We start from the raw sequence: 49265 nt of genomic DNA, 5'->3' as shown, positions 1-49265 counted from the left end.
TAAATGCCTGGCTGACACACTGCATTCGCGAGCAAGCCCGCTCCCACATGGAGAATCGGGTTAAACCACCCGCTCCTGCGTCGACTGGCTGCCATCCGCCGTCAAGTATTCAACCAACTCAGGCAGCGGCAACGGCTTGCTGATCAGAAAGCCCTGCACCTGATCGCAACCAAAACCGCGCAGCAGGTCCAGTTGCTCTTGGGTTTCCACACCTTCTGCCACCACCTCCAGGTTGAGGTTGTGCGCGAGGTTGATCATCGCATGCACCAGTTTGCGGTTTTCTTCGCGCTGCTCCATGCCACCGACGAAGCTCTTGTCGATCTTGAGCAAGGCGATCGGCAGGCTGTTGAGGTGCACGAAAGAAGAAAATCCGGTGCCGAAGTCGTCCAGCGAAAAGCGCACGCCCAGGCGGCCCAGGGCATCCATGGTCTGCTTGACCAGTTCGCTGCGACGCATGACGGCGGTTTCGGTGAGTTCGAACTCCAGCCACTGAGCCTCGACGCCCCGCTCGGCAATCAGCCGGCTGAGGGTCGGTAACAACTGGCTGTCCTGGAACTGTCGGAACGACAGGTTGACGGCCATGTGCAGCGGTGCCAGCCCTCGTTCACGCAGGGCTTGCATGTCCCGCAGGGCCCGAGAAATCACCCAGTAGCCCAGCGGCACGATCAGGCCACTCTGTTCGGCCAGCGGCACGAACTCACTCGGCGGCAGCAAGCCACGCTCGCCATGACGCCAGCGCACCAGCGCTTCGAGGCCGACGATGGTGCCGCCATCGAGGTTCAGCCGAGGCTGATAATGCAGTTCCAGCTCGTCGCGGCGCAGGGCCCGGCGCAACTCGCTTTCCAGGTCGGCGAGGCTGCGGGCATTGCGATTGATGCGCTCGTTGAAAATATGAAACGTACAGCCTTGCGTACTCTTGGCCTGCTGCATGGCGATATGGGCGTGCCACATCAGCGGATCGGCGCCGGCCTGGGCCCGTGCATGGGCAACCCCCAGGCTGCAACCGATCAGCAGGCTTTCCCCATCCACCCAATAGGGTTCGGCCATGGCTTCGGTGATGCGTTCGGCGATCCACTCGGCCCGCTGGGGCGCACGCCGGGTGTCGATCAACAACGCGAACTCATCGCTGCCCAGCCGCGCCAGTTGATCGCCGGCCTCAAGTGCGCCCTTGAGTCGCGACACCACTTGCAGGATCAAGCGGTCACCGGCCTGGTGGCCGAGGGCGTCGTTGGCGTAACGAAAGTTATCCAGGTCCAGATGGCCGAGCGCCAGGCCACGACCGTCGTTTTCAGCCAGGCGCGCCGCCAGCAACGTCTGGAACCCTTGGCGATTGGCGATCCCCGTCAGGGGGTCCTGTTCGGCAAGGCGCTGCAATGTGTTTTCCAGCACACCGCGTTCACGGACATGGCGCAGGCAACGACGCAGGGTCGCGCTGTCGAGCACATCGCGCACCAGCCAGTCGCTGACGCCGTCGGGGGTATGGGCAGGTTCCTGTTCGAGCAACAGGATAGTCGGCAAGCGGCAGCGGCCCGGCGCCGGCTGCAAGGCTGCGACCGTCAACAGAACCGCGTTGCGGTTGTCTTCGAACAGGCTGCTGACCGACTCCCAGTTCGGGGCGCTGATCAACACGACCGAAGGGCCCAGGGGCGCCAGGCACTCGCGCAAAATCGCTGACCACGCAGCCTCTTCGGCCAATAACAGCAAACGCAAGGGTTCGACAGGCGTTGACAAGCTGACTCCCTAGACTCTGCAAGGTGGTTGGCGCAGGGCATTATGGCTTGCCAACGGGCAATGACCAATGCCAATGGTTCTCAAACACATGCTTGCGATATATTTTTTCACGCTCGAAACCGTACGGTAGACGCAAATTCGCCCCACATCCTGCGTGAAAGTAGCAAAAGCGGCAAATGACAATGCAGTTGTGCGTCACAAGTCGGACAGAGCAGCACAATTCTCGAAGCCTGTTAAAATGCCGGCCCATTTCGCAAACGACTCCCTGACCCTGTCATGTCCCGACTCAATCCCCGGCAGCAAGAAGCCGTGAACTATGTCGGCGGCCCTCTTTTGGTGCTCGCCGGCGCAGGCTCCGGCAAGACCAGCGTGATCACCCGCAAGATCGCGCACCTGATCCAGAACTGCGGCATCCGTGCCCAGTACATCGTCGCCATGACGTTCACCAACAAGGCCGCTCGGGAAATGAAAGAGCGGGTCGGCAGCCTGCTGCGCGGGGGTGAGGGGCGCGGCCTGACGGTCTGCACGTTCCACAACTTGGGCCTGAACATCATCCGCAAGGAACACGCGCGACTGGGCTACAAGCCAGGCTTCTCGATTTTCGACGAGACCGACGTCAAGGCCTTGATGACCGACATCATGCAGAAGGAGTACTCGGGCGACGACGGCGTGGACGAGATCAAGAACATGATCGGCTCGTGGAAAAACGACCTGATCCTGCCCGCCGAAGCCCTGGAAAACGCCCGCAACCCCAAGGAACAGACCGCCGCCATCGTCTACACCCACTACCAGCGCACCCTCAAGGCGTTCAACGCGGTGGACTTCGACGACCTGATCCTGCTGCCGGTCAAGCTGTTCCAGGACCACGCCGACATCCTCGAAAAATGGCAGAACAAGGTCCGTTACCTGCTGGTGGACGAATACCAGGACACCAACGCCAGCCAATACCTGCTGGTGAAGCTGCTGATCGGCAAACGCAACCAGTTCACCGTGGTGGGCGACGACGACCAGTCGATCTACGCCTGGCGCGGCGCGCGGCCGGAAAACCTGATGCTGCTCAAGGAAGACTATCCGTCGCTCAAAGTGGTGATGCTGGAGCAGAACTACCGCTCCACCAGCCGCATCCTGCGCTGCGCCAACGTGCTGATTTCCAACAACCCCCACGAGTTCGAAAAGCAGCTGTGGAGCGAGATGGGCCACGGCGACGAGATTCGCGTGATCCGTTGCCGCAACGAAGACGCCGAAGCCGAGCGCGTGGCCATGGAGATCCTCAGCCTGCACTTGCGCACCGACCGGCCGTACAGCGACTTTGCGATCCTGTACCGGGGCAACTACCAGGCCAAGCTGATCGAGCTGAAACTGCAGCATCACCAGATCCCCTATCGCCTGTCGGGGGGCAACAGCTTTTTCGGACGTCAGGAAGTGAAAGACCTGATGGCCTACTTCCGTCTGATCGTGAACCCCGATGACGACAATGCCTTCCTGCGGGTGATCAACGTCCCACGCCGGGAAATCGGCTCGACCACCCTGGAAAAACTCGGCAACTACGCCACCGAGCGCAAAATCTCGATGTACGCCGCCACGGACGAAATCGGCCTGGGCGAACATCTGGACAGCCGTTTCACCGACCGCCTGGCGCGCTTCAAGCGCTTCATGGACAAGGTCCGCGAACAGTGCGCCGGCGAGGATCCGATCTCGGCGCTGCGCAGCATGGTCATGGACATCGATTACGAGAACTGGCTGCGCACCAACAGCTCCAGCGACAAGGCCGCCGACTACCGCATGGGCAACGTGTGGTTCCTGATCGAGGCGTTGAAAAACACCTTGGAAAAAGACGAAGACGGCGAGATGACTGTCGAGGACGCCATCGGCAAACTCGTGCTGCGGGACATGCTTGAGCGCCAGCAGGAAGAGGAAGACGGCGCCGAAGGCGTGCAGATGATGACGCTTCACGCCTCCAAGGGCCTGGAGTTTCCTTATGTATTCATCATGGGCATGGAAGAAGAAATCCTGCCGCACCGCTCCAGCATCGAGGCCGACACCATTGAGGAAGAACGGCGCCTGGCCTATGTCGGCATTACCCGCGCCCGCCAGACATTGGCCTTCACCTTTGCCGCCAAGCGCAAGCAGTACGGCGAAGTGATCGACTGCGCGCCGAGTCGTTTCCTCGATGAGCTGCCGCCGGATGACCTTGCCTGGGAAGGCAACGACGACACCCCGACGGAAGTCAAAGTCGTTCGCGGCAACAGCGCCCTGGCGGATATACGCGCGATGCTAAAGCGCTAGAATCGACTACTTTTTTTAACGACTTCAGGCGCTGAACGCGTCATCAAAGGAGGCTTCATGGAAGCCCTGCACCAGAAAATCCGCGAACAAGGCATCGTGCTTTCCGATCAGGTCCTGAAAGTCGACGCTTTCCTGAATCACCAGATCGACCCGCAATTGATGAAGCTGATCGGCGACGAGTTTGCCGCGCTGTTCAAGGATTCGGGCATCACCAAAATCGTCACCATCGAGGCTTCGGGTATTGCCCCGGCCATCATGACTGGCCTGAACCTGGGCGTACCGGTGATTTTCGCCCGCAAGCAGCAGTCCCTGACGTTGACCGAGAACCTGCTGTCGGCGACCGTGTATTCGTTCACCAAGAAAACCGAAAGCACCGTAGCCATCAGCCCGCGCCACCTGACCAGCAGCGACCGGGTGTTGATCATCGATGACTTCCTGGCCAACGGCAAGGCGTCCCAGGCGCTGATTTCCATCATCAAGCAGGCCGGCGCCACCGTGGCCGGCTTGGGAATCGTGATCGAGAAATCGTTCCAGGGCGGCCGCGCGGAACTGGATGCCCAGGGCTATCGCGTTGAATCGCTGGCGCGGGTGAAGTCGCTGACGGGTGGGGTCGTGACCTTTATCGATTGACCATCAGTTAAACCCTGTGGGAGCGGGCTTGCTCGCGAATGCGGTGGATCAGCCAAAAATGTATCGACCGACACACCGCATTCGCGAGCAAGCCCGCTCCCACACGGAGTTACCTCGGTAGCTACTGCGCAGTAGCCTTTAGACCCGCAAGCAACAACCGCTGGAACAATTCCTCTTTCAACCCTTCGGGGCTTGTCAGCTGCATCCGTTCCAGATGCCCGGCAAACTCCCACGGCTCCGGGGCGTCGAGGGCGGCTTTGCCCAGCTCCAGGAGCTCGGTGAGCTTGAACTTGCTCTTGAGCCAGTTCAGCGCTCGCAGCAGGTCTCGCTCCACCCCATCGAAATCGCAGCCTAGCGGGTATTCGGGAAACAGGTTCGGATGCCGCGCCTGGATCGCCTGCAAACGTTCCGAGGTGTTGTCGGCGAACCGTGGGTCGAGGCGGAAGTCCTTCGGCAATTTGCCGGCATTTTGCGCCTGCTCGATCAGCCCGGGCTGGAAGCGCGAATCGCTGATGTTCAGCAACGCCTCGATCACTGCGGCGTCGGTCTTGCCGCGCAAATCAGCGATGCCGTATTCGGTCACGACGATGTCCCGCAGATGTCGGGGAATCGTGCAATGGCCATATTCCCAGACAATGTTCGAGCTGATCTCGCCACCCGCCTCACGCCAGCTGCGCAGGAGCAGGATCGAGCGCCCGCCCTCCAGCGCATGGCCTTGGGCGACGAAGTTGTATTGCCCGCCTACGCCGCTGAGCACGCGGCCATCTTCCAACTGGTCGGCGACACCTGCGCCCAGCAGGGTCATGGTGAATACCGTGTTGATGAAGCGTGCATCGAGTCGTTGCAGGCGCTTGAGTTGCTCTTGGCCGTACAGCTCGTTGATGTAGCTGATGCGGGTCATGTTGAATTCGCGGAGCCTGCCCTGTGGCAGCTCGCGCAAGCGCTCGTAGAAACTTCGCGGGCCGAGGAAAAAACCGCCGTGTATGCAGATGCCGTCGGGTTGCGCCGTTTCGTCGAGCGTGCCCGCGTTGGCCTGCTCCTGGGTTGGCTCGTCGGGGTAGACCTTGCGCCGGATGATCCCGGCCTCCGCCAGCACCAGCAAACCGTTGACGAACATTTCACTGCAGCCGTACAGCCCCTTGGCGAACGGCTCGACCCCGCCCTCGCGCTCGATCAGTTGCGCCCATTGGCTAAGGTTCAGGTCAGCCAGCAACGCCTGGTAACCGGCATTGTCGGCCTGACGCGCCAGCAACGCCGCCGTCAAGGCATCGCCCATGGAGCCAATGCCAATCTGCAGCGTTCCGCCGTCGCGCACCAGGGTACTGGCATGCAAGCCGATCAGATGATCCTGGAACCCCACCGGCATGTTCGGCGTAGAAAACAGCGTGTGGCTGTCCTTTTCATCGATCAGCAGATCGAACCCGTCGATGCCGACTTCTGCGTCCCCCGGCATGTAGGGCAGGTCGCTGTGCACTTGGCCGACCATCAAAATGGTGTCCCCGGCCGCTCGGCGCTTGGCGATCATCGGCAACAGGTCGAGGGTGATGTCCGGGTTGCAGCTCAGGCTCAGGCGATCCGGGTGTTCGGGGTCGCTCGCCACCAACTGCGCCACCAGGTTCAAGCCGGCCGCGTTGATGTCCCGGGCGGCGTGGCTGTAGTTGCTGCTGACGTAGTTCTGCTGAGCCGATGCGCTGTGCAGCAGGCTGCCGGGCTGCATGAAGAACTGCTCGACCCGGATATTGGCCGGCAGGCTGTCGCGTTGCAGGTCGGCGAGGTAATCGAGCTCGGGGTAATCGCCGAAGATCCGCTCGACGAAGGGTTCGAGGAAGCGTTTCTGCAACCCGTCGCCCAAGGTTGGCCGGCCCAGGCTCAGGGCCGTATAGATGGTCAGTTGTCGCTCGGGCAACTGGGCGATGCGTCGGTACAGCGCGTTGGCAAACAGGTTGGGTTTGCCCAGCCCCAGGGGCATGCCCAGGTGGATATGTGCGGGCAGGCGCTGGAGCACGTCATCCACCGCCTGTTCGATTGAACACAACTGCACCATCCGACCCTCCGGGACATTCCTTGAATGTGGGTTGGACCGAGCTTGCCGGGTCTTGGTTGCGATGAACAGCCCTGAAAAACCCCAGGCGCAAAAAAGCCGCTCGTAAGCGGCTGTTTTGTGAAAGAAGCAGGCGAATTACAGGCCAGACATCTCTTTGATGGCGCCCTTGAGGTCGTCATCCGAGCAATCGGCGCAGGTACCTTTAGGCGGCATGGAGTTGATGCCGGTAATGGCCTTGGCCAGGATGCCGTCGAGGCCGCCCTGGTGATCGGCGCGTTCTTTCCAGGCAGCCTTGTCACCGATCTTCGGCGCGCCCAGCAGGCCGGTGCCGTGGCAAGCGTTGCAGTGTTTGGCAATCACATCGGCAGGCTTCTTGGCACCGCCAGCGCCGCCAGCCGCAGTGGCCACTTCCATACCCTTGCATTCCTTGCCCTGAACGCAAACCTGGCCGACGGGTTCAAGGCGCTTGGCGATTTCGTCGTTGGGCGCCGCTTGAGCGCTCGCAGCCCATAGGGCCAATACGGTTGCTGGTGCAGCCAGCATTTTCATAATTAGGTTCACGCGTACACCCTCAATGGTGGCTAGTCACGCCTGCGGCCACGGTTTGCAGGCGGGCGCAAGTATAGCGGTAAGCCCGTCACACTGAAACAACCCCAAAGTCGCAAGGGTCTTGTTCGCAATGCCGGCTCACTCCTTGAACGCCGTGCCCTGGGGCCCGGCGCCTCTTTTCCTAAAAATTGGCCGGCGTGGCTGCGCTGATCAGTCGCGCCGGCGCATCGAACGGATTACGGAAACGGTGGGGCTTGGTGCTCTCGAAATAGTAGCTGTCGCCCGCCTCGAGCACGAAGGTTTCGACGCCAACCACCAGTTCCAGTCGCCCTTCCACCAGGATCCCGGTTTCTTCACCTTCATGAGTGAGCATTTCCTCGCCGGTGTCAGCGCCCGGCGGGTAGATCTCGTTCAGGAAGGCAATCGCCCGGCTCGGGTGTGCCCGGCCCACCAGTTTCATGGTCACGGCGCCGTCGGAAATGTCGATCAGCTCGTTGGCTTTGTAGACGATCTGGGTCGGTTTCTCCTGGAGGATCTCTTCGGAAAAAAACTCGACCATGGACATGGGAATCCCGCCAAGGACCTTGCGCAGCGAGCTGATCGAGGGGCTCACGCTGTTTTTCTCGATCATCGAAATAGTGCTGTTGGTGACGCCCGCGCGCTTGGCGAGTTCACGCTGGGAAAGGCCTTTGAGTTTACGAATGGATTGCAGTCGTTCACCGACGTCCAATGCAGGAGCCTCCAGGGAATCAGGTTGTGAGGAAAGTGAGCGTTATCATGGCGACAGCGTTCAGTATTTACAACACTTTGGCCCGAATCCTGTGCGGTGAAGCGACTTTCGGTAGGTTGCGCCCCGCATCAATGCCCGGAATAGAGCCGTGGCACTCGGCGCAGGTTGCAGAAGATCTGGTAAGGAATCGTATCGGCAGCCTTCGCGACGTCACTGGCGAGGATGTTCTTGCCCCATAACTCCACGGTCGAACCGAGCCCGGCCTGGGGGATGGAGGTCAAGTCGACGCACAGCATGTCCATCGACACCCGTCCGACCAGTTGGCTGCGCTGCCCATCCACCAGCACCGGCGTGCCGTTCGGCGCCTGGCGCGGGTAACCGTCGGCGTACCCCATGGCGACCACGCCGACCCGGGTCGGCTGCGCTGTAACGAAGCGGGCACCATAGCCCACCGGTTCTCCGGCGGGCAACTCACGCACGCTGATGATCTTCGATTCCAGGGTCATGACCGGTTGCAGGCGCGCGGCGACAGCGTTGGGCTCGTCAAAGGGCGTGGCGCCGTAGAGCATGATGCCCGGACGCACCCAGTCGCTGGGAATCTGCGGCCAGCCCAGTACGGCCGGTGAGTTGCGCAGGCTGATCTGCGCCGCCAGCCCCTGGCGAGCCGCATCGAATACCGCCAATTGCTCGGTGCTGCTGGGATCATGCAGTTCATCGGCACGGGCGAAGTGGCTCATCAGCACAATTTTCGCCACGTTGCCGGTGGCCAGCAAGCGGCGATAGGCCGCCTGGTAATCGGCCGGATGCAACCCGACCCGATGCATCCCGGAATCGAGCTTGAGCCAGACCGTGATCGGCTTGCTCAGTGTCGCCTTCTCAATCGCTTCGAGTTGCCACAGCGAATGCACGACGCACCAGAAGTCATGCTCGACGATCAACGGCAACTCATTGGCTTCGAAGAAGCCTTCGAGCAGCAGGACCGGCCCACGAATCCCGCCGGCACGCAGCTCCAGCGCCTCTTCGATGCAGGCCACGGCAAACCCGTCCGCCGTGTCTTGCAACGCCTCGGCGCACCGTACCGCGCCATGCCCGTAGGCATCAGCCTTGATTACCGCCAAGGCCTTGGCCCCGCTGAGTTCGCGGGCCAAATGGTAGTTGTGACGCAGGGCTTGAAGATCGATCAGGGCACGGGCAGGACGCATGGCGGCAGGCTTCTAGACGGTCATGAAAAAAAACCGGCGCTGGCTGACGGCACGAACCACCAACAGCACCGGGAGAGGGATCGTTTTGCCAGGATCAGGGCAGCGCGGCCACGACGGACAGCTCCACCAAGATCTCTGGCTCGCACAATTTGGCCTCGACTGTGGCACGGGCCGGGGCGACGCCTTTGGGCAGCCATTTGTCCCAGACCGAATTCATGCCTGCAAAGTGGGTCTCGACATCCTTCAGGTAAATCGTCACCGACAGCAGGCGGCTCTTGTCCGTCCCGGCGAGGTCGAGCAAACGCTCGATATTGCCCAGGGCTTCGCGGGTCTGCTGCTCAATACCGGCGCTCATGTCGTCGCCGACCTGTCCCGCCAGGTAAACGGTGCCGTTGTGCACGACAACCTGGCTCATGCGGTCATTGGTGAGCTGGCGCTGGATTGACATGTTTTGCAGACTCCTGGTGTTTGTTGCCATAACGGGAAATATCGAGGCCTTCGGCACTGATCTGTGGTTTTTTCTTCGCCATCAGGTCGGCCAAAAGGCGACCGGAACCACACGCCATGGTCCATCCGAGAGTGCCATGGCCGGTGTTCAGGAACAGGTTCTTGAAAGGTGTCGCGCCCACGATCGGGGTGCCGTCCGGCGTGGTCGGACGCAGCCCGGTCCAGAAGCTTGCCTGGGCCAGGTCGCCGCCCTGAGGATAAAGGTCGTTGACGATCATCTCCAGGGTTTCCCGCCGGCGCGGGTTGAGGGACAGGTCAAAACCGGCAATCTCCGCCATCCCACCCACGCGAATTCGGTTGTCGAACCGGGTGATCGCGACCTTGTAGGTTTCGTCGAGAATGGTCGAAGTCGGCGCCATTGCCGGGTCGGTGATCGGCACAGTCAGGGAATAGCCTTTGAGCGGATACACCGGAGCACGAATCCCGAGAGGCTTGAGCAATTGCGGCGAATAGCTGCCCAGGGCGAGGACGTAGCGGTCGGCGGTTTCCAGCTTGCCATCGATCCAGACACCGTTGATGCGATCACCGGCGAAGTCCAGGCGCTGGATGTCCTGGCCGAAACGGAATTGCACACCGAGTTTCACAGCCATTTCCGCCAGGCGCGTGGTGAACATCTGACAGTCACCGGTCTGGTCGTTGGGCAGGCGCAAGGCACCGGCCAGGATATCGGTGACGTTAGCCAGGGCCGGTTCGACCCGGGCAATGCCTGCGCGGTCGAGCACTTCGAACGGCACACCGGACTCCTTCAGAACGGCAATGTCTTTCGCCGCGCCATCGAGCTGGGCCTGGGTGCGGAACAGCTGCGTGGTTCCAAGGCTACGGCCCTCATAGGCAATACCGGTTTCGGCGCGCAATTCGTCGAGGCAGTCACGGCTGTACTCGGACAGACGGACCATGCGTTCCTTGTTGATGGCATAGCGGCTGGCGGTGCAGTTGCGCAGCATCTGCGCCATCCACAGGTACTGGTCGATATCGGCAGTCGCCTTGATCGCCAGCGGCGCATGGCGCTGCAGCAGCCACTTGATGGCCTTGAGCGGCACACCCGGCGCTGCCCATGGCGAGGCATAACCCGGCGACACCTGGCCGGCGTTGGCGAAACTGGTTTCCATGGCGGGCGCCGGCTGACGGTCGACCACCACCACTTCAAACCCGGCGCGGGCCAGATAATAAGCACTGACGGTACCGATGACGCCGCTACCCAAGACCAGAACGCGCATGTTGATGCCCTCATCGCGGATAACCGCTGACGTTTGTTGTACAAAGCTTAGATAGGCGCAGTGTAAAAAAGATTAGCCAGTGCTTTTCACTATATAAATGCCTATATTTGGCGAGAATTCTCGGCAAAAACCCTTTTCATGGAGGCGCATCACCTGTGCGTACCAACACCCAGACCAAACGCGAGCTGGACAAGATCGACCGCAACATCTTGCGCATCCTTCAGGCGGACGGGCGGATCTCCTTCACCGAACTGGGGGAAAAGGTCGGACTCTCCACCACGCCCTGCACCGAGCGAGTACGGCGCCTGGAGCGCGAGGGCATCATCATGGGCTACAACGCCCGGCTCAACCCGCAGCACTTGAAGGGTAGCTTGCTGGTATTCGTCGAGATCAGCCTGGACTACAAATCCGGCGACACTTTCGAAGAGTTCCGACGCGCCGTGTTGAAACTGCCCCACGTGCTGGAGTGCCACCTGGTTTCAGGAGATTTCGACTATTTGGTGAAGGCTCGGATTTCCGAGATGGCTTCGTACCGCAAGCTGCTGGGCGACATCCTGCTCAAGCTGCCTCACGTGCGCGAATCCAAGAGTTATATCGTGATGGAGGAAGTGAAGGAGAGCTTGAGCCTGCCGATTCCGGATTAACGCTGATTCTGGAAGTGGTCGCCTGGATGCCCGCGAAGGCCGCGACTGGGTATCCCTGGCGGCTAGACCAGCACCTGCCGAGTGCTGGCCATGTATTCATGGATCTGCTTTTCGACCCGGGGATGAATCAACTCCACCGGCCGCCGCCCGTTGGGGCACGGTAAGGTCGCCGTGGTGCCGAACAGCCGACAGATCAGCGGTCGCTCGTCATAGACCGTGCAACCGTTTGGCCCCAGATGCACGCAATCGAGCGCTTCCATGGCCGCGTCCTGTTCGGCGCGGGTCTTGCGGGGCAGGCGAGCCATTTCTTCAGGTGAAGTGGTCACCGGCCCACAACAGTCATGGCAGCCCGGTACGCACTCGAACGAGGGAATCTGCTGGCGCAGCGCGCGAATTTTTTGACCGTTGCAGCTCATCGTGGCACTTACCGAGGTGGGACTGCCCGGGATTCTGCCTTAAAAGCCGTGCACCAGACAGCGCCAGGCGACCAGTGTTGCCCGTAGGCGAACCCACGGCTTATGCTCCGTAAAATTTCTCAAACACAAAAATCAGGATTACGCACATGAACGCCCGTGCTCAGCAACCTGTCCCGAGCCACGCCCACGCCGACTCTTATTACGCCGCCAGCAGCCTGCCGCAGCCGGACCATCCGGTGCTGCAAGGCGAGCTGGTGGCGGATGTCTGCGTGATCGGCGGCGGGTTTTCCGGGCTGAACACGGCGATCGAACTGGCCGAACGTGGCATGAGCGTCGTTTTGCTGGAAGCACACAGGGTCGGCTGGGGCGCCAGTGGACGCAACGGTGGTCAATTGATCCGTGGCGTCGGCCATGGCCTCGACCAGTTCACGCCGATCATCGGCACCGACGGTGTGCGCCAGATGAAACTCATGGGCCTTGAGGCGGTGGAACTCGTCCGGCAGCGCGTCGAGCGTTTCCAGATCCCGTGCGACCTGACCTGGGGCTATTGCGACCTCGCCAACAAGCCCAGCGACCTGGAAGGCTTCGCCGAAGAGGTTGAAGAACTGCGCAGCCTGGGTTATCGCCACCAGACCCGGCTGTTGCAAGCCCATGAAATGCACAGCGTGGTGGGTTCGGATCGCTATGTCGGGGGATTGATCGACATGGGTTCCGGCCATTTGCATCCGCTTAACCTGGCCCTGGGCGAGGCTGGCGCCGCGCAGCAAATGGGCGTCAGGTTGTTCGAGCAATCGGCAGTCACGCGTATCGATTACGGCCCCGAAGTAAAGGTGCATACCCAACAGGGCTCGGTCCGCGCCAAGACGCTGGTACTGGGCTGCAACGCCTACCTCAACGGCCTCAATCCGCAATTGGGCGGCAAAGTGCTGCCGGCTGGCAGCTACATCATCGCCACCGAACCCTTGAGCCAGGCCCAGGCACAGGCGCTGTTGCCGCAGAACATGGCGGTCTGCGATCAACGAGTCGCGCTGGATTACTACCGGCTTTCGGCGGATCGGCGCCTACTGTTCGGTGGTGCCTGTCACTATTCGGGCCGCGACCCGCAGGACATTGGCGCCTACATGCGCCCGAAAATGCTCAAGGTTTTCCCGCAATTGGCGGACGTGAAGATCGATTACCAATGGGGCGGCATGATTGGCATTGGTGCCAACCGTTTGCCACAGATCGGCAGGCTCAAGGATCAACCCAATGTGTATTACGCCCAGGCCTATTCCGGTCATGGACTCAATGCCACGCACCTGGCCGGCAAGCTGCTGGCCGAGGCTATCAGCGGCCAGCAAGGCGGCGGCTTCGACCTCTTCGCCCAAGTGCCACACATGACCTTCCCTGGCGGCAAGCACCTGCGCTCCCCGTTGCTGGCGCTGGGGATGTTGTGGCATCGGTTGAAAGAACTGGTTTGAATTCAGCCCCCGTGGCGAGGGAGCTTGCTCCCGCTCGACCGCGCAGCGACCGTAAAAATCTTGGGGCTGCTACGCAACCCAGCGGGAGCAAGCTCCCTCGCCACGGTTCTTTACCGTTTCAAAGCCGCCAGAACGGCTTTAGCCCCTCCACCCGCGCCTGCTCCCGGCTCAGCCCGATATCGCGCAACTGTTCGGGTGTAAGTTCCAATAAGGCCTTGCGTGTATGCAGGCGGTGCCAGAACAGGGCCCAGCGACTCAGGTCGGACGGTGCGTTGCGCAACGTCGCGCTGCGCAGCCCATTATCCTGCCCTGCCGCCAGTTCCTGACTGTGTAACGTCAGCCGCACATCGCTCAAGCCGTTCATTTTGATCGCTCCTGTTTACTTGGGTAGCCAGAGCTTTCATGATGCGCGGACGGCCAAAAGCAATACAGATTCAACCCATGTCTTTTATATCAATACAGATTGCCGCTTTTTGACACTGAATCGTCATTTTCCAAGCCAACTGTATTGGTTGTTCTTATCCACCTCCTCGGGAGCGCACCATGACCCTCTACGTGAACCTCGCCGAATTGCTCGGCACCCGTATCGAACAGGGTTTCTATCGCCCTGGTGATCGGTTGCCGTCGGTGCGCGCCTTGAGCACGGAACATGGTGTCAGCCTCAGCACGGTACAGCAGGCCTACCGTGTGCTGGAGGACAGCGGGCTGGCGATGCCGAGGCCCAAGTCCGGTTATTTCGTCCCCGTGAGTCGCGAGCTGCCGGATTTGCCGGTAGTAGGTCGCCCGGCCCAACGCCCGGTGGATATCTCCCAGTGGGACCAAGTGCTGGAGCTGATACGCGCCGTACCGCGCCCGGACGTGGTGCAGCTGGGACGCGGCATGCCTGACATCAACTCGCCGACCATGAAACCGCTGCTGCGCAGCCTGGCGCAGATCAGCCGTCGGCAAGACATGCCAGGCCTGTATTACGACAATATCTACGGCAACCTCGCGCTTCGCGAACAGATCGCCCGGCTGTCGCTGGCCTCCGGCTGCCAATTGGGGCCCAACGACCTGATCGTCACCACGGGCTGCCACGAGGCGTTGTCCGTCAGCATCCGCGCCACCTGCGAACAAGGCGACATCGTCGCGGTGGACTCACCCAGTTTTCACGGGGCCATGCAAACCCTGAAGGGCCTGGGCATGAAAGCCTTGGAGATTCCCACCGACCCGCTGACCGGCATCAGCCTGGAGGCCCTGGAACTGGCATTGGAACAATGGCCGATCAAAGCCATACAGTTGACCCCCAGCTGCAACAACCCGCTGGGCTACATCATGCCCGAGGCCAACAAGCGCGCTCTGCTGACCCTGGCGCAACGCTTCGACGTGGCGATTATCGAGGACGATGTGTATGGGGAACTGGCCTACACGTACCCGCGACCTCGCACCATCAAGTCCTTCGACGACGACGGCCGCGTCCTGCTCTGCAGTTCTTTTTCCAAGACCCTGGCGCCAGGCCTGCGCATTGGCTGGGTCGCACCGGGCCGGTACCTGGAGCGGGTACTGCACATGAAATACATCAGCACCGGCTCCACCGCGCCACAACCGCAGATCGCCATCGCCGAGTTTCTCCAGGGTGGGCATTTCGAACCTCACTTGCGCCGGATGCGCACGCAATACCAGCGTAATCGCGACATATTGATCGACTGGGTCAGCCGCTATTTTCCGCCCGGCACCCGTGCCAGTCGCCCGCGGGGCAGCTTCATGTTGTGGGTGGAATTGCCTGAAGGCTTCGACACCCTGAAGCTCAATCGAGTCCTGCACGACCAAGGCGTACAGGTTGCCGTCGGCAGCATTTTTTCGGCGTCGGGCAAGTACCGCAACTGCTTGCGGATGAACTACGCTGCCAAGCCAACGACGCAGATCGAAGAGGCCGTGCGCAAGGTAGGAGTTGCCGCTGCTGCGCTGTTGAACGAAACCCAGCGCGGCAGCGTCTGACCTGTACGAAAGGATGCAGCACCTGACGCCGATCAACGCAAACAAGCGGAACGATCCTACGTGAGATCCAGACCGATCCTGCCTGCGCTATTGCTAGTCGCCTCGCTGTTGAGCGGCTGCGCCAGTTTAGACATTGCACGCGAGCCTTCCGAGGCGTTGCCCGCCGCCGAATCTTCGTTCGGCCGCTCGGTCCAGACCCAGGTCGCCGCCCATGAAGGACGATCCGGCTTCCGGCTACTCTCGGACAGCACCGATGCCTTCACCGCCCGCGCGGAGTTGATCCGCCACGCCCAAGGCAGCCTGGACTTGCAGTACTACATTGTCCATGACGGCATCAGCACACGAATGCTCGTGGACGAGCTGCTCAAGGCCGCCGACCGGGGCGTGCGCGTGCGCATCCTGCTGGACGACACCACCAGCGATGGCCTGGACCAGATCATCGCGACCCTCGCCGCCCACCCGAACATCCAGATACGCCTGTTCAACCCTTTGCACCTGGGGCGCGCGACCGGCGTGACTCGCAACCTCGGGCGGCTGCTCAACCTGTCGCAACAACACCGGCGGATGCATAACAAGTTATGGCTGGCGGACAACAGCATGGCCATCGTCGGCGGCCGCAATCTGGGTGACGAATATTTCGACGCCGAACCGAACCTGAACTTCACCGACATCGACCTGCTTGGCGTCGGACCGGTGGCTCAGCAACTGGGGCAAAGCTTTGATCAATACTGGAACAGCGCCCTGAGCAAACCCATCGAGCAGTTCCTGTCTCACCGCCCTGCCGCCAAGGACTTGGCCAACAGTCGCCTGCGTCTGCAAGAGTCCCTGGAACAGACCCAGCAGGAAAATCATGCGCTCTATCAGCAACTGACCCGCTACAAGACCCAACCGCGGCTGGACACCTGGCGCACTCAGTTGATCTGGGCCTGGAACCAGGCGCTGTGGGACGCGCCCAGCAAAGTACTGGCAACGGGCGAGCCGGATCCGCATTTATTGCTGACCACGCAATTGGCCCCTGAGCTGGAGGGAGTCAGCAAAGAACTGATCATGATTTCGGCGTATTTCGTTCCCGGCCAGCCAGGCCTGGTGTACCTGACCAGCCGCGCCGATGCCGGGGTATCGGTGAGCCTTTTGACCAACGCCCTGGAGGCCACCGATGTGCCGGCGGTGCATGGTGGTTATGCCCCCTATCGCAAGGCCCTGCTGCAACATGGCGTACGCCTGTTCGAACTGCGGCGCCAACCGGGCGACAAAGGCAGCAGCCCTCACCTGTTCTACAGCAAGTCCTACGGCGAATCGGACTCCAGCCTGCACAGCAAGGCGATGACTTTCGACCGGCAGAAATCTTTCATTGGCTCGTTCAATTTCGACCCGCGCTCAGTGCTGTGGAACACCGAAGTCGGCGTGCTCGTGGACAGCCCGGAACTCGCCGGCCAGGTACGCGAACTCGCGCTGCAAGGCATGGCGCCCGCCCTGAGTTACCAGGCACGGCTGGAAAATGGAAAGCTGGTATGGACGACTGAAGACAACGGCCAATTACATGACATGGACCGCGAACCGGGCAGCTGGTGGCGCCGGTTCAATGCCTGGTTCAGCACGACCGTCGGGTTGGAGCGGATGCTTTAGAGGTAGCCCGCTTTTGGTGGCGAGGGAGCTTGCTCCCGCTCGGTTGCGCAGCAACCGCAAAAGCCGGGACTGCTTCGCAGTCCAGCGGGAGCAAGCTCCCTCGCCACGGGGGTTCTCAAGCGGTTTGGGCGGACCCAAAGGCCCCTTGGCGCAACAACAGAATCACCAGGCCGAACGCCCCCGCCGCCATGAACAAAGGTAGCGCATGCCCGCTGACCCATTGGCTACCCGCCCCTGCTGCCAGCGGACCGATCAGGCAACCGAGCCCCCACAGTTGCGCGATATGGGCGTTGGCCCGTACCAGTGCATCGTCGCGATAACGCTCGCCGATCAGGATCAACGACAAGGTAAACAAACCACCCGCGCTGGCGCCGAACAGCACCCATAGCGGCCAGATCAGCCAGGTGTCGATCAGCAGCGGGACCGCCAGGCTCGATAAGGTCAGCGCCACCGCACAGCCCATGAACAACGCCCGGCGCGACAGGTAATCGGCCAGGGCGCCGATGGGCAACTGCAGCAAGGCATCACCGACCACCACGGTACTGACCATCGCCAATGCGATGTCGGCATTGAAGCCTTGCCTCAAGCAATACACCGGCAACAACGTGAGGATCATCGCTTCGAACGCGGCGAACAACGAGACGGCCCAGGCAATCGCCGGCAAGCCTCGGCAAAACGCCCATAAATCGCCGAGCGTGACACTGCCGGCCTCGCTGCTCGGCGCGCCGCTACGGCCCAGCAACAGCAACGGTGCAATCAGCAGCAGGCCGACGCCCACCCAGAATCCATAGTCATGATCAGTCCCCAACGCGCCCAGCAGCAACGGGCCGGACAACTGGCTCAGGGCATAGCTGCTGCCATACAGCGCCACCAATCGCCCACGCCATTTCTCAATGACCAGTTGATTGATCCAGCTTTCCCCCAGGATGAACACCAAGGTCAGGACCACGCCGATCACCAGGCGCAACAGCAGCCAGACCGGATAACTGGGCAGCAGCGCCAGTAGCCCGATGGACACGGCGCCGCCCCACAGGCACAGACGCATCAGCGCGGCGGTGCCGAAGCGCGCCGCCAGCCGGCTCGATACCTTGGCCCCGAGCAACACCCCGACGGCGGGCATGGCAGCCATCACCCCAATAGCAAACGAGCCATAGCCCCAGCCCTCCAGGCGCAGCGATACCAGCGGCATGCTCACGCCCAGGGCCAGGCCGACGCTCAGCACCGACGCCAACACGGCGAAATAGGTCGCCCAACGCATTTCCACGCTCCTGTGGATGGTTATCGGTTTTCCAGGCACCGCGCAAAACAATGTGGGAGCGAGCTTGCTTGCAAAGGCGGTTTCCCATTCAACAGCTAAGTTGACTGACACTCCGCTTTCGCGAGCAAGCCCGCTCCCACAATGACCTGTGTGACATGAAAGCCCCGGACAGGGTCCGGGCCGACAATGTCAGAGCTTGATCCAGGTCGCCTTCAGCTCGGTGTATTTGTCGAACGCATGGAGCGACTTGTCGCGACCGTTGCCCGACTGCTTGAAGCCGCCGAACGGTGCGGTCATGTCGCCGCCATCGTACTGGTTGACCCACACGCTGCCGGCACGCAGCGCCTTGGCGGTGAGGTGGGCCTTGGAGATGTCCCGGGTCCATACCGCTGCGGCGAGGCCGTACGGCGTATCGTTGGCGATCTGGATAGCCTCTTCGGCCGTGTCGAAGGCGATGACCGACAGCACCGGGCCGAAAATTTCTTCCTGGGCGATTTTCATCGCATTGCTCACACCGTCGAAAATCGTTGGCTCAACGTAGGTGCCACCGGTTTCCTCGAGAATCCGCTTGCCACCGGCCACAAGCTTGGCGCCGTCGCTGTGACCCGCCTCGATGTAGGACAGCACGGTGTTCATCTGCTGGGTATCCACCAGGGCGCCGACATTGGTGGCCGGGTCCAATGGGTTGCCTGGCTTCCAGCCCTTGAGGGCCTCGATCACCAGGGGCAGGAACGTGTCCTTGATGGAACGCTCCACCAGCAAACGCGAGCCGGCGGTGCAGACTTCGCCCTGGTTGAACGCGATGGCGCTGGCAGCGGACTCGGCCGCAGCTTGCAGGTCCGGGGCATCGGCGAACACGATGTTCGGGCTTTTGCCGCCGGCTTCCAGCCAGACGCGTTTCATGTTGGACTCGCCGGAATAGATCATCAGCTGTTTGGCAATTTTGGTGGAACCGGTAAACACCAGCGTATCGACATCCATGTGCAGCGCCAGGGCCTTGCCGACGGTATGGCCATAGCCAGGCAACACGTTCAGTACGCCCTTCGGAATGCCGGCTTCGATGGCCAATGCCGCAATGCGAATGGCAGTCAGCGGGGATTTCTCCGACGGCTTGAGCACCACCGAATTACCGGTGGACAGCGCCGGACCGAGCTTCCAGCAGGCCATCATCAGTGGGAAGTTCCACGGTACGATAGCGCCGACGACGCCCACCGGCTCGCGGGTTACCAGGCCCAACTGATCGTGCGGGGTAGCGGCCACTTCATCGTAGATCTTGTCGATGGCTTCGCCGCTCCAGCTCAGCGCTTGTGCCGCGCCGGGAACGTCGATGTTCAGGGAGTCACTGATCGGCTTGCCCATGTCCAGGGTTTCGAGCAGGGCCAATTCCTCGGCGTTCTGCTTGAGCAGCCCGGCGAAACGAATCATGGTTGCTTTGCGCTTGCTTGGCGCCAGGCGTGACCAGACGCCAGAGTTGAAAGTGGCACGAGCGTTTTCGACGGCTCGCTGGGCATCGGCGGCATCGCAGCTGGCGACCTTGCCCAGCAAGCGGCCATCGACCGGGCTGAGACAATCGAAGGTTTCGCCGGACACCGCATCGGTGTACTCGCCGTTGATGAAGGCACGGCCTTCGATCTGCAGGTCGCGGGCGCGTTGTTCCCAGTCGGCACGAGTCAGGGTGGTCATGCGTGTGTCCTCCTCTTATTGAGTGAGAACGCCGCGCACTGCGCAGCGTCCAAAGAATTCTGCCCGGCCAGCCTGATTTCGGCGTCGTTTCGGCGCTATTTTTGGCACAGGGCATCCGCCACCCTAAACCAGCGGCCGGTCATGTTTCAATATATTTGACACAACGCTGGAAAACGGCCTTGCGATGTTCGTTTTAATAAACATAGACTCGGGACTTTCCAAGCTATCACTGGGGATCACCCGCATGAGCATTCAGGACATCGTCGATTTCAGCCAGGCCAATACCATCGCCGAACGCTATCGCCCGGACGCGGCCAAAGTGCTCAAGGGCGACCCCGAACAAGCGGTGTTCAACCACTACAACAGCCCGTGCGGGCAGATGAATGCAGGGGTCTGGGAAGGCGCCATCGGCCAGTGGCGGGTCAATTACACCGAGCATGAATATTGCGAGATCGTCCAGGGCGTCTCCGTGCTGCGGGACGACGATGGCAATGCCAAGACCCTGCGGGCCGGTGACCGCTTTGTGATTCCGGCCGGGTTCACCGGCACCTGGGAAGTGCTGGAGCCGTGCCGCAAGATCTATGTGGTGTTCGAGCAGAAGGCTTGAGCCCGACCGAAAAAGCAGCTGACACTCTTTCGCTGGTCGACGAGTACCACGGCAGATGAAACTGCCCGCGGGCGTCACGGATTTTTTGTCGCAACGGCTACGCACAGGACGTGCGGCCAACCCGACAGGTGAGCGTCCCGACCTATCAATATTGCAAGGAGGCAACATGCCCGTCTTACCCGATCAATGCGACTTGGCCATCGCTCAATACACCATCGGCCAAAAATGCACCCCCGAGCTGCTTGAAGAGGTTCGCGCCCTGGCCAACGGCGCGCCCGTTCGCGCCACAGGCCCGAAATACCCTACAAGCTGGGATCTGCGTCCGCGACGCATCAACCTGCACACCAATGCCGACAGGATCATCGTCAGCATCAACTGCGGTTGAACGATAGCGTCACTGCCCCCCAAACCTGAGCACAACAAAAAAGGCCCGTATCTCGCGATACGGGCCTTTTTTGTAAGAGGGAAAAATCAATTACTTGATTTTGCCTTCCTTGTAGATCACGTGCTTGCGAACAACCGGATCATATTTCTTGATCTCGATTTTGTCCGGGGTAGTACGCTTGTTCTTGTCGGTAGTGTAGAAGTGACCAGTACCGGCGCTCGAGATCAAACGAATCAATTCACGCATGATTAGCTCCCTTAAACCTTGCCATCGCGACGAAGTTCGGCCAGCACGACACTGATGCCACGCTTGTCGATGATACGCATGCCCTTGGCAGATACGCGCAGACGCACAAAACGTTTCTCTTCTTCAACCCAGAAGCGGTGATGCTGCAGGTTCGGCAGGAAACGACGACGGGTTTTGTTGTTTGCGTGGGAAATGTTATTCCCAGTCACCGGACCCTTACCGGTAACTTGACAGACTCTCGACATGCCTCAGCCCTCTAAAACCACATGCCCAACCCGGCATGGGTTGGCCGCTTAATCTCTCAGTCATTTGGCGCCAGGCGCCGCGTTTCTTTAAGGGTCTTACCGGCTACACCTACAGTGAAGGAACCGGGCCCCTAGAAAAGAGCGCTGCTTTATACCAGAAAGACCACCGTGCAACAACAGCCGATGTGATTTGTCTTCACGCCGAAGCATCGCCCGACCGCGCCGGACGGCTAGGGCAAAGGCTGGCGCAGCCTCCGACCGCTCGTCGCTGCATCGAGGTTTTTCACCGTTCGCCACGGGTTTCTACCACGGGCGTGCCGTTGCAGAGTGCCGGAAAATGTAAAAAGGGGATAGTCATTTACCAGCGAGCCCACTAGGGTAGGCCTTTTCCAGACTGCACTCGCAGATGGGCCTTCGACCTGCACAGGAAAACCGATCATGCGCCTCGCTGCCCTACCTTTGTTGCTCGCCCCGCTGCTGCTCAGCCCCTTGGCCCAGGCTGCCGCCTTGAGTGTCTGTACCGAGGCCAGCCCGGAAGGGTTCGATGTCGTCCAGTACAATTCATTGACGACCACCAACGCCTCTGCCGACGTGCTGATGAACCGCCTGGTGGATTTCGACACCGCCAGCGGCAAAGTGGTCCCCAGCCTGGCCGACCGCTGGGAAGTCTCCACCGACGGCCTGACGTATCTGTTCAAGCTGCGCCCCAACGTCAAGTTCCACCAGACCGAATACTTCACCCCGCGCAGGGACCTGACTGCCGAAGACGTGAAGTTCAGCTTCGAGCGCATGCTCGACCCGGCAAACCCCTGGCACAAAGTGGCGCAGAGCGGCTTCCCGCATGCCCAATCCATGCAATTGCCGGCGCTGATCAAGAAAATCGACGCGCTGGACCCGCTGACCGTGCGTTTCACCCTCGATCATGCCGACTCCACGTTCCTGGCGACTTTGAGCATGGGCTTTGCCTCCATCTATTCGGCTGAATACGCCGAGCAACTGATGAAGGCTGGCACTCCAGAAAAACTCAACAGCCAGCCGATCGGTACCGGCCCGTTCATTTTCAGCCGGTTCCAGAAGGACGCCTCGATCCGCTACAAGGCCAACGAGGCTTATTTCGGCGGCAAGCCTCAGGTAGACCCGCTGGTCTTTGCCATCACGCCGGACGCCAATGTGCGCCTGCAGAAATTGCGCCGCAACGAATGCCAGATCGCTCTGTCGCCCAAGCCGCTGGACGTGCAGGCCGCCAAACAGGAACCTACGTTGAACGTGGCCCAGACCGACGCTTTCATGACCGCGTTCGTGGCGATCAACAGCCAGCATCCGCCGCTGGACAAGCCTGAGGTACGACAAGCCATCAACCTCGCCTTTGACAAGGCCAGCTATCTGAAGAGCGTTTTCGAAGGCACCGCTCAAGCCGCCAACGGCCCGTACCCGCCGAACACCTGGAGCTACGCCAAGGGCTTGCCCGGCTACAACCATGACCCGGCCAAGGCCCGTGAGCTGCTGGCCAAGGCCGGCCTCAAGGACGGCTTCAAGACCACCATCTGGACCCGCCCTTCCGGCAGCCTGCTCAACCCCAACCCCAGCCTCGGCGCGCAGTTGCTGCAATCGGACCTGGCAGAAATCGGCATCCAGGCCGAAATCCGGGTGATCGAATGGGGCGAACTCATCCGTCGTGCCAAGGCCGGCGAGCATGACCTGTTGTTCATGGGCTGGGCGGGCGACAACGGCGACCCGGACAACTTCCTCACGCCGCAGTTTTCCTGCGCGGCGGTCAAGTCCGGCACCAACTTCGCCCGCTATTGCAACCCTGACCTGGACAAGCTGATCAGCGCCGGCAAGACCACCGGCGAGCAAGGCGTGCGCGCCAAGCTCTACGAACAGGCCCAGGCCCAGATCCAGCAACAGGCCTTATGGCTGCCCCTGGCGCACCCGACCGCCTTCGCGCTGACCCGCAAGGATGTGCAGGGTTATGCGGTGAGCCCATTTGGGCGGCAGGATTATTCGAAGGTCAGCCTCAAGCCGTAAGCTGCAAGCTGCAAGCTGCAAGCTGCAAGCTGCAAGCTCAAGAGCAGATCACACCCGGCTCTGAGCTTGCGGCTTGAAGCTGAAAGCTTGTCGCTGCCTCACATCCACCCATACTCCGCCATCGACAGCGGATCTCCATCGCCGACAATGAAATGATCGAGCACCCGCACATCGATCAACTCCAACGCCTCTTGAAGCCTCCCGGTGAGCATCCGGTCGGCCTGGCTGGGCTCGGTGTTGCCTGAAGGATGGTTGTGACACAGGATCAACGCAGCGGCGTTGTGGGCCAGGGCGCGCTTGACCACCTGCCGAGGGTAGACGCTGGCGCTGTCGATAGAACCGCGAAACAGCGTCTCGTAGGCCAGCACTTGGTGCTTGGCATTGAGAAACAGGCAACCGAACACCTCGTGGGGTTCGTGGCGCAGCATGGACTTGAGGTACTCACGGACCGCAAAGGGACTTTCCAGTGTGGTCTTTTCCCGTGCCCGCTCCGCCAAATGGCGACGGCTCATTTCCTGAGCCGCTTGCAGCTGGGCGAACTTCGCCGGGCCCAGACCCATATGATTGCTGAATGTGATCTGGTCAGCTTCAAGCAGCGCGCGCAGGCTGCCAAATTGAATCAATAGTTGTCGTGCCAGATCCACCGCGCTTTTGCCGGACACACCGGTGCGTAAAAAAATCGCTAACAGTTCGGCGTCTGAAAGACTCCCCGCCCCCAGCGCCAATAACCTCTCCCGTGGCCGCTCGGCCACGGGCCAATCGCGAATACTCATAGCATCTCCCTGAATGTGGGCGCCGCTGTTCCGTAGCGGTCGCTGTGATATCGTAGCCCATCTTTTTTGCAGGCGATTTGCGCCCTGGCAGGCTGCTGCCAAGGGGTTCGTCTTGCACTGACCACTGAAATCGAAAGGCAGGCCTATGCAGCGGCTGTATCGGAAACGCATCGTTCTGGGCGTCGGCGGCGGCATTGCCGCCTACAAGAGCGCCGATCTGGTTCGAAGGCTCATCGACCAGGGCGCGGAAGTACGGGTGGTCATGACTCGCGGCGGCAGTGAATTCATCACGCCGTTGACCATGCAGGCCCTGTCCGGGCACCCGGTTCACCTGGACTTGCTCGACCCGGCGGCCGAAGCCGCCATGGGCCACATCGAGCTGGCCAAGTGGGCAGACTTGGTGTTGATCGCCCCGGCCACCGCCGACCTGATCGCCCGCCTGGCACAAGGCATCGCCGATGACCTGCTGACTACCCTCGTGCTCGCCACCGACGCGGTGGTTGCCGTCGCGCCGGCCATGAACCAGGCCATGTGGCGCGACCCGGCCACCCAGGCCAACCTGCAACTGCTCCAGAGCCGTGACCTGAAAGTCTTCGGCCCCGCGTCCGGCAGCCAGGCCTGCGGCGATGTCGGCATGGGGCGCATGCTTGAAGCCACCGACCTTGCCCAATGCGCCGCCGACTGCTTCCAGCGCCAGGCCTTGACCGGCAAACATGTGCTGATTACTGCCGGGCCAACCCAGGAAAACATTGACCCGGTGCGCTACATCACCAACCACAGCTCGGGAAAAATGGGCTTTGCACTGGCCGAGGCCGCCGTGGAAGCCGGTGCCCGGGTGACGCTGATCACCGGCCCCGTGCACCTGCCGACCCCGGACCGGGTCACGCGCATCGACGTGGTCAGCGCCCGGGACATGCTCGCGGCCTGCGAGGCGGCGATTCCGTGCGACCTGTTCATCGCCTCGGCTGCGGTGGCGGACTACCGCCCCGAAGTCGTTGCCCCGCAAAAATTGAAGAAAGACCCTACAAGCGGCGACGGCTTGTTACTACAAATGGTGCGCAACCCGGACATCCTCGCCAGCATTGCCACCCGTCCCGACCGTCCGTTCAGCGTCGGCTTCGCCGCTGAGACCGAACACTTGCTCGATTACGCCGCGCGCAAGCTCAAGGACAAGAATCTGGACTTGATCGTCGCCAATGACGTCGCCAACCCGAGCATCGGCTTCAACAGCGAAGAAAACGCCTGCAGCGTGATCGACCGCCAGTTGCACGCCACGCTTTTCGCCCAGACCAGCAAAGGCAAGATTGCCCGCCAGCTGATCACTTTTATCGCCGAACGTCTGAACCAGGTTTAATTTTCATGCACGCCTTACAAGCCAAGATTCTCGACCCACGCATCGGCAACGAATTCCCGTTGCCACAGTACGCCACACCGGGCTCCGCCGGCCTCGACCTGCGGGCGATGCTCAAGCAGGACACAATCCTGGAGCCGGGCCAGACCCTGCTGATCCCCACCGGCCTGTCGATCTACATTGGCGACCCAGGCCTGGCCGCATTGATTTTGCCGCGCTCCGGCCTGGGCCATAAGCACGGCATCGTGCTGGGCAACCTGGTAGGCCTGATCGACTCCGATTACCAGGGCGAATTGATGGTGTCGTGCTGGAACCGCGGTCAAACAGCGTTCAACATCGCCGTAGGCGAGCGCATCGCGCAACTGGTGCTGGTTCCCGTGGTCCAGGCGCACTTCGAACTGGTCGAGGAATTCGACGAAAGCCAGCGCGGTGCTGGCGGTTTCGGGCATTCCGGTAGCCACTGATCCTGGCGCTCCAGGCCGGGTGCGTTGCCCGGCCTGTTTATTAAGCTTGTGTTTCAGGGCAAAAAATGCGCAATGGCTTTCTGCTAGGTTTCCCATCCGGAATCAATGTATTAGGCGAGGGCGATCGGGGTAACGCTGTCTCATGGCACTTTCCCACCACGAACTCTCTGTCAAAAACGCCGTCATACCCTTCAGCTTGAGCCTGCCGACGCTACCCGTCGGCCTGTCCAGTCATTTTCCTGATAGAGCGCCCCGCCCATGAACACCCCAGCCGCAATCGCCCCGATCTTCCCTGACAGCATCTTCCGCGCCTACGACATCCGCGGCGTGGTACCGGAAACTCTCACCGCCGAAACCGCCTACTGGATCGGCCGCGCCATTGGCTCCCAGAGCCTGGCCCAGGGTGAACCGAACGTGTCCGTTGGCCGCGATGGCCGCTTGTCCGGCCCCGAGCTGGTCGAACAATTGATCAAAGGCGTTGCCGACAGTGGTTGCCACGTCAGCGATGTGGGCCTGGTCCCGACACCGGCGCTGTACTACGCCGCCAACGTGCTGGCCGGCAAATCCGGGGTCATGCTCACCGGCAGCCACAACCCGTCGAACTACAACGGCTTCAAGATCGTCATCGCCGGCGACACCCTCGCCAACGAGCAGATCCAGGCCCTGCACACCCGCCTCAAGACCAATGACCTGAGCAGTGGCCAGGGCAGCGTGACCAAGGTCGATATCCTGGAACGCTACAACGACGAAATCGTCAAGGACGTGAAACTCGCCCGCCGCCTCAAAGTGGTGGTCGATTGCGGTAACGGCGCGGCTGGCGTCATTGCCCCGCAACTGATCGAAGCGCTTAATTGCGAAGTCATCCCCCTGTTCTGCGACGTCGACGGCAACTTCCCTAACCACCATCCGGACCCGGGCAAGCTGGAAAACCTGCAAGACCTGATCGCCAAGGTCAAGGAAACCAATGCCGACCTGGGCCTGGCTTTCGACGGCGACGGCGACCGCGTGGGCGTGGTGACGAATACCGGCAGCGTCGTGTTCCCGGACCGCCTGTTGATGCTGTTCGCCAAGGACGTGGTGGCGCGCAATCCTGACGCCGAAATCATCTTCGACGTTAAGTGCACCCGTCGCCTGGTGCCGCTGATCAAGGAATACGGCGGTCGTCCACTGATGTGGAAAACCGGTCATTCCTTGATCAAGAAAAAAATGAAACAGAGCGGCGCCCTGCTGGCCGGTGAAATGAGCGGCCACATTTTCTTCAAGGAGCGCTGGTTCGGTTTCGACGACGGCATCTACAGCGCCGCGCGCCTGCTGGAGATCCTCAGCAAGGAGCAATCGAGCGCCGAAGAGCTGTTCGCGACCTTCCCGAACGATATTTCTACGCCAGAAATCAATATCCATGTGACCGAAGAGAGCAAATTCAGCATCATTGATGCACTGCATGACGCTCAATGGGGCGAAGGCGCCGAACTCACCACCATCGATGGTGTACGGGTCGACTATCCCCAAGGCTGGGGCCTGGTTCGCGCATCCAACACCACACCGGTGCTGGTGCTGCGTTTCGAGGCTGACAACGAAGCTGAACTGCAGCGCATCAAGGATGTGTTCCACGCCCAACTCAAACGTGTCGCACCTGATCTCCAACTACCGTTTTGATTTTCTGACGTACCACCGGAGCCCTGAATGACCCTCGAACGCGAAGCCGCCGCCAATACCGCCAAGGTCCTGTCCGAAGCGTTGCCTTATATCCGACGCTACGTCGGTAAGACCCTGGTGATCAAATACGGCGGCAACGCGATGGAAAGCGAGGAGCTGAAGACCGGCTTCGCCCGCGACATCGTGCTGATGAAGGCCGTGGGCATCAACCCGGTGGTGGTGCATGGCGGCGGCCCGCAGATCGGTGATCTGCTCAAGCGGTTGTCCATCGAGAGCCACTTCATCGACGGCATGCGCGTCACCGATGCGCAGACCATGGATGTCGTGGAGATGGTCCTGGGCGGCCAGGTCAACAAGGACATCGTCAACCTGATCAACCGTCATGGCGGCAGCGCCATTGGCCTGACCGGCAAGGACGCCGAGTTGATCCGGGCGAAGAAACTCACCGTGACCCGCCAGACACCGGAGATGACCCAGCCGGAAATCATCGACATCGGCCAAGTGGGCGAAGTGGTCGGCATCAACACCGACCTGCTGAACCTGCTGGTCAAGGGCGACTTCATTCCGGTGATCGCGCCAATCGGTGTGGGCGCCAACGGCGAGTCCTACAACATCAACGCCGACCTGGTGGCCGGCAAGGTCGCCGAAGCACTGAAAGCTGAAAAGCTGATGCTGCTGACCAACATCGCCGGCCTGATGGACAAGTCAGGCAAAGTGCTGACCGGGCTGTCGACGCAACAGGTCGACGACCTGATCGCCGACGGCACCATCTATGGCGGCATGCTGCCGAAGATCCGTTGCGCACTGGAAGCGGTACAGGGTGGGGTTGGCAGCTCGCTGATCATCGATGGGCGGGTACCGAACGCGATCCTGCTGGAGATCTTCACCGATACCGGCGTGGGTACGTTGATCAGCAATCGCAAGCGTCCGTAAGCAATACCTGCAAAAAGACCCCGCTCAACCTGGTTGAGCGGGGTCTTTTTTTATTATTCGTTCAGATGAAGCTTTTGTGGCGAGGGAGCTTGCTCCCGCTGGGCTGCGCAGCGGCCCCGACATCTGCGGTCGCTACGCAACCAAGCGGGAGCAAGCTCCCTCACCACAGGAGTCACAAGCCGGTCACACACCAAACCGAGCGCGATAAGCCTCGACCGCTGGCAAATGCTGCTTGAGTTGCGGATCGTCGGCCAAAAACTCCAGCACCTGGTTCAGCGAAACGATGCTGATCACCGGAATGCCGAAGTCGCGCTCCACTTCCTGGATTGCCGACAGCTCGCCGTTACCGCGCTCCTGACGATTCAGGGCGATCAGCACGCCGGCGGCCTTGGCGCCGTCCTGGGAGCCGATGATCTGCATGACTTCACGGATGGCAGTGCCGGCGGTGATGACGTCGTCGATGATCAGCACTTCACCGGTCAGAGGCGCGCCCACCAGGCTGCCGCCTTCACCATGGGCCTTGGCTTCCTTGCGGTTGAAGCACCATGGCAGGTCGCGGCCGTGGTGTTCAGCCAGAGCCACGGCAGTGGTGGCTGCCAGCGGGATGCCTTTGTAGGCCGGGCCGAACAGCACATCGAACGCAATACCGCTCTCGACGATGGCCGCCGCATAGAAACGGCCCAGCTGCGCCAGGGCGGTTCCGCTGTTGAACAGGCCGGCATTGAAGAAGTACGGGCTGGTGCGTCCCGACTTGAGGGTGAACTCACCGAAGCGCAAAACGCCGCGATCGATGGCAAAGCGAATGAAATCGCGCTGATACGCCTGCATGAAAAAAAGCCTCAAATACCGCGGATTTAGCTAAATAGGTACACGGCGTGTATCATACACGCACGTGATTTTTGGGGCCATTTATGCGGATCATCAGTGTGAACGTCAATGGTATTCAGGCTGCAGTGGAGCGTGGTTTGCTCAGTTGGCTGCAAGCACAGAATGCCGACGTCATCTGCCTGCAGGACACCCGCGCCTCCGCCTTTGAACTGGACGATGCAGCCTTCCAACTGGATGGTTACTTCCTTTACGCCTGCGATGCCGAAGTCCCCGCCCAGGGTGGCGTGGCTTTGTACTCGCGGCTGCAACCGAAGGCTGTCATCAACGGTCTCGGTTTCGAGACGGCGGACCGCTACGGGCGCTACCTGCAAGCCGATTTCGACAAGGTCAGCATCGCGACCTTACTGCTCCCTTCGGGGCAGAACGGCGATGAAGATTTGAATCAGAAATTCAAGTTGATGGACGACTTCGCCCGTTACCTGGATAAGCAGCGGCGCAAACGTCGCGAGTACATCTATTGTGGCTCGCTGTACGTGGCGCAACAGAAGCTGGATATCAAGAACTGGCGCGACAGCCAGCAATCCCCAGGCTTCCTGGCGCCGGAACGGGCCTGGATGGATGAGATCGTTGGCAACATGGGATATGTCGACGCCCTGCGCGAAGTCAGCCGCGAAGGCGATCAGTACAGCTGGTGGCCAGACAACGAGCAGGCCGAGATGCTCAACCTCGGCTGGCGTTTCGACTACCAGCTGCTGACCCCCGGCCTGCGCCGTTTCGTACGCAGCGCTCGCCTGCCGCGCCAGCCACGGTTCTCGCAGCATGCGCCGCTGATCGTTGATTACGACTGGACGCTGACGATCTAAAACGCCGTCAATGGGTACCAACCGGTCAAGAATGCCCGCCTCGCAGGAGGCGGGCTTTTTTATGCCTGGAAATCAAGCCGCGGCAAGAAACGGCAGGGCCAGGTACAGCTTGATCACGATGACATTAATGATATCGATGAAAAAAGCGCCCACCATCGGTACTACCAGAAAGGCGATCTGCGAAGGTCCGTAGCGTTGAGTGACCGCCTGCATGTTAGCGATGGCCGTCGGCGTCGCCCCCAACCCAAAACCGCAGTGCCCCGCCGCCAATACCGCCGCGTCGTAATGGCTGCCCATGAGCCTGAAGGTCACGAAGATCGCGAACAGTGCCATGACCAGGGTCTGTGCAGCCAGGATGATGAAGAACGGCAAGGCCAGTGACGCCAGGTCCCACAACTTGAGTGACATCAAGGCGATCGCCAGGAACAGCGACAAGCTGACGTTGCCAAGCACCGAGACTTCGCGCTCAAACACCTGGTACAAGCCCAGCGCCGCAAGTCCATTGCGCAGGACCACCCCCACGAACAAGACGCAAACGAACGTCGGCAACTCGAATGCGGTTCCGTGGAGCTGCCCATTCAAAAGAGAGCCCGCCAGGAGGCTGACCGCGATCAGGGCGAGCGTCTCGATAAACGAAACCGGCGTTATCGAGCGTTCTTTGTTCGGCTGCTCGAAACCCTTGGGTGCTCGTGGCTTTTCCGGCTCAAGGCAGCCGGGCACCTGAACACGCTTGACCAGCAGGCGAGCGACCGGCCCACCGATCAGGCCGCCCAACACCAAGCCGAACGTCGCAGAGGCCATCGCTAGCTCGGAAGCGGAGGCCACGCCGTATGTCTCACTGAACAATGTCCCCCAGGCAGCGCCTGTACCGTGACCACCGGCCAAGGTAATCGAGCCGGTAAGCAGGCCCATCAGGGGATCGAGCCCCAACGCCTTGGCGAGCCCGATGCCCATGGCATTCTGGACCAACAGCAGGCCGGTGACCGCCAGTACGAACACACCCACTACGCGCCCGCCTTTCTTCAGGCTGGCAAAGTCTGCGCTCAGGCCAATCGTGGCGAAAAACGCCAGCATCAAGGGTGTCTGCAATGAAGTGTCAAATCGGACTTCAATTTCAAGCCCTCGCAAACACAAGAGGATCAAGGCAACCACCAGCCCGCCTGCTACAGGTTCGGGGATATTGTAGGCGCGTAGAAAACCAACACGGGTAACGAGTCCGCGCCCCAGCAAAAGTACTAAAGAGGCGGCGACAAGTGTTCCGTAGAAATCAAGCTCAAACATGCTGTTTATCTTTTTGAATATATATTCAGGGGCGAACTTTTTACCTGGACACGCCTCTTGAACAGGTTGAGTTCTCAACACTGATTTGCTTTGAATTCAAGGACCTTCAATGGTCTGAATATATCGAAATATTTCTGAACAAATATAACTTGGGGCAACTTTAGCAATCGGCGAGACTCGATGCCAAGCGCCTAGGGCGCACTGAAACCCTGCAGTTGTGACTGGAAGTGTAAGAATGATAAATATATGCGCACAGTAACGATTTACGTAACTGTGCCGAGCATAGTAAGAAAGACTAAGTGCTCAAAGCAAAATGCCCCGAATATCGGGGCATTTTTTATCACCGTACTGATCGTTATTTAACCAATCGCCAGGTAAACGGATACCGATACGGCTGCCCTTCGCCTGCCTTCACCCCGCCGATGATGGTCAGCACCAGCGCACCGATGGCCACCAGGCCGAACAGGAAAAAGCCAATCACCACAATCATCAACAACAGGCAGATGGCCGAGGCAATCGCCACGGTAATCTGGAAATTCAGCGCTTCCTTGCCCTGGGCATCGATAAACGGGTCGGTTTCACGCTTGAGCTGCCAGAGCACCAACGGCCCGATCAGCGTACCGAACGGGATCCAGATTCCCAACAAGGCCGACAAGTGACAAAACATCGCCCATTGACGCGCCTCCTTGCTGGGTTGGGGCAGTAGGACTTGCTCATCACTCATGACAGTCTCCTTGTCTGAAGCGCGAAACAATCAGTCAGCCAATGCGGCCTTTTGCAATTCGAAAATCTCGTTCATGCCTTTCTTCGCCAGCTCCAGCATAGCGTTCAATTCTTCCGGCTGGAACGGCGCACCTTCGGCAGTGCCCTGGACTTCAATGAAGCCGCCAGCGCTGGTCATGACCACGTTCAGGTCGGTCTCGGCCGCAGAGTCTTCCAGATAATCCAGGTCCAGCACAGGCTCGCCCTGGTACATGCCCACGGACACCGCAGCGATCATTTGCTTGAGCGGATCGCCGCCCTTGAGGCCGCCACGTTTCTTGATCACTTTCAGGGCGTCGACCAGCGCAACCATGGCGCCGGTGATGGACGCCGTGCGGGTGCCGCCGTCGGCCTGGATCACGTCGCAATCGACATACAGGGTCACGTCACCCAACTTGGACATGTCCAGCGCGGCGCGCAGCGAACGGCCGATCAGACGCTGGATTTCCAGGGTGCGGCCGCCTTGCTTGCCACGGCTTGCCTCACGCTGGTTCCGCTCGCCGGTGGCACGCGGCAGCATGCCGTACTCGGCCGTCAGCCAGCCTTGGCCCTGGCCCTTGAGGAACCGTGGCACGCCATTTTCGACGCTGACGGTGCAGATGACCTTGGTATCACCGAATTCGACCAGTACGGATCCCTCGGCGTGTTTGGTGTAGTTGCGGGTAATGCGGATCGAGCGGAGCTGATCGGCAGCGCGACCACTTGGACGTTTCATAGGGAATACCTGTACTGAGGACTGAAAACTGCCGAGCATTATAGAGCCGTGAACCCCCGGAGGGCAGTTCTAATGTACCGGCACGACGAGCGAGCCCCCTCAAAGGCCCGGCCGACGGGCAACAGCGCTTTGTCGCATGCACGGTTTGGGGCACGCCTCGCACTGCGCTACAATCCTGCGCCTTTGCTGCCCTTGGGCTTTTATTTACAGATACCAGGCCCACGACGACACGTTGTGCCGGCCTGCATTGCGAGGAACCTCCATGGTGCACAGCATGACCGCCTTCGCCCGGGTCGAGAGAGCCGGCGCCCAAGGCACGCTGAGCTGGGAACTGCGCTCGGTCAATAGCCGCTACCTGGAGCCGCACCTGCGCCTGCCCGAGTCCTTTCGCGACCTCGAAGGCGGCGTGCGTGAAGCACTGCGCCAGGGCCTGTCCCGGGGCAAATTGGAATGCACCCTGCGCTTCACCGAAGAAAGCACCGGCAAGACCCTGCAGATAGACCGCGAACGCGCCGCGCAACTGGTGGCCGCCGCCGAAACCGTCGCCAGCCTGATCAAGAACCCTGCCGCCCTGAACCCGCTGGAAGTCCTGGCCTGGCCCGGCGTGCTGGTGGGTGATGCGAGCGACCCGCAAGCGCTGAACGCCGAGGCGCTGGCGCTGTTCAACCAGGGCTTGAAAGAACTCAAGGCCGGTCGTGAACGTGAAGGCGCGGAGCTGGCCCGGCTGATCGACGAGCGTCTGACCTCCATCGAAGGAGACGTCAGCACCCTGCGCGAGCTGGTCCCGCAGATGCTTGCCACCCAGCGCCAGAAAGTCCTCGATCGCTTCGCCGACATGAAGGCCGAGCTGGACCCCCAACGCCTGGAACAGGAAATGGTCATGCTCGCGCAAAAAAGCGACGTGGCCGAAGAGCTGGATCGCCTGAGCACCCACATCATCGAAGTTCGCCGGGTGCTCAAGTCCGGCGGTGCGGCCGGTCGCCGCCTGGACTTCCTGATGCAGGAGCTCAACCGCGAAGCCAATACACTGGGCTCCAAAGCCTTCGACCCGCGCAGCACCCAGGCTGCGGTCAACCTCAAGGTGTTGATCGAGCAAATGCGCGAACAAGTGCAGAACATTGAGTAAGGCTAACCCGACATGACCCACAGCACCGGTACTCTCTACATCATTTCCGCGCCCTCGGGCGCCGGCAAGACCAGCCTGGTCAAGGCACTGATCGACGCTGAACCGCAGATCCGCGTCTCGGTCTCGCACACCACCCGCGCCATGCGCCCGGGCGAAGTCAACGGGGTGAACTATCACTTCGTCGACCGCGAGGAGTTCGTGAAAATGGCCGAGCACGGCGACTTCCTGGAGCGCGCCGAAGTCTTCGGCAACCTCTATGGCACTTCGCAAAGCTATTTGCAGCAGACACTCGACGAGGGCCACGACCTGATCCTGGAAATCGACTGGCAAGGCGCCGAACAAGTGCGCAAGCTGATGCCCCAGGCTCGCTCGATCTTCATCCTGCCGCCAAGCCAGCAGGCCTTGCGCCAGCGCCTGACCAACCGCGGCCAGGACAGTGACGAAATCATCGAAGGCCGGATGCGCGAAGCGGTCAGCGAAATGAGCCACTACGTTGACTACGATTACCTGATCATCAACGATGATTTTGCCCACGCACTGGACGACCTGAAGGCGATTTTCCGCGCCAGTCAGCTGCAGCAGAAACGCCAGCAGCAACGTTTCGGTAAATTATTGGCCGAATTGTTGGGCTGAAGAGCCCTTCCCAAAACCGCTGCGACGGCTTTACATTGGTACTCGCAGCGCGCCGAGGGGTTTGGTTAAAAAATCAGCGCTTCCCTAAACGCTGGTGTTTTTTTAAACTGTCGAGTCCGCTCGCCCAACCGGGCAGCGCGCATATTGCATTCGCTCCGAGGAATACCATGGCCCGCGTAACCGTTGAAGACTGCCTAGAACACGTGGAAAACCGCTTTGAGCTGGTCATGCTCTCTACCAAGCGTGCCCGTCAACTGGCTACCGGTGGCAAAGAGCCGTTGGTCCAGTGGGAAAACGACAAGCCTACCGTCGTAGCGCTGCGTGAAATCGCCGAAGGCCTGATGAGCTACGAGTTCATCGCCAACGCTGAAATCGTCGAAGACGAACCGCTGTTCGCAGCGTTCGAGGACGAGTCCAACGAGGCGGTCTAAGCCTATGCCTGGTCGACGTAGCACGGCGCGGGGTCACAGCAGACGGCAGGAGTCATCATCATGCCGAGCATAGACGCCCTCGCCGATCGCTTATCGGCCTACCTCGGCACGGACCAGGTCAACCTGGTCCGCCGAGCCTATTTCTACGCCGAACAAGCCCACGACGGCCAACGCCGCCGTAGCGGCGAGGCGTACGTCACGCACCCCCTTGCGGTGGCGAACATTCTTGCCGACATGCACATGGACCATCAGAGCCTGATGGCGGCGATGCTGCATGACGTGATCGAAGACACCGGCATTGCCAAGGAAGCGCTGCAAGCGCAGTTCGGCGAAACCGTGGCCGAACTGGTCGACGGCGTCAGCAAGCTGACCCAGATGAACTTCGAGACCAAGGCCGAGGCCCAGGCCGAGAACTTCCAGAAAATGGCCATGGCCATGGCTCGCGACATCCGCGTGATCCTGGTCAAGCTCGCCGACCGCCTGCACAACATGCGCACCCTGGAAGTACTCTCCGGCGAAAAACGCCGGCGCATCGCCAAGGAAACCCTGGAAATCTATGCGCCCATCGCCAACCGCCTGGGCATGCACGCGATCCGCATCGAGTTCGAAGACCTCGGCTTCAAGGCCATGCACCCGATGCGTTCGGCGCGGATCAACCAGGCCGTCAAGCGCGCCCGGGGCAACCGCAAGGAAATCGTCAACAAGATCGAAGAGTCCCTGAGCCATTGCCTGGCCATCGACGGCATCGAAGGCGAAGTCAGCGGCCGACAGAAACACCTCTACGGCATCTACAAGAAAATGCGCGGCAAGCGTCGGGCCTTCAACGAGATCATGGACGTCTACGCGTTCCGGATCATCGTCGACAAGGTCGATACCTGCTACCGCGTACTGGGTGCTGTGCATAACTTGTACAAACCGTTACCGGGACGCTTCAAGGACTACATCGCGATTCCCAAGGCCAACGGCTACCAATCGCTGCATACCACGCTGTTCGGCATGCATGGTGTACCGATCGAAATCCAGATCCGTACCCGTGAAATGGAAGAGATGGCCAACAATGGCATCGCCGCCCACTGGCTCTACAAGTCCAGCGGCGACGAACAGCCCAAGAGCACCCACGCCCGGGCCCGGCAGTGGGTCAAGGGTGTGCTGGAGATGCAGCAGCGCGCCGGTAACTCCCTGGAATTCATTGAAAGCGTCAAGATCGACCTGTTCCCGGACGAGGTCTACGTCTTCACGCCCAAGGGTCGGATCATGGAGTTGCCCAAGGGCTCCACGGCCGTGGATTTCGCCTATGCGGTGCACACCGACGTGGGCAACAGCTGCATCGCGTGCCGGATCAATCGCCGCCTGGCGCCGCTGTCCGAACCGTTGCAAAGCGGTTCTACGGTGGAGATCGTCAGCGCGCCCGGCGCCCGCCCGAACCCGGCATGGCTAAATTTCGTGGTCACCGGCAAGGCCCGCACGCACATCCGCCATGCCTTGAAACTGCAACGCCGCTCCGAATCCATCAGCCTGGGCGAACGCCTGCTGAACAAGGTACTGAACGGTTTCGACAGTTCGCTGGACAAGATCCCCGCCGAGCGTGTGCAGGTGATGCTCACCGAATACCGCCTCGAACTGATCGAAGACCTGCTCGAAGACATCGGCCTGGGCAATCGCATGGCCTACGTCGTTGCCCGTCGCCTGCTCGGCGAAGGCGAACAGTTGCCAAGCCCCGAAGGCCCGCTGGCGATTCGCGGTACCGAAGGCCTGGTGCTCAGCTACGCCAAATGCTGCACACCGATCCCGGGCGACCCGATTGTCGGCCACCTGTCCGCCGGTAAGGGGATGGTGGTGCACCTGGACAATTGCCGCAACATCAGCGAAATCCGTCACAACCCGGAAAAGTGCATCCAGCTCTCCTGGGCCAAGGATGTCACCGGCGAATTCAACGTCGAGCTGCGAGTCGAGCTGGAGCACCAGCGCGGCCTGATCGCCCTGCTGGCCAGCAGCGTCAACGCCGCCGACGGCAACATCGAGAAAATCAGCATGGACGAACGCGATGGCCGCATCAGCGTCGTCCAATTAGTGGTGAGCGTGCATGACCGCGTGCACCTGGCCCGCGTGATCAAGAAACTGCGTGCCCTGACCGGCGTTATCCGCATCACCCGGATGCGCGCGTAGCTCCTCGGGGAGCCAATTCATTACAAGGAGTCTTAAATGACCAAGACCGTTATCAACAGCGACAAGGCCCCAGCCGCCATCGGTACTTATTCACAGGCCATCAAGGCCGGCAACACCGTGTACATGTCGGGCCAGATCCCGCTGGACCCAAAAACCATGGAGCTGGTGGAAGGCTTCGAAGCCCAGACCGTGCAGGTGTTCGAGAATCTCAAGGCCGTGGCCGAAGCCGCCGGTGGTTCGTTCAAGGACATCGTCAAGCTGAACATCTTCCTCACTGACCTGAGCCACTTCGCCAAGGTCAACGAGATCATGGGCAAGTATTTCGACCAGCCTTACCCTGCCCGCGCCGCCATCGGCGTGGCGGCCCTGCCGAAGGGCTCGCAGGTTGAGATGGATGCCATCCTGGTCATCGAGTAACAAGGCCGGCGCAGCGTCCCCCGCTGCGCCGTTTTCGTTTTGAAAGGATTCCACCATGCGCAAAGCGCTTGCTCTCCCGCTGCTCGCCCTCCTCCTGGCCGGCTGCGCCAGCGACCCTGCCGACCGTGACATCAGCGGCACCTGGATCAATCAGGCCGCCATCGACGCCGCCGCCAAGGGCGGTCCGCTGCGCGAGGCGCTGCAGGGCTATGGCCCGAACCTGGAATGGGACGTCAACACCCGGGCCGGACAGGCGCGCTACACCAACGGTTTTGAAAACGTCGAAGGCAAATTGCTCGGCGAAGAAGACGGCGCCTGGAAAGTCGATTTCTACGGCAGCTCCGCCAGCGAACTCAAGCGCGACGGCGACCAGTTGAGCCAGGCCGCCACCGAAAACGAACCGCAACAGAATTTCGACCGCGCGCAGATCCAGGTACCGGAAGGCGCGCCAATCGGCGCCAGTTTCGAGCGAGCGCTGTACGCCGCCTACCTTGGCGGCACCTGGAATATCGTCAGCGGCCCCGGACAAGGCGCCACGGTGCAATTCCAGCCCGACGGCCAGATCAGCGGGTTGCCCGGCGCCGACCGTTACGCCTTGTGCCTGGCTGGCGATTGCGCCTCCATGAGCAGCGGCAACGACAACATCTGGCTGCAACAGAACGGCCAGGGCAACACCTGGATCTTCGCCCGCGACGGCAAGAAGCTGGAAATCTTCCAGACCGTCAACACGGCCCTGGCGGATGAAATGCCGTCGTTCGTGCAAGGCAATCGCCAATGGATGCTGGAGAAGCAGTAACCGGATTTTGAAGATCCCCCTGTGGGAGCGAGCCTGCTCGCGATAGCGGCGTAACAGTCAGCAGTGATGTTGAATGTTACGGCCTCATCGCGAGCAGGCTCGCTCCCACAGTTTGTTTTGGGGTGGCTGGAATCAGCAGCGCCCTTCAAGAATCGCCGCATATCCCTCACGAAAACTCGCATACCGCGGCGTCCAGCCCAGCCCCTTCGCCCGGGCGTTGCTGCAGCGTTTGCTGCCGGCGCGACGCACGCTGGCGTTTTCGGCCCATTGGGTGACGCCCATGTAGTCGCGCAGCCAGCCTACGACTTCGGCCAATGGCGCAGGGGCATCATCGACGCCGATATAGCAATCCTCCAGGGTCTTGCCCTGGCGATCGGCTTCCAACAGAAATGCCAGCAGGCCCGCCGCGTCGTCAGCGTGGATGCGGTTGGCATACAGGGGCGGGTCCTCTACCACGCTATAGCCCTGGCGCACCTGGCTCAGCAACCATTCTCGGCCCGGGCCATAGATGCCGGTCAGGCGCACACAGCTGGCCGGGACGCCGCTGTCGAGCGCCACTTGCTCGGCTTCAAGCATCAGCCGACCGGAGTAGCCACCGGCCACGGTGGGCGAGGTTTCATCGACCCACTCCCCTGCCTGTTGCCCATACACACTGCTGCTGGACACAAAAAGCAGCCGCTTGGGTTGTTGCCCGTGCTGCTTCAACCAGCCCAACACATGCTGCAACCCTTCGACATAAGCCGCGCGATAGCCCGCTTCGTCATGTTCGGTGGCCGCAGCGCTGTACACCAGGTAGTCCAGCGGACCGATGGGCCAATCGGCCGGGCATTGCTGGCTGAACAGGTCACCCACCACCCCGGCGACACCCGCCGGCAGCTTGGAAACCGTGCGGCGCATGCCATACACCTGCCAGTGCTGGGCCTGTAATTGGCTGGCCAGGCGACCGCCGATATCACCACAGCCGGCGATCAAAACAGAAGGCGCGGACATCAAAAACTCCTCTCGTAAAGCCGCAGACTAGCCCTCCCAAGGGATGAGCGGCTAGCGATGCAGGAAAAAAAGACACGCTATTACTGTTGCTAACAAGAATTACTTGCAATAATGCACGCCACTTTTGTTCTCGGCCCACGAGGCCTGGAAGAACATCAACCTTCTTTTCTCTCAGGTCCGGCCAGCATGAAACACTCTATATACCCCGCTTCGCCAACCCACCGACCTCGCGCCTGGGGCGCGGTAGCCGCTTTGCTGTTCAGCCTGTTGCTCGCGCCTTGCGCAGTGTTCGCTGACCAGGCCGCCGCTCCGGCAGCCGCCAATGAACCCGCAGCAAGCGCCACGCCGAACGTGCCACGCAATCCTGATGGGAGCGTCGATACGTCATCGCTCCCTCCAGAGGTCCAAAAGGCGCTGGCCGAGTTCGGCGAAGCCGCGAAGCAGATGGAAGCCGATCAACAGAAGGCCGACAACTCCTTGGGCATGGCCCACGACCTGTCGCCATGGGGCATGTACCAGAACGCCGATATTATCGTGAAGATCGTGATGATTGGCCTGGCCATCGCCTCGATCATCACCTGGACCATCTGGATCGCCAAAGGCTTCGAGTTGTTGGGAGCCAAGCGCCGCTTGCGTGGCGAGATCGCCGCCCTGAAAAAAGCCACCACCCTGAAGGAAGCCAGCGCCAGCGCCGCGAAAGAAGGCACTCTCGCCAACCTGCTGGTGCACGACGCGCTCGAAGAGATGCGCCTGTCGGCCAACAGCCGCGAGAAGGAAGGCATCAAGGAGCGGGTGAGCTTTCGCCTCGAACGCCTGGTCGCCGCTTGCGGTCGCAACATGAGCAGCGGTACCGGCGTGCTTGCCACCATCGGTTCCACCGCGCCGTTCGTCGGTCTGTTCGGCACCGTGTGGGGCATCATGAACAGCTTCATCGGCATCGCCAAGACCCAGACCACCAACCTCGCCGTCGTGGCCCCCGGCATTGCCGAAGCCCTGCTGGCAACGGCCCTGGGCCTGGTCGCGGCAATCCCCGCCGTGGTCATCTACAACGTTTTCGCTCGCTCCATTGCCGGTTACAAGGCGCAGGTTTCCGACGCCTCGGCCGAAGTCCTGCTGCTGGTCAGCCGCGACCTCGACCACCTGCCGCCCGAGCGTGGCTCGCAACCGCACATGGTGAAAGTGGGGTAACCGGCCATGGGCCTGCATTTGAAAGAAGGCGCAGACGACGATCTGGCCGAGAACCACGAAATCAACGTCACACCGTTCATCGACGTGATGCTGGTGCTGTTGATCATCTTCATGGTGGCCGCCCCGCTCGCCACCGTGGACGTCAAGGTCGACCTGCCTGCCTCGACGGCCAAGCCATCGCCGCGACCGGAGAAACCGGTGTTCCTCAGCGTCAAGGCTGATCAGCGACTGTTCTTGGGCGAAGATGAAGTCAAGACCGAAACCCTTGGCGCAACGCTTGATGCGCGGACCCAGGGCAAGAAAGACACGACGATCTTCTTCCAGGCCGATAAGGGCGTGGATTATGGCGACCTGATGAGCGTGATGGACGCCCTGCGTGGCGCCGGCTACTTGAAGGTCGGCCTGGTCGGACTCGAGACGGCGCCCAAGAAATGATCACGACGCGCCAAAAGCTGACGCGTTACAGCGGTAGCCTGGCCGTGGTGCTGGGCGTGCATGCGCTCGCCATCGCCCTGGCGCTGAACTGGACGTCCCGCCCGCCCATCGAGTTGCCTCCCCAGGCGATGATGGTCGAGCTGGCGCCGGTGCCAGCCCCGCCACCGCCCGCACCGCCAAAAGTCGTCACACCGCCGCAACCGCCCGAGCCGGTCGAAGAATTGCCGCTACCTAAACTCGCCGAGGCACCGGAGCCCGAAATTTCCGTGCCCAAGCCAGTCAAGCCAAAGCCCAAGCCTCAACCGCCCAAGCCAAAGCCAAAGCCGGAGGAGAAGAAGCCCGAGCCGCCGAAGGAACAGCCGTCCGAGCAAAAACCCAGCGACACCCCGCCGACCCAGGCACCGACGGAGAAATCCGCGCAGCCGGCCCCTGGCCCTTCCCCTGCGCAATCGGCGGCCAAGGCCAACTGGCAAGGCACGCTGCTGGCGCACTTGGCCAAGTACAAGAAGTACCCGCGCAGGGCCCAGCAGATGAACAAGGAAGGCACCAACCGCCTGCGTTTCGTGGTGGATGGGGAAGGTAATGTATTGTCCTTCCATCTGGTGGATGGATCCGGCACGGACTCCCTGGACCAGGCCACCCTGGACATGATCAAAAACGCCCAACCGTTGCCCAAGCCGCCGGCTGAGCTGCTCAGCAACGGCACTATCGAATTGACGGCACCGTTTGTTTATTCGATCGACAAGCGTCGGCGCTGATCGAACCTGGCAACCCGCTAGCAGGTGAATCCTGTGGCGAGGACGCTTGCTCCCGCTGGACTGCGCAGCAGGCCCTGACACGATCAACACGATCTGCCTGATACGGTGCATTCGCTGGTTTTGGGGCCGCTTCGCGGCCTAGCGGGAGCAAGCGCCCTCGCCACAATAAGTTCAACCGACAGAAAGGCATCGAAAGATGCCTTTTTCATCTCCGGCAGCACCCCATCAGACATTCGACAGTGTCACACCGCGCCTCCACTCTGATAACGTGCGTCTATCGATTGCAGCCGGTATGCTTGGCTCGCAACTTCACGGACGTCCGCCATGACCCTCACAGAATTACGCTACATCGTGACCCTCGCCCAAGAGCAGCATTTCGGCCATGCAGCCGAGCGTTGCCACGTCAGCCAGCCGACGCTGTCGGTGGGTGTGAAAAAGCTCGAGGACGAACTCGGCGTGCTGATTTTCGAGCGCAGCAAAAGCGCGGTGCGCCTGACGCCGGTCGGCGAAGGCATCGTGGCCCAGGCGCAAAAGGTATTGGAGCAGGCCCAGGGCATCCGTGAACTGGCCCAGGCCGGCAAGAACCAACTGACCGCCCCGCTGAAAGTCGGCGCGATCTACACCGTTGGCCCGTACCTGTTCCCGCACCTGATTCCGCAACTGCACCGGGTCGCCCCGCAGATGCCGTTGTATATCGAAGAAAATTTCACCCACGTGCTGCGCGACAAACTGCGCAACGGCGAGCTGGATGCGATCATCATCGCCCTGCCGTTCAACGAAGCCGATGTCCTGACGCTGCCGCTCTACGATGAGCCGTTCTACGTCCTGATGCCGGCCCAGCACCCGTGGACCCAGAAAAAAACCATCGACGCCGCCCTGCTCAACGACAAGAGCCTGCTGCTGCTCGGCGAAGGCCACTGTTTCCGCGACCAGGTGCTCGAAGCCTGCCCGACCCTGACCAAGGGCAGCGAAGGCGCCAAGCACACCACGGTGGAATCCAGCTCCCTGGAAACCATTCGCCACATGGTCGCCTCGGGCCTGGGCATTTCGATCCTGCCGCTGTCGGCGGTGGACAGCCACCACTATGCCCCAGGCGTGATCGAAGTCCGTCCGCTGACGCCACCGGTGCCATTCCGTACCGTGGCCATTGCCTGGCGCGCCAGTTTCCCGCGGCCCAAGGCCATCGAGATCCTCGCCGACTCGATCCGCCTGTGCTCCGTGGCCAAGCCGCCCACTGCCAAGTAAGCCGCGGCCATGACTGAGCTGTCGAAAGTGCCGGTCACGGCACTCAAGGGTGTCGGTGAAGCCATGGCCGAGAAAATGGCCAAGGTCGGCCTGGAAAACCTCCAGGACGTGCTGTTCCACCTGCCCCTGCGTTACCAGGATCGTACCCGCGTGGTGCCCATCGGCCATTTGCGCCCAGGGCAGGACGCGGTGATCGAGGGCACCGTCAGCGGCGCCGACGTGGTCATGGGCCGGCGCCGCAGCCTGGTGGTGCGACTGCAGGACGGCACCGGCGGGCTCAGCCTGCGTTTCTACCACTTCAGCAATGCGCAAAAGGAAGGCCTCAAGCGCGGCACCCGTGTGCGCTGCTACGGCGAGGCCCGGCCCGGGGCGTCGGGGCTGGAGATCTATCATCCGGAGTACCGCAGCATTACCGGTGACGAACCGCCGCCAGTGGACGAAACCCTGACGCCAGTCTATCCGCTCACCGAAGGCCTGACCCAACAGCGCCTGCGCCAGCTCTGCCAGCAGACCCTGACCCTGCTTGGCCCCAGCAGCCTGCCCGACTGGCTGCCCACGGAACTGGCCCGGGACTACCAATTGGCGCCATTGGCCGATGCGATCCGCTACCTGCACCATCCGCCCGCCGATGCCGATGTCGACGAACTCGCCCTCGGCCATCATTGGGCCCAGCATCGCCTGGCATTCGAGGAATTGCTGACTCATCAACTGTCTCAACAACGCCTGCGCGAAAGCCTGCGTTCACTGCGCGCCCCAGCCATGCCCAAGGCCAGCAAACTGCCGGCCCGCTACCTGGCCAACCTGGGTTTCACGCCCACCGGCGCCCAGCAACGGGTCGGCAACGAAATCGCCTACGACCTGAGCCAACCCGAACCGATGCTGCGCCTGATCCAGGGCGACGTCGGCGCCGGCAAGACCGTGGTCGCCGCCCTGGCCGCGCTCCAGGCACTGGAAGCGGGGTACCAAGTGGCGCTGATGGCGCCCACCGAGATTCTTGCCGAGCAGCACTTCATCACTTTCCAGCGCTGGCTCGAACCGCTGGGCATCGAAGTCGCCTGGCTCGCCGGCAAGCTCAAGGGCAAGAACCGCGCAGCCGCCCTGGCGCAAATCGCCGAAGGCGCCCCCATGGTCGTCGGCACCCACGCGTTGTTCCAGGACGAAGTGAAATTCAAGAACCTGGCGCTGGTGATCATCGACGAACAGCACCGCTTCGGCGTACAGCAACGCCTGGCCCTGCGACAGAAAGGCGTGGGCGGGCGGATGTGCCCGCATCAACTGATCATGACCGCCACGCCGATCCCGCGGACCCTGGCGATGAGCGCCTACGCCGACCTCGACACCTCGATCCTCGACGAACTGCCCCCGGGCCGCACGCCGGTCAACACCGTGCTGGTCACCGACACCCGGCGGGTCGAAGTGATCGAGCGCGTGCGCAGCGCCTGTGCCGAAGGGCGACAGGCTTATTGGGTGTGCACGCTGATCGAAGAGTCGGAAGAACTGACCTGCCAGGCAGCCGAAACCACCTATGAAGACCTCACCGCCGCCCTCGGCGAGCTGAAGGTCGGGCTGATCCACGGTCGCATGAAACCCGCCGAGAAAGCTGCCGTCATGGCCGAGTTCAAGGCCGGTGCCCTGCAATTGTTGGTCGCCACCACAGTGATCGAAGTGGGCGTCGATGTGCCCAACGCCAGCTTGATGATCATCGAGAACCCCGAGCGCCTGGGCCTGGCCCAATTGCACCAGCTGCGCGGCCGGGTGGGCCGGGGCAGCGCCGCCAGCCATTGCGTCCTGCTCTACCACCCGCCACTGTCCCAGATCGGCCGTCAGCGCCTGGGGATCATGCGCGAAACCAACGACGGTTTTGTCATCGCCGAAAAAGACCTCGAATTGCGCGGCCCCGGCGAAATGCTCGGCACGCGCCAGACCGGTCTGCTTCAATTCAAGGTGGCCGACCTGATGCGCGACGCCGATCTGCTGCCCGCCGTACGCGACGCAGCCCAGGCCCTGCTGGAGCGCTGGCCCGATCACGTCAGCCCGCTGTTGGACCGCTGGTTGCGCCATGGGCAGCAATACGGCCAAGTGTGAGCACACGCTCAGTTTTCAAGACCCGCCTACTGGACAAGCTGGTTATACTGATCAACTTGTAGGAAAACGGATACAGACCATGACAGAAGCTGCCCTCGTCCCAGAATCCCCGCACGCTCCGTCTGTAATTCGGCTGCTGCTCGAAAAACTGGGCATCGCCTTTGACGAAGTGCTTGAGCGACCTGGACTGAACGCTGCCCGCAAAGTGCAGGCCGTTCTGCTGCACGATGCGGTAGGCGCGCTCATGGTCCTGTTTCCACAAAGCCAACTGCTGGACCTCAATCGCCTGGCCGAGCTCACCGGCCGCAAGCTCACGGCAGTGCCTACCGAACGCCTGGAGCGCATGCTCGGCAAACACAACCTGAGCCTGCTGCCTGGCCTGCCGGCACTGACCAGCTCGCCTTGCCTGTACGAAGAAAGCCTGCTACGCGAACCGAAGCTGCTGATCAACTCCGGCGAGCCGGGACTGTTGCTCGAAGTCACCAGCGAAGCGTTCAAGACCATGCTCACCAAGGCCAGCGCCGCGACGTTCGGCGAGCCCGTAAGCAACATCACCCCCAACCTGGACCGCCCGCACGACGACCGCGCGGAAATCACCCAGGCTGTGCAAGCGTTCACCGCCCGGCGCATCCAACAGCGTCTGGAAGAAACCATCGAGATCCCGCCACTGGCGGAAACCGCGCAAAAAATCATCAAGCTGCGGGTCGACCCTGACGCCACCATCGATGACATCACCGGCGTCGTCGAAACCGACCCGGCCCTGGCCGCCCAAGTGGTGAGCTGGGCCGCCTCGCCGTACTACGCCTCGCCAGGCAAGATACGCTCGGTTGAAGACGCCATCGTCCGGGTCCTGGGTTTCGACCTGGTGATCAACCTGGCGCTGGGCCTGGCCCTAGGCAAGACCCTGAGCCTGCCCAAGGACCACCCGCAACACACCACGCCGTACTGGCAGCAATCGATCTACACCGCCGCAGTCATCGAAGGCCTGACCCGCGCCATGCCCCGCGCCCAGCGCCCCGAAGGCGGCCTGACCTACCTGTCGGGCCTGCTGCACAACTTCGGCTATCTGCTGCTGGCCCACGTGTTCCCGCCGCACTTCTCGCTGATCTGCCGGCACTTGGAAGTCAACCCGCACCTGTGCCACAGCTACGTGGAACAGCACCTGCTGGGCATCAGCCGCGAGCAGATCGGCTCATGGCTGATGCGCTACTGGGACATGCCCGACGAACTGGCCACCGCCCTGCGCTTCCAGCACGACCCGCACTACGACGGCGAATACGCGGCTTACCCGAACCTGGTATGCCTGGCCGTGCGCCTGCTGCGCTCGCGCGGTATCGGCTCCGGTCCGGACGAGGAGATTCCCGATGCCTTGCTCGAGCGCGTAGGCCTGTCTCGGGACAAGGTCAATGACGTGGTCAGTAAAGTGCTTGAGGCAGAAGTGCTGCTGCGCGAATTGGCTTCGCAGTTCAGCCACGGCTGAACCCGGCTCCGTGACAGGCGGATGAGCTCTGTGGCGAGGGAGCTTGCTCCCGCTCGGCTGCGCAGCAGTCGTAAAACCTGCCAACGCGGTCCGCCTGGAGGATCGCATCGACTCATTTGGGGCCGCTTCGCAGCCCAGCGGGAGCAAGCTCCCTCGCCACGGGGTTCTCGGCTAGGCCTTCTTGGCCTTTTTTGGCTTCAGGTACTTGGTCAGCCCCTGGAACCAGATCACCAGCGCCGGATTGCCCTTGATCTGGATCGACTTGTCCTGAATTCCCGTCATGAATGCCAGTTGCTTGTTCTTGGCCTGCATCGTGGCGAAGCCATAGGCGGCGTCCTTGAAGGCAATGGCGAAGGCAGGTTCTGGATAGGTACCGGACTGGCTGGTGATGCGCTGGTCCTTCACCTTGAAATGCCGCGCAACCTTGCCGTCCAGGGTTTGCAGTTGGAACACCAACTCCTTATCACCCAATTGCTGCTGAAACGCCGGATTCGTCCGGCTGGCCTTGCCCATCAATAACCCCAGCATCCACAGCAGAAAACGAAACTTCATGGGCACCGCCTCGAAAGAAAGATGAATAGCTGGCAGTTTAGCGATTCTTCGGCGGAACGCTATCATCGAATCGCTTTAGCGGAAGATGAATGGCTTTTCCTGCATGATGACTGCTAAGTCATGTTTTTCGAGACATGACTTCGGCCTTCAAGGTCCTAGGACATTTCCTTCAAAACGCCGGGCTTTCCGTGAACTAGGCAGGGCTCTAAAGCGCGGCTAACCTCTGATCGTCATCGCAAAAAACGGTGACACGGACGTGCAAGTCCGGATTGGTACGCAATTGTTCATGGCTATTGACCGAACATTTTTTTATGCTCGCGTCCGTTATGGCGATTGTGCGTGGGAGACCTTCGGGTCTGCCGGCGGTACCGGACCGGTCTTGCACACCTACGCACAGTTGCCACCTCTTCGAATGCAAGCGAAAGGACGGCAACCCCAACTCTGGTACTTACATATGGTCAAGCCAACACCCAATCCGCCAAAAAGCGGCCACAAATCACGCGTCGAAGCCCTCGAGGAAAAGAAGCTCGAAGACGCCGCCACCCGCGCCCTCGATTACTATCTCAAACCCCAACCCTCCCCGCCCGAACCCGACAAAAACCAGCTCTTCATCGTGTCCCCCCACATCGACACCGAAACGCTGCTCGCCAACGCCTCCGAAGACCTGCTCTCCATCAGCACCATCGCCGCCGACCTGGCTGACGACGTCGACGACTCACGCCGCTGCGTCGCCCTGGCGATCAGTCGCATGGCCGATGGGGTGCAGTTGTTGGTCGAACGGGCATTGGATCATCTGGAAACCAAGGGGATGGCAGCGCCTGACGCCAAGGGGTAGCGCTTGCATTGATGCAGGCTTAGCCGACGCCATCGCGAGCAAGCTCGCTCCCACAATTGGATCGGGTGCAACCGCAAGAGGTAGGCCGGCTACTAGGCCGCCTTCGCGAGCAGGCTCGCTCCCACAATTGGATCGGGTGCAATCGCAAGAGGTAGGCCGGCTACTAGGCCGCCTTCGCGAGCAGGCTCGCTCCCACAATTGGATCGGGTGCAACCGCAAGAGGCAGGCCGGCTACTAGGCCGCCTTCGCGAGCAGGCTCGCTCCCACAATTGGATCGGGTGCAACCGCAAGAGGTAGGCCGGCTACTAGGCCGCCTTCGCGAGCAGGCTCGCTCCCACAATTGGATCGGGTGCAACCGCAAGAGGTAGGCCGGCTACTAGGCCGCCTTCGCGAGCAGGCTCGCTCCCACAATGGATCGGAGTACGACACAGGAGACAGGCCGGCTATAAGGCCGCCTTCGCGGGCAAGCCCGCTCCCACAGGGATCGAGGTGCAGCCCAAGAAACAGGTCGGCTATAAGGCCGCCTCGGCGGGCTTTTGATCTGGGGCCCCGTTGACCACGCTGGCCGAACGCAGGCATTGCGCAGTGGGCATCCCGGCATGGATGCCGGGATAGCCGCGCTGGGTCATGGATGACCCTTCGCGGCGGGCCCACGGAGCAATGCCGGAGTTGAGGGCATGCCGAGCCGGAGCGAGGCACCGAGTGGTGGGGCAAGCCTTTTTTGCTTACTTTTTTTGGCGTCTGAAAAAAAGTAAGTCGCCGTAAGGGCCAGCCCTTTCAAGGTCTTTGATAAAATCCCGCAAAACTCCAGTCAGGGTGGACGAAAGCGATGTGGGCAGAGGTTCTAGCACGGTTTGAGAAAAAAGCACCGGCCAGTGTCATGACCAGAGTGATATTGGAGCAGGCTGTTCCTGCTGAATGGGTCGATCAGGTGTTCGAAGAACACCGTCAGCGGCAGTACCCACGTGAGCTTTTGTTTTCAACCATCGTTGAACTGATGTCCCTTGTTTCATTGGGCTTGCGACCCTCGC

The 49265-nt window shown here is 61.2% G+C and carries 46 protein-coding genes and 2 pseudogenes; 28 read left to right on the top strand and 20 right to left on the bottom strand.

The window, feature by feature from the left end:
• Nucleotides 1-60: 60 nt before the first annotated feature.
• Entirely contained in the window at nucleotides 61-1731 is a 1671-nt protein-coding gene (locus AD663_RS01050; RefSeq protein ID WP_003177293.1) for a bifunctional diguanylate cyclase/phosphodiesterase, read from the bottom strand.
• Between the two features lie 276 nt (nucleotides 1732-2007).
• On the opposite strand from AD663_RS01050, the gene rep reads away from it, so the two are divergent.
• Complete coding sequence (gene rep / locus AD663_RS01045) at nucleotides 2008-4017, top strand: DNA helicase Rep (RefSeq protein ID WP_003177292.1); 2010 nt, start codon at nucleotides 2008-2010, stop codon at nucleotides 4015-4017.
• A 57-nt stretch (nucleotides 4018-4074) separates the two neighbouring features.
• A complete protein-coding gene (locus AD663_RS01040; protein WP_003177291.1) occupies nucleotides 4075-4647 on the top strand; it encodes a xanthine phosphoribosyltransferase in 573 nt (190 codons plus the stop codon).
• Between the two features lie 121 nt (nucleotides 4648-4768).
• Here the strand turns inward: AD663_RS01040 and AD663_RS01035 are convergent, their stop codons facing one another.
• From AD663_RS01035 to dadA, 6 genes are all read right to left on the bottom strand, one after another.
• Nucleotides 4769-6691, bottom strand: a complete 1923-nt coding sequence (locus AD663_RS01035) for an acetyl-CoA hydrolase/transferase C-terminal domain-containing protein (protein ID WP_053213118.1) — start codon at nucleotides 6689-6691, stop codon at nucleotides 4769-4771.
• A 135-nt stretch (nucleotides 6692-6826) separates the two neighbouring features.
• Nucleotides 6827-7240 (bottom strand): cytochrome c5 family protein, encoded by a 414-nt coding sequence (locus AD663_RS01030; RefSeq protein ID WP_003177289.1) that lies wholly within the window; start codon nucleotides 7238-7240, stop codon nucleotides 6827-6829.
• Nucleotides 7241-7421: 181 nt separating this feature from the next.
• Complete coding sequence (locus tag AD663_RS01025; RefSeq protein WP_003177288.1) at nucleotides 7422-7970, bottom strand: cupin domain-containing protein; 549 nt, start codon at nucleotides 7968-7970, stop codon at nucleotides 7422-7424.
• A gap of 128 nt (nucleotides 7971-8098) precedes the next feature.
• Nucleotides 8099-9172 carry an alanine racemase gene (gene alr / locus AD663_RS01020; protein ID WP_053213117.1) on the bottom strand — a complete coding sequence of 358 codons (1074 nt, stop codon included), beginning with the start codon at nucleotides 9170-9172 and terminating at the stop codon, nucleotides 8099-8101.
• A gap of 94 nt (nucleotides 9173-9266) precedes the next feature.
• Nucleotides 9267-9620, bottom strand: coding sequence for a RidA family protein (locus AD663_RS01015; RefSeq protein WP_003177286.1), 354 nt, complete (start codon nucleotides 9618-9620; stop codon nucleotides 9267-9269).
• Nucleotides 9592-10896: a D-amino acid dehydrogenase gene (gene dadA, locus AD663_RS01010; protein ID WP_003177285.1), complete on the bottom strand. Its 1305-nt coding sequence runs from the start codon at nucleotides 10894-10896 to the stop codon at nucleotides 9592-9594. Before dadA ends, AD663_RS01015 begins: the two co-directional genes overlap by 29 nt.
• A gap of 155 nt (nucleotides 10897-11051) precedes the next feature.
• Between dadA and AD663_RS01005 the strand changes: the two genes are divergently transcribed.
• Nucleotides 11052-11540, top strand: a complete 489-nt coding sequence (locus tag AD663_RS01005; RefSeq protein WP_003177284.1) for an Lrp/AsnC ligand binding domain-containing protein — start codon at nucleotides 11052-11054, stop codon at nucleotides 11538-11540.
• A gap of 62 nt (nucleotides 11541-11602) precedes the next feature.
• Here the strand turns inward: AD663_RS01005 and AD663_RS01000 are convergent, their stop codons facing one another.
• Complete coding sequence (locus AD663_RS01000) at nucleotides 11603-11956, bottom strand: YkgJ family cysteine cluster protein (RefSeq protein WP_003177283.1); 354 nt, start codon at nucleotides 11954-11956, stop codon at nucleotides 11603-11605.
• Between the two features lie 146 nt (nucleotides 11957-12102).
• On the opposite strand from AD663_RS01000, the gene AD663_RS00995 reads away from it, so the two are divergent.
• Entirely contained in the window at nucleotides 12103-13416 is a 1314-nt protein-coding gene (locus AD663_RS00995; RefSeq protein ID WP_053213116.1) for an FAD-binding oxidoreductase, read from the top strand.
• 118 nt (nucleotides 13417-13534) lie between these two features.
• Here AD663_RS00995 and AD663_RS00990 read toward each other — a convergent pair whose 3' ends face one another.
• Nucleotides 13535-13780, bottom strand: coding sequence for a DUF1127 domain-containing protein (locus AD663_RS00990; protein WP_003177281.1), 246 nt, complete (start codon nucleotides 13778-13780; stop codon nucleotides 13535-13537).
• A gap of 179 nt (nucleotides 13781-13959) precedes the next feature.
• On the opposite strand from AD663_RS00990, the gene AD663_RS00985 reads away from it, so the two are divergent.
• Together AD663_RS00985 and AD663_RS00980 are read left to right on the top strand one after the other, a co-directional pair.
• The gene (locus AD663_RS00985) at nucleotides 13960-15393 is read left to right on the top strand and encodes a PLP-dependent aminotransferase family protein (protein ID WP_003177280.1); all 1434 of its coding nucleotides are present in this window, start codon (nucleotides 13960-13962) and stop codon (nucleotides 15391-15393) included.
• 60 nt (nucleotides 15394-15453) lie between these two features.
• A complete protein-coding gene (locus tag AD663_RS00980) occupies nucleotides 15454-17019 on the top strand; it encodes a phospholipase D family protein (RefSeq protein ID WP_053213115.1) in 1566 nt (521 codons plus the stop codon).
• 115 nt (nucleotides 17020-17134) lie between these two features.
• On the opposite strand, the gene AD663_RS00975 is transcribed toward AD663_RS00980, so the two are convergent.
• Both AD663_RS00975 and AD663_RS00970 read right to left on the bottom strand, forming a co-directional pair.
• Nucleotides 17135-18277, bottom strand: coding sequence for an MFS transporter (locus tag AD663_RS00975; RefSeq protein WP_053213114.1), 1143 nt, complete (start codon nucleotides 18275-18277; stop codon nucleotides 17135-17137).
• Between the two features lie 189 nt (nucleotides 18278-18466).
• Nucleotides 18467-19960 carry an aldehyde dehydrogenase gene (locus AD663_RS00970; RefSeq protein WP_003177277.1) on the bottom strand — a complete coding sequence of 498 codons (1494 nt, stop codon included), beginning with the start codon at nucleotides 19958-19960 and terminating at the stop codon, nucleotides 18467-18469.
• A gap of 244 nt (nucleotides 19961-20204) precedes the next feature.
• Between AD663_RS00970 and AD663_RS00965 the strand changes: the two genes are divergently transcribed.
• Together AD663_RS00965 and AD663_RS00960 are read left to right on the top strand one after the other, a co-directional pair.
• Nucleotides 20205-20567, top strand: a complete 363-nt coding sequence (locus tag AD663_RS00965) for a cupin domain-containing protein (RefSeq protein ID WP_003177276.1) — start codon at nucleotides 20205-20207, stop codon at nucleotides 20565-20567.
• A gap of 166 nt (nucleotides 20568-20733) precedes the next feature.
• Nucleotides 20734-20952 carry a peptidase inhibitor gene (locus AD663_RS00960; protein WP_033045874.1) on the top strand — a complete coding sequence of 73 codons (219 nt, stop codon included), beginning with the start codon at nucleotides 20734-20736 and terminating at the stop codon, nucleotides 20950-20952.
• A 90-nt stretch (nucleotides 20953-21042) separates the two neighbouring features.
• Here the strand turns inward: AD663_RS00960 and rpmG are convergent, their stop codons facing one another.
• Together rpmG and rpmB are read right to left on the bottom strand one after the other, a co-directional pair.
• Entirely contained in the window at nucleotides 21043-21198 is a 156-nt protein-coding gene (gene rpmG / locus AD663_RS00955) for a 50S ribosomal protein L33 (protein ID WP_003177274.1), read from the bottom strand.
• 11 nt (nucleotides 21199-21209) lie between these two features.
• A complete protein-coding gene (rpmB, locus tag AD663_RS00950) occupies nucleotides 21210-21443 on the bottom strand; it encodes a 50S ribosomal protein L28 (RefSeq protein ID WP_003177273.1) in 234 nt (77 codons plus the stop codon).
• Nucleotides 21444-21881: 438 nt separating this feature from the next.
• Here rpmB and AD663_RS00945 point away from each other — a divergent pair, with 438 nt between their 5' ends.
• Nucleotides 21882-23471, top strand: a complete 1590-nt coding sequence (locus AD663_RS00945; RefSeq protein WP_003177272.1) for an ABC transporter substrate-binding protein — start codon at nucleotides 21882-21884, stop codon at nucleotides 23469-23471.
• A 98-nt stretch (nucleotides 23472-23569) separates the two neighbouring features.
• On the opposite strand, the gene radC is transcribed toward AD663_RS00945, so the two are convergent.
• Nucleotides 23570-24244: a DNA repair protein RadC gene (radC, locus tag AD663_RS00940; protein ID WP_053213113.1), complete on the bottom strand. Its 675-nt coding sequence runs from the start codon at nucleotides 24242-24244 to the stop codon at nucleotides 23570-23572.
• Between the two features lie 145 nt (nucleotides 24245-24389).
• On the opposite strand from radC, the gene coaBC reads away from it, so the two are divergent.
• The 4 genes and pseudogenes from coaBC (at nucleotide 24390) to argB (ending at nucleotide 28648) form a co-directional block, all read left to right on the top strand.
• The gene (gene coaBC / locus AD663_RS00935; RefSeq protein WP_003177270.1) at nucleotides 24390-25598 is read left to right on the top strand and encodes a bifunctional phosphopantothenoylcysteine decarboxylase/phosphopantothenate--cysteine ligase CoaBC; all 1209 of its coding nucleotides are present in this window, start codon (nucleotides 24390-24392) and stop codon (nucleotides 25596-25598) included.
• A gap of 5 nt (nucleotides 25599-25603) precedes the next feature.
• The gene (dut, locus tag AD663_RS00930) at nucleotides 25604-26059 is read left to right on the top strand and encodes a dUTP diphosphatase (protein ID WP_003177269.1); all 456 of its coding nucleotides are present in this window, start codon (nucleotides 25604-25606) and stop codon (nucleotides 26057-26059) included.
• Nucleotides 26060-26311: 252 nt separating this feature from the next.
• Nucleotides 26312-27715: pseudogene (locus AD663_RS00925) on the top strand (phosphomannomutase/phosphoglucomutase); the annotation flags it as partial.
• 27 nt (nucleotides 27716-27742) lie between these two features.
• Nucleotides 27743-28648 (top strand): acetylglutamate kinase, encoded by a 906-nt coding sequence (gene argB, locus AD663_RS00920; RefSeq protein WP_003177267.1) that lies wholly within the window; start codon nucleotides 27743-27745, stop codon nucleotides 28646-28648.
• Nucleotides 28649-28831: 183 nt separating this feature from the next.
• Here argB and pyrE read toward each other — a convergent pair whose 3' ends face one another.
• Nucleotides 28832-29476, bottom strand: coding sequence for an orotate phosphoribosyltransferase (gene pyrE, locus AD663_RS00915; protein WP_003177266.1), 645 nt, complete (start codon nucleotides 29474-29476; stop codon nucleotides 28832-28834).
• A gap of 83 nt (nucleotides 29477-29559) precedes the next feature.
• On the opposite strand from pyrE, the gene AD663_RS00910 reads away from it, so the two are divergent.
• Nucleotides 29560-30339 (top strand): exodeoxyribonuclease III, encoded by a 780-nt coding sequence (locus tag AD663_RS00910; protein WP_003177265.1) that lies wholly within the window; start codon nucleotides 29560-29562, stop codon nucleotides 30337-30339.
• 72 nt (nucleotides 30340-30411) lie between these two features.
• Here AD663_RS00910 and gltS read toward each other — a convergent pair whose 3' ends face one another.
• From gltS to rph, 3 genes are all read right to left on the bottom strand, one after another.
• Complete coding sequence (gene gltS / locus AD663_RS00905) at nucleotides 30412-31620, bottom strand: sodium/glutamate symporter (protein WP_003177264.1); 1209 nt, start codon at nucleotides 31618-31620, stop codon at nucleotides 30412-30414.
• Nucleotides 31621-31975: 355 nt separating this feature from the next.
• The gene (locus AD663_RS00900) at nucleotides 31976-32344 is read right to left on the bottom strand and encodes a DUF4870 domain-containing protein (RefSeq protein WP_003177263.1); all 369 of its coding nucleotides are present in this window, start codon (nucleotides 32342-32344) and stop codon (nucleotides 31976-31978) included.
• Between the two features lie 30 nt (nucleotides 32345-32374).
• Nucleotides 32375-33097 (bottom strand): ribonuclease PH, encoded by a 723-nt coding sequence (gene rph / locus AD663_RS00895; protein ID WP_003177262.1) that lies wholly within the window; start codon nucleotides 33095-33097, stop codon nucleotides 32375-32377.
• Nucleotides 33098-33359: 262 nt separating this feature from the next.
• Between rph and AD663_RS00890 the strand changes: the two genes are divergently transcribed.
• The 6 genes from AD663_RS00890 (at nucleotide 33360) to AD663_RS00865 (ending at nucleotide 38666) form a co-directional block, all read left to right on the top strand.
• Nucleotides 33360-34223, top strand: a complete 864-nt coding sequence (locus AD663_RS00890) for a YicC/YloC family endoribonuclease (protein WP_053213112.1) — start codon at nucleotides 33360-33362, stop codon at nucleotides 34221-34223.
• 12 nt (nucleotides 34224-34235) lie between these two features.
• Nucleotides 34236-34856, top strand: a complete 621-nt coding sequence (gene gmk / locus AD663_RS00885; protein ID WP_053126561.1) for a guanylate kinase — start codon at nucleotides 34236-34238, stop codon at nucleotides 34854-34856.
• A gap of 167 nt (nucleotides 34857-35023) precedes the next feature.
• The gene (gene rpoZ, locus AD663_RS00880; RefSeq protein WP_003177259.1) at nucleotides 35024-35287 is read left to right on the top strand and encodes a DNA-directed RNA polymerase subunit omega; all 264 of its coding nucleotides are present in this window, start codon (nucleotides 35024-35026) and stop codon (nucleotides 35285-35287) included.
• Nucleotides 35288-35347: 60 nt separating this feature from the next.
• A complete protein-coding gene (spoT, locus tag AD663_RS00875) occupies nucleotides 35348-37453 on the top strand; it encodes a bifunctional GTP diphosphokinase/guanosine-3',5'-bis pyrophosphate 3'-pyrophosphohydrolase (protein WP_003177258.1) in 2106 nt (701 codons plus the stop codon).
• 36 nt (nucleotides 37454-37489) lie between these two features.
• On the top strand, nucleotides 37490-37870 hold the full coding sequence (locus tag AD663_RS00870) for a RidA family protein (RefSeq protein ID WP_003177257.1): 381 nt from the start codon (nucleotides 37490-37492) through the stop codon (nucleotides 37868-37870).
• A gap of 55 nt (nucleotides 37871-37925) precedes the next feature.
• Nucleotides 37926-38666: a hypothetical protein gene (locus AD663_RS00865; protein WP_003177256.1), complete on the top strand. Its 741-nt coding sequence runs from the start codon at nucleotides 37926-37928 to the stop codon at nucleotides 38664-38666.
• 132 nt (nucleotides 38667-38798) lie between these two features.
• On the opposite strand, the gene AD663_RS00860 is transcribed toward AD663_RS00865, so the two are convergent.
• Nucleotides 38799-39656 carry an SDR family oxidoreductase gene (locus AD663_RS00860; protein ID WP_053213111.1) on the bottom strand — a complete coding sequence of 286 codons (858 nt, stop codon included), beginning with the start codon at nucleotides 39654-39656 and terminating at the stop codon, nucleotides 38799-38801.
• Between the two features lie 186 nt (nucleotides 39657-39842).
• Between AD663_RS00860 and exbB the strand changes: the two genes are divergently transcribed.
• The 6 genes from exbB to AD663_RS00830 all read left to right on the top strand — a co-directional run bounded on the left by exbB (nucleotide 39843) and on the right by AD663_RS00830 (nucleotide 46847).
• Nucleotides 39843-40844 (top strand): tonB-system energizer ExbB, encoded by a 1002-nt coding sequence (gene exbB / locus AD663_RS00855; RefSeq protein ID WP_003177254.1) that lies wholly within the window; start codon nucleotides 39843-39845, stop codon nucleotides 40842-40844.
• 6 nt (nucleotides 40845-40850) lie between these two features.
• Entirely contained in the window at nucleotides 40851-41279 is a 429-nt protein-coding gene (gene exbD / locus AD663_RS00850; protein WP_053213110.1) for a TonB system transport protein ExbD, read from the top strand.
• Nucleotides 41276-42037 carry an energy transducer TonB gene (locus tag AD663_RS00845; RefSeq protein ID WP_053213109.1) on the top strand — a complete coding sequence of 254 codons (762 nt, stop codon included), beginning with the start codon at nucleotides 41276-41278 and terminating at the stop codon, nucleotides 42035-42037. Before exbD ends, AD663_RS00845 begins: the two co-directional genes overlap by 4 nt.
• 324 nt (nucleotides 42038-42361) lie before the next feature.
• Nucleotides 42362-43282: a hydrogen peroxide-inducible genes activator gene (locus AD663_RS00840; protein ID WP_053213108.1), complete on the top strand. Its 921-nt coding sequence runs from the start codon at nucleotides 42362-42364 to the stop codon at nucleotides 43280-43282.
• Nucleotides 43283-43291: 9 nt separating this feature from the next.
• Entirely contained in the window at nucleotides 43292-45367 is a 2076-nt protein-coding gene (recG, locus tag AD663_RS00835; RefSeq protein ID WP_053213107.1) for an ATP-dependent DNA helicase RecG, read from the top strand.
• Between the two features lie 79 nt (nucleotides 45368-45446).
• Entirely contained in the window at nucleotides 45447-46847 is a 1401-nt protein-coding gene (locus AD663_RS00830; protein WP_053213106.1) for an aminoacyl-tRNA deacylase and HDOD domain-containing protein, read from the top strand.
• Between the two features lie 171 nt (nucleotides 46848-47018).
• Here the strand turns inward: AD663_RS00830 and AD663_RS00825 are convergent, their stop codons facing one another.
• On the bottom strand, nucleotides 47019-47399 hold the full coding sequence (locus AD663_RS00825) for a hypothetical protein (RefSeq protein ID WP_003177246.1): 381 nt from the start codon (nucleotides 47397-47399) through the stop codon (nucleotides 47019-47021).
• Nucleotides 47400-47853: 454 nt separating this feature from the next.
• Here AD663_RS00825 and AD663_RS00820 point away from each other — a divergent pair, with 454 nt between their 5' ends.
• Both AD663_RS00820 and AD663_RS00815 read left to right on the top strand, forming a co-directional pair.
• Nucleotides 47854-48234 (top strand): DUF6124 family protein, encoded by a 381-nt coding sequence (locus tag AD663_RS00820; RefSeq protein WP_003177245.1) that lies wholly within the window; start codon nucleotides 47854-47856, stop codon nucleotides 48232-48234.
• 880 nt (nucleotides 48235-49114) lie between these two features.
• Nucleotides 49115-49265: pseudogene (locus AD663_RS00815) on the top strand (IS4 family transposase); the annotation flags it as partial.

Origin of the sequence: Pseudomonas sp. Q12-87 (genome assembly GCF_001269755.1) — a bacterium.
Classification (GTDB): Bacteria; Pseudomonadota; Gammaproteobacteria; order Pseudomonadales; family Pseudomonadaceae; genus Aquipseudomonas; species Aquipseudomonas fluorescens_S.
This window is presented reverse-complemented; position numbering and strand designations above follow the sequence as displayed.

Coding starts and splice junctions, on each gene's coding strand:
- pyrE (WP_003177266.1), bottom strand. CDS start 29,476: ATGCAGGCGTATCAGCGCGATTTCATTCGCTTTGCCATCGATCGCGGC.
- alr (WP_053213117.1), bottom strand. CDS start 9,172: ATGCGTCCTGCCCGTGCCCTGATCGATCTTCAAGCCCTGCGTCACAAC.
- AD663_RS00965 (WP_003177276.1), top strand. CDS start 20,205: ATGAGCATTCAGGACATCGTCGATTTCAGCCAGGCCAATACCATCGCC.
- recG (WP_053213107.1), top strand. CDS start 43,292: ATGACTGAGCTGTCGAAAGTGCCGGTCACGGCACTCAAGGGTGTCGGT.
- gmk (WP_053126561.1), top strand. CDS start 34,236: ATGACCCACAGCACCGGTACTCTCTACATCATTTCCGCGCCCTCGGGC.
- gltS (WP_003177264.1), bottom strand. CDS start 31,620: ATGTTTGAGCTTGATTTCTACGGAACACTTGTCGCCGCCTCTTTAGTA.
- AD663_RS01000 (WP_003177283.1), bottom strand. CDS start 11,956: ATGAGCTGCAACGGTCAAAAAATTCGCGCGCTGCGCCAGCAGATTCCC.
- AD663_RS00995 (WP_053213116.1), top strand. CDS start 12,103: ATGAACGCCCGTGCTCAGCAACCTGTCCCGAGCCACGCCCACGCCGAC.
- AD663_RS00820 (WP_003177245.1), top strand. CDS start 47,854: ATGGTCAAGCCAACACCCAATCCGCCAAAAAGCGGCCACAAATCACGC.
- AD663_RS00840 (WP_053213108.1), top strand. CDS start 42,362: ATGACCCTCACAGAATTACGCTACATCGTGACCCTCGCCCAAGAGCAG.
- dadA (WP_003177285.1), bottom strand. CDS start 10,896: ATGCGCGTTCTGGTCTTGGGTAGCGGCGTCATCGGTACCGTCAGTGCT.
- AD663_RS01015 (WP_003177286.1), bottom strand. CDS start 9,620: ATGTCAATCCAGCGCCAGCTCACCAATGACCGCATGAGCCAGGTTGTC.
- AD663_RS00865 (WP_003177256.1), top strand. CDS start 37,926: ATGCGCAAAGCGCTTGCTCTCCCGCTGCTCGCCCTCCTCCTGGCCGGC.
- radC (WP_053213113.1), bottom strand. CDS start 24,244: ATGAGTATTCGCGATTGGCCCGTGGCCGAGCGGCCACGGGAGAGGTTA.
- AD663_RS00910 (WP_003177265.1), top strand. CDS start 29,560: ATGCGGATCATCAGTGTGAACGTCAATGGTATTCAGGCTGCAGTGGAG.
- AD663_RS00900 (WP_003177263.1), bottom strand. CDS start 32,344: ATGAGTGATGAGCAAGTCCTACTGCCCCAACCCAGCAAGGAGGCGCGT.
- AD663_RS01030 (WP_003177289.1), bottom strand. CDS start 7,240: ATGAAAATGCTGGCTGCACCAGCAACCGTATTGGCCCTATGGGCTGCG.
- AD663_RS00860 (WP_053213111.1), bottom strand. CDS start 39,656: ATGTCCGCGCCTTCTGTTTTGATCGCCGGCTGTGGTGATATCGGCGGT.
- AD663_RS00945 (WP_003177272.1), top strand. CDS start 21,882: ATGCGCCTCGCTGCCCTACCTTTGTTGCTCGCCCCGCTGCTGCTCAGC.
- AD663_RS00825 (WP_003177246.1), bottom strand. CDS start 47,399: ATGAAGTTTCGTTTTCTGCTGTGGATGCTGGGGTTATTGATGGGCAAG.
- AD663_RS00970 (WP_003177277.1), bottom strand. CDS start 19,960: ATGACCACCCTGACTCGTGCCGACTGGGAACAACGCGCCCGCGACCTG.
- rep (WP_003177292.1), top strand. CDS start 2,008: ATGTCCCGACTCAATCCCCGGCAGCAAGAAGCCGTGAACTATGTCGGC.
- exbD (WP_053213110.1), top strand. CDS start 40,851: ATGGGCCTGCATTTGAAAGAAGGCGCAGACGACGATCTGGCCGAGAAC.
- rpoZ (WP_003177259.1), top strand. CDS start 35,024: ATGGCCCGCGTAACCGTTGAAGACTGCCTAGAACACGTGGAAAACCGC.
- rpmB (WP_003177273.1), bottom strand. CDS start 21,443: ATGTCGAGAGTCTGTCAAGTTACCGGTAAGGGTCCGGTGACTGGGAAT.
- argB (WP_003177267.1), top strand. CDS start 27,743: ATGACCCTCGAACGCGAAGCCGCCGCCAATACCGCCAAGGTCCTGTCC.
- coaBC (WP_003177270.1), top strand. CDS start 24,390: ATGCAGCGGCTGTATCGGAAACGCATCGTTCTGGGCGTCGGCGGCGGC.
- AD663_RS00960 (WP_033045874.1), top strand. CDS start 20,734: ATGCCCGTCTTACCCGATCAATGCGACTTGGCCATCGCTCAATACACC.
- AD663_RS00975 (WP_053213114.1), bottom strand. CDS start 18,277: ATGCGTTGGGCGACCTATTTCGCCGTGTTGGCGTCGGTGCTGAGCGTC.
- AD663_RS00870 (WP_003177257.1), top strand. CDS start 37,490: ATGACCAAGACCGTTATCAACAGCGACAAGGCCCCAGCCGCCATCGGT.
- AD663_RS01035 (WP_053213118.1), bottom strand. CDS start 6,691: ATGGTGCAGTTGTGTTCAATCGAACAGGCGGTGGATGACGTGCTCCAG.
- exbB (WP_003177254.1), top strand. CDS start 39,843: ATGAAACACTCTATATACCCCGCTTCGCCAACCCACCGACCTCGCGCC.
- rpmG (WP_003177274.1), bottom strand. CDS start 21,198: ATGCGTGAATTGATTCGTTTGATCTCGAGCGCCGGTACTGGTCACTTC.
- AD663_RS00985 (WP_003177280.1), top strand. CDS start 13,960: ATGACCCTCTACGTGAACCTCGCCGAATTGCTCGGCACCCGTATCGAA.
- dut (WP_003177269.1), top strand. CDS start 25,604: ATGCACGCCTTACAAGCCAAGATTCTCGACCCACGCATCGGCAACGAA.
- spoT (WP_003177258.1), top strand. CDS start 35,348: ATGCCGAGCATAGACGCCCTCGCCGATCGCTTATCGGCCTACCTCGGC.
- AD663_RS01040 (WP_003177291.1), top strand. CDS start 4,075: ATGGAAGCCCTGCACCAGAAAATCCGCGAACAAGGCATCGTGCTTTCC.
- AD663_RS00890 (WP_053213112.1), top strand. CDS start 33,360: ATGGTGCACAGCATGACCGCCTTCGCCCGGGTCGAGAGAGCCGGCGCC.
- AD663_RS00990 (WP_003177281.1), bottom strand. CDS start 13,780: ATGAACGGCTTGAGCGATGTGCGGCTGACGTTACACAGTCAGGAACTG.
- AD663_RS00830 (WP_053213106.1), top strand. CDS start 45,447: ATGACAGAAGCTGCCCTCGTCCCAGAATCCCCGCACGCTCCGTCTGTA.
- AD663_RS00845 (WP_053213109.1), top strand. CDS start 41,276: ATGATCACGACGCGCCAAAAGCTGACGCGTTACAGCGGTAGCCTGGCC.
- rph (WP_003177262.1), bottom strand. CDS start 33,097: ATGAAACGTCCAAGTGGTCGCGCTGCCGATCAGCTCCGCTCGATCCGC.